General features: G+C 42.9%; 45 protein-coding genes and 1 CRISPR repeat array. Of the genes, 30 read left to right on the forward strand and 15 right to left on the reverse strand.

The window, feature by feature from the left end:
• Window positions 1-67 precede the first annotated feature (67 nt).
• From J2T13_RS04675 to cas2, 9 genes are all read left to right on the forward strand, one after another.
• Window positions 68-991, forward strand: coding sequence for an ABC transporter ATP-binding protein (locus J2T13_RS04675; protein WP_429368797.1), 924 nt, complete (start codon window positions 68-70; stop codon window positions 989-991).
• A complete protein-coding gene (locus J2T13_RS04680) occupies window positions 984-1,667 on the forward strand; it encodes an ABC transporter permease (RefSeq protein WP_429368799.1) in 684 nt (227 codons plus the stop codon). The genes J2T13_RS04675 and J2T13_RS04680 overlap by 8 nt, the downstream gene beginning before the upstream one ends.
• Window positions 1,668-2,093: 426 nt before the next feature.
• Entirely contained in the window at window positions 2,094-4,550 is a 2,457-nt protein-coding gene (gene cas3 / locus J2T13_RS04685) for a CRISPR-associated helicase Cas3' (protein ID WP_429368801.1), read from the forward strand.
• 214 nt (window positions 4,551-4,764) lie between these two features.
• A complete protein-coding gene (gene cas5c, locus J2T13_RS04690; RefSeq protein ID WP_429368803.1) occupies window positions 4,765-5,484 on the forward strand; it encodes a type I-C CRISPR-associated protein Cas5c in 720 nt (239 codons plus the stop codon).
• Window positions 5,481-7,376, forward strand: a complete 1,896-nt coding sequence (gene cas8c, locus J2T13_RS04695; RefSeq protein ID WP_429368805.1) for a type I-C CRISPR-associated protein Cas8c/Csd1 — start codon at window positions 5,481-5,483, stop codon at window positions 7,374-7,376. Before cas5c ends, cas8c begins: the two co-directional genes overlap by 4 nt.
• 15 nt (window positions 7,377-7,391) lie before the next feature.
• Window positions 7,392-8,252, forward strand: a complete 861-nt coding sequence (gene cas7c / locus J2T13_RS04700) for a type I-C CRISPR-associated protein Cas7/Csd2 (RefSeq protein WP_429368807.1) — start codon at window positions 7,392-7,394, stop codon at window positions 8,250-8,252.
• Window positions 8,242-8,901, forward strand: a complete 660-nt coding sequence (gene cas4, locus J2T13_RS04705; protein ID WP_429368809.1) for a CRISPR-associated protein Cas4 — start codon at window positions 8,242-8,244, stop codon at window positions 8,899-8,901. The genes cas7c and cas4 overlap by 11 nt, the downstream gene beginning before the upstream one ends.
• Complete coding sequence (gene cas1c / locus J2T13_RS04710) at window positions 8,898-9,929, forward strand: type I-C CRISPR-associated endonuclease Cas1c (RefSeq protein ID WP_429368811.1); 1,032 nt, start codon at window positions 8,898-8,900, stop codon at window positions 9,927-9,929. Before cas4 ends, cas1c begins: the two co-directional genes overlap by 4 nt.
• Window positions 9,930-9,938: 9 nt before the next feature.
• Window positions 9,939-10,229, forward strand: coding sequence for a CRISPR-associated endonuclease Cas2 (gene cas2 / locus J2T13_RS04715; protein WP_429368813.1), 291 nt, complete (start codon window positions 9,939-9,941; stop codon window positions 10,227-10,229).
• A 166-nt stretch (window positions 10,230-10,395) separates the two neighbouring features.
• A CRISPR array of direct repeats spans window positions 10,396-19,101; the repeat unit is 32 nt; unit sequence GTCGCTCCCTACGCGGGAGCGTGGATTGAAAT.
• A 254-nt stretch (window positions 19,102-19,355) separates the two neighbouring features.
• Here the strand turns inward: cas2 and J2T13_RS04720 are convergent.
• Complete coding sequence (locus J2T13_RS04720; RefSeq protein ID WP_429368815.1) at window positions 19,356-21,611, reverse strand: alpha/beta hydrolase family protein; 2,256 nt, start codon at window positions 21,609-21,611, stop codon at window positions 19,356-19,358.
• 164 nt (window positions 21,612-21,775) lie between these two features.
• Between J2T13_RS04720 and J2T13_RS04725 the strand changes: the two genes are divergently transcribed.
• Window positions 21,776-22,795 carry a LacI family DNA-binding transcriptional regulator gene (locus J2T13_RS04725; RefSeq protein ID WP_429368816.1) on the forward strand — a complete coding sequence of 340 codons (1,020 nt, stop codon included), beginning with the start codon at window positions 21,776-21,778 and terminating at the stop codon, window positions 22,793-22,795.
• Window positions 22,796-23,380: 585 nt separating this feature from the next.
• Here J2T13_RS04725 and J2T13_RS04730 read toward each other — a convergent pair.
• The 3 genes from J2T13_RS04730 to J2T13_RS04740 form a co-directional block, all read right to left on the reverse strand.
• A complete protein-coding gene (locus J2T13_RS04730; RefSeq protein WP_429368819.1) occupies window positions 23,381-23,785 on the reverse strand; it encodes a VOC family protein in 405 nt (134 codons plus the stop codon).
• A gap of 103 nt (window positions 23,786-23,888) precedes the next feature.
• A complete protein-coding gene (locus J2T13_RS04735) occupies window positions 23,889-24,038 on the reverse strand; it encodes a hypothetical protein (protein ID WP_429368821.1) in 150 nt (49 codons plus the stop codon).
• 27 nt (window positions 24,039-24,065) lie between these two features.
• The gene (locus tag J2T13_RS04740) at window positions 24,066-25,007 is read right to left on the reverse strand and encodes a sugar kinase (protein ID WP_429368823.1); all 942 of its coding nucleotides are present in this window, start codon (window positions 25,005-25,007) and stop codon (window positions 24,066-24,068) included.
• A gap of 393 nt (window positions 25,008-25,400) precedes the next feature.
• On the opposite strand from J2T13_RS04740, the gene kduI reads away from it, so the two are divergent.
• From kduI to J2T13_RS04765, 5 genes are all read left to right on the forward strand, one after another.
• Window positions 25,401-26,231 (forward strand): 5-dehydro-4-deoxy-D-glucuronate isomerase, encoded by an 831-nt coding sequence (kduI, locus tag J2T13_RS04745; protein WP_429368825.1) that lies wholly within the window; start codon window positions 25,401-25,403, stop codon window positions 26,229-26,231.
• A gap of 33 nt (window positions 26,232-26,264) precedes the next feature.
• Complete coding sequence (locus J2T13_RS04750; RefSeq protein ID WP_429368827.1) at window positions 26,265-26,903, forward strand: bifunctional 2-keto-4-hydroxyglutarate aldolase/2-keto-3-deoxy-6-phosphogluconate aldolase; 639 nt, start codon at window positions 26,265-26,267, stop codon at window positions 26,901-26,903.
• A 32-nt stretch (window positions 26,904-26,935) separates the two neighbouring features.
• Window positions 26,936-27,712, forward strand: a complete 777-nt coding sequence (gene kduD, locus J2T13_RS04755) for a 2-dehydro-3-deoxy-D-gluconate 5-dehydrogenase KduD (protein WP_429368931.1) — start codon at window positions 26,936-26,938, stop codon at window positions 27,710-27,712.
• A gap of 12 nt (window positions 27,713-27,724) precedes the next feature.
• Window positions 27,725-28,174, forward strand: a complete 450-nt coding sequence (locus J2T13_RS04760) for a YhcH/YjgK/YiaL family protein (RefSeq protein WP_429368829.1) — start codon at window positions 27,725-27,727, stop codon at window positions 28,172-28,174.
• A 154-nt stretch (window positions 28,175-28,328) separates the two neighbouring features.
• Complete coding sequence (locus J2T13_RS04765) at window positions 28,329-29,267, forward strand: helix-turn-helix transcriptional regulator (RefSeq protein WP_429368831.1); 939 nt, start codon at window positions 28,329-28,331, stop codon at window positions 29,265-29,267.
• A 158-nt stretch (window positions 29,268-29,425) separates the two neighbouring features.
• Here J2T13_RS04765 and J2T13_RS04770 read toward each other — a convergent pair whose 3' ends face one another.
• The 6 genes from J2T13_RS04770 to J2T13_RS04795 form a co-directional block, all read right to left on the reverse strand.
• The gene (locus J2T13_RS04770) at window positions 29,426-29,872 is read right to left on the reverse strand and encodes a hypothetical protein (RefSeq protein ID WP_429368833.1); all 447 of its coding nucleotides are present in this window, start codon (window positions 29,870-29,872) and stop codon (window positions 29,426-29,428) included.
• 24 nt (window positions 29,873-29,896) lie between these two features.
• Window positions 29,897-30,874: an ABC transporter ATP-binding protein gene (locus tag J2T13_RS04775; RefSeq protein ID WP_429368835.1), complete on the reverse strand. Its 978-nt coding sequence runs from the start codon at window positions 30,872-30,874 to the stop codon at window positions 29,897-29,899.
• Entirely contained in the window at window positions 30,871-31,878 is a 1,008-nt protein-coding gene (locus J2T13_RS04780) for an ABC transporter ATP-binding protein (RefSeq protein WP_429368837.1), read from the reverse strand. The genes J2T13_RS04775 and J2T13_RS04780 overlap by 4 nt, the downstream gene beginning before the upstream one ends.
• A gap of 76 nt (window positions 31,879-31,954) precedes the next feature.
• A complete protein-coding gene (locus J2T13_RS04785) occupies window positions 31,955-32,800 on the reverse strand; it encodes an ABC transporter permease (RefSeq protein WP_429368839.1) in 846 nt (281 codons plus the stop codon).
• A gap of 8 nt (window positions 32,801-32,808) precedes the next feature.
• The gene (locus tag J2T13_RS04790; RefSeq protein WP_429368841.1) at window positions 32,809-33,756 is read right to left on the reverse strand and encodes an ABC transporter permease; all 948 of its coding nucleotides are present in this window, start codon (window positions 33,754-33,756) and stop codon (window positions 32,809-32,811) included.
• A 62-nt stretch (window positions 33,757-33,818) separates the two neighbouring features.
• Entirely contained in the window at window positions 33,819-35,420 is a 1,602-nt protein-coding gene (locus J2T13_RS04795; protein WP_429368843.1) for an ABC transporter substrate-binding protein, read from the reverse strand.
• Between the two features lie 273 nt (window positions 35,421-35,693).
• Here J2T13_RS04795 and J2T13_RS04800 point away from each other — a divergent pair, with 273 nt between their 5' ends.
• The 5 genes from J2T13_RS04800 (at window position 35,694) to J2T13_RS04820 (ending at window position 41,600) form a co-directional block, all read left to right on the forward strand.
• On the forward strand, window positions 35,694-38,372 hold the full coding sequence (locus J2T13_RS04800) for a discoidin domain-containing protein (protein ID WP_429368845.1): 2,679 nt from the start codon (window positions 35,694-35,696) through the stop codon (window positions 38,370-38,372).
• Window positions 38,373-38,941: 569 nt separating this feature from the next.
• On the forward strand, window positions 38,942-40,228 hold the full coding sequence (locus J2T13_RS04805) for an ArnT family glycosyltransferase (protein WP_429368846.1): 1,287 nt from the start codon (window positions 38,942-38,944) through the stop codon (window positions 40,226-40,228).
• Window positions 40,221-40,922 carry a glycosyltransferase family 2 protein gene (locus tag J2T13_RS04810; protein WP_429368848.1) on the forward strand — a complete coding sequence of 234 codons (702 nt, stop codon included), beginning with the start codon at window positions 40,221-40,223 and terminating at the stop codon, window positions 40,920-40,922. The genes J2T13_RS04805 and J2T13_RS04810 overlap by 8 nt, the downstream gene beginning before the upstream one ends.
• A complete protein-coding gene (locus tag J2T13_RS04815; RefSeq protein ID WP_429368850.1) occupies window positions 40,919-41,272 on the forward strand; it encodes a DUF2304 domain-containing protein in 354 nt (117 codons plus the stop codon). Before J2T13_RS04810 ends, J2T13_RS04815 begins: the two co-directional genes overlap by 4 nt.
• Window positions 41,256-41,600, forward strand: coding sequence for an EamA family transporter (locus J2T13_RS04820; protein WP_429368852.1), 345 nt, complete (start codon window positions 41,256-41,258; stop codon window positions 41,598-41,600). Before J2T13_RS04815 ends, J2T13_RS04820 begins: the two co-directional genes overlap by 17 nt.
• Window positions 41,601-42,042: 442 nt before the next feature.
• Here the strand turns inward: J2T13_RS04820 and J2T13_RS04825 are convergent, their stop codons facing one another.
• Window positions 42,043-42,858, reverse strand: coding sequence for a PPK2 family polyphosphate kinase (locus J2T13_RS04825; protein ID WP_429368933.1), 816 nt, complete (start codon window positions 42,856-42,858; stop codon window positions 42,043-42,045).
• A 294-nt stretch (window positions 42,859-43,152) separates the two neighbouring features.
• On the opposite strand from J2T13_RS04825, the gene J2T13_RS04830 reads away from it, so the two are divergent.
• From J2T13_RS04830 to J2T13_RS04840, 3 genes are all read left to right on the forward strand, one after another.
• The gene (locus J2T13_RS04830) at window positions 43,153-43,476 is read left to right on the forward strand and encodes a 2Fe-2S iron-sulfur cluster-binding protein (RefSeq protein WP_429368854.1); all 324 of its coding nucleotides are present in this window, start codon (window positions 43,153-43,155) and stop codon (window positions 43,474-43,476) included.
• Window positions 43,477-43,795: 319 nt separating this feature from the next.
• On the forward strand, window positions 43,796-44,548 hold the full coding sequence (locus J2T13_RS04835) for a stalk domain-containing protein (RefSeq protein WP_429368856.1): 753 nt from the start codon (window positions 43,796-43,798) through the stop codon (window positions 44,546-44,548).
• Window positions 44,549-44,745: 197 nt separating this feature from the next.
• The gene (locus J2T13_RS04840) at window positions 44,746-45,534 is read left to right on the forward strand and encodes a Crp/Fnr family transcriptional regulator (RefSeq protein WP_429368858.1); all 789 of its coding nucleotides are present in this window, start codon (window positions 44,746-44,748) and stop codon (window positions 45,532-45,534) included.
• 254 nt (window positions 45,535-45,788) lie between these two features.
• On the opposite strand, the gene J2T13_RS04845 is transcribed toward J2T13_RS04840, so the two are convergent.
• A complete protein-coding gene (locus J2T13_RS04845; protein WP_429368860.1) occupies window positions 45,789-46,523 on the reverse strand; it encodes a hypothetical protein in 735 nt (244 codons plus the stop codon).
• Window positions 46,523-46,819, reverse strand: coding sequence for a hypothetical protein (locus tag J2T13_RS04850; protein WP_429368862.1), 297 nt, complete (start codon window positions 46,817-46,819; stop codon window positions 46,523-46,525). Before J2T13_RS04850 ends, J2T13_RS04845 begins: the two co-directional genes overlap by 1 nt.
• A gap of 411 nt (window positions 46,820-47,230) precedes the next feature.
• On the opposite strand from J2T13_RS04850, the gene J2T13_RS04855 reads away from it, so the two are divergent.
• The 7 genes from J2T13_RS04855 to J2T13_RS04885 all read left to right on the forward strand — a co-directional run bounded on the left by J2T13_RS04855 (window position 47,231) and on the right by J2T13_RS04885 (window position 56,905).
• A complete protein-coding gene (locus J2T13_RS04855; protein WP_429368864.1) occupies window positions 47,231-48,325 on the forward strand; it encodes a LolA family protein in 1,095 nt (364 codons plus the stop codon).
• A gap of 218 nt (window positions 48,326-48,543) precedes the next feature.
• Window positions 48,544-49,728 carry an alanine racemase gene (alr, locus tag J2T13_RS04860; RefSeq protein WP_429368935.1) on the forward strand — a complete coding sequence of 395 codons (1,185 nt, stop codon included), beginning with the start codon at window positions 48,544-48,546 and terminating at the stop codon, window positions 49,726-49,728.
• 211 nt (window positions 49,729-49,939) lie between these two features.
• Entirely contained in the window at window positions 49,940-50,221 is a 282-nt protein-coding gene (locus J2T13_RS04865; protein ID WP_429368937.1) for a CopG family ribbon-helix-helix protein, read from the forward strand.
• A 3-nt stretch (window positions 50,222-50,224) separates the two neighbouring features.
• Window positions 50,225-50,575 carry a type II toxin-antitoxin system PemK/MazF family toxin gene (locus J2T13_RS04870; protein WP_429368866.1) on the forward strand — a complete coding sequence of 117 codons (351 nt, stop codon included), beginning with the start codon at window positions 50,225-50,227 and terminating at the stop codon, window positions 50,573-50,575.
• 162 nt (window positions 50,576-50,737) lie between these two features.
• Complete coding sequence (locus J2T13_RS04875; protein ID WP_429368868.1) at window positions 50,738-51,535, forward strand: lipid II flippase Amj family protein; 798 nt, start codon at window positions 50,738-50,740, stop codon at window positions 51,533-51,535.
• A 277-nt stretch (window positions 51,536-51,812) separates the two neighbouring features.
• Complete coding sequence (locus J2T13_RS04880) at window positions 51,813-54,002, forward strand: alpha-galactosidase (protein WP_429368870.1); 2,190 nt, start codon at window positions 51,813-51,815, stop codon at window positions 54,000-54,002.
• Between the two features lie 731 nt (window positions 54,003-54,733).
• Window positions 54,734-56,905: a Tex family protein gene (locus J2T13_RS04885; protein WP_429368939.1), complete on the forward strand. Its 2,172-nt coding sequence runs from the start codon at window positions 54,734-54,736 to the stop codon at window positions 56,903-56,905.
• Window positions 56,906-57,015: 110 nt separating this feature from the next.
• Here the strand turns inward: J2T13_RS04885 and cmpA are convergent, their stop codons facing one another.
• Both cmpA and J2T13_RS04895 read right to left on the reverse strand, forming a co-directional pair.
• Window positions 57,016-57,129: a cortex morphogenetic protein CmpA gene (gene cmpA / locus J2T13_RS04890; RefSeq protein WP_429368872.1), complete on the reverse strand. Its 114-nt coding sequence runs from the start codon at window positions 57,127-57,129 to the stop codon at window positions 57,016-57,018.
• Between the two features lie 80 nt (window positions 57,130-57,209).
• Complete coding sequence (locus tag J2T13_RS04895; RefSeq protein ID WP_429368874.1) at window positions 57,210-57,560, reverse strand: hydrolase/acyltransferase; 351 nt, start codon at window positions 57,558-57,560, stop codon at window positions 57,210-57,212.
• Window positions 57,561-57,671: the final 111 nt, after the last annotated feature.

Raw genomic sequence — 57,671 nt, forward strand, 5'->3', positions numbered from 1 at the left:
AAACTAAAGATAATCTTACAAGACGAGTTCAAGAAGTCGTCAATACGAAATAGAGGAGTCCAACATTATGAGTGTTATCGTAAGTACGAACCACTTAACGAAATCTTTTCAAGGAAAAGAAGTTGTATCTGATGTGAGCATGAACATTCAGCAGGGGCAAATATACGGATTTCTAGGACCCAATGGGGCTGGGAAAACAACGATCATGAAGATGCTTCTTAATTTAGTAAAGCCAACTCATGGTGAAATAGAAATGTTCGGTGAGAAGATCAATCATTCATCTAAAGATTATCTTAAGCGAATAGGCAGTATTATTGAGTACCCTATATTCTATGATAAATTAACGGCAATGGACAATTTAGAACTTCATTGTGAATATATGGGGTTCTACAACAAGAAGGCGATTAAGGAAGCACTGGAAATGGTACAGCTCGTCGGTATTGAGGGCAAACCCGTAAAAGATTTCTCGCTAGGGATGAAGCAACGTCTGGGGATTGCTAGAGCCATTACAACGAAACCTGACTTGTTAATTCTTGATGAGCCCATTAATGGTCTAGACCCTGTCGGGATGAAAGAAATGAGAAATGTATTCAGTATGTTGAGTAAAGAATATAGGATGACATTGCTGATCTCCAGTCACTTATTGGGCGAGATCGAACATATTGCCGATACCATTGGCATTATTAAACAAGGGCAATTTATTCAGGAGATATCTTTAGACACCCTTAGAGGACAGAGTACGGCGTATATTGAGCTTGAAACACATGATCTGAAGAAGGCTGCTTTTGTATTGGAGAATAAACTACAAATTAACAATTTCAAAGTGATGGATGAGTCTGTTATCCGTATTTATGAGACATCTCTATCACAAGCAGATATATCCAAAGCATTAATATTAGCGGATATATCCATTGAATCCATTAATAAGAAAAGCATATCCTTAGAAGACTATTTCATAGATCAAATAGATGGAGTTGAGAAGCATGCTTAATCTAATGAAGCTTGAGCTTAAAAAGAATAAATTGGGATGGTATTATAGAGGGGCGGCGATTGCAACCGTAGTGGCTATACTACTAATGGTGTCATTAGAGTATCTGGATGGAAAGTCTGCATTCCCAGACTATGGAGAAGCCTTCAGCGTAGCAGGGGTACTGGTCAGAGCTACCTTTGTTATCATGGCATCGGTCCTTATTGCTAAGATGATCATTGATGAATATAATAGCAAAACCATATCGCTTTTGTTTACGTACCCGATCAGTCGTAAGAAAATTATGTTCTCCAAAGTCTTGATTGTTAGTGGATTGACCTTTATCACCATTATTATTTCTAATGTGGTCGTCGTGCTTGGTTATTTAGCGTTCAACTCGTTTCTCCATTTTAAAGCCAGCATGGTCCCCACCAACGTCTTGATCGAGCAGGGGATTAGTATCGTTCTTCAAGCTATCGCAGCCGCAGGATTTAGTCTCATTTGTCTATACTTTGGAATGCGAAAGAAATCAGTGCCTATCACCATCGTATCCTCTATAATAGTTGTTATACTATTAACACAGAGTATCAATGGATTCTCCATCAGCTCGATTATAGCGATTCCTTTTTCATTTGCGGGGATTGGGATTATTATAGCCTATCTGTCTTTTAGAAATATTGAAAGTAAGGATATTGTGTAAACTCTCGCTATAGTTCTGCGTAATTTGCAATAGGAGAATGAGGAACTGAGGAATACTTCGGTGGGTGGAGTGATTCAGGAGAAAAAGGATGTAACTTCCCATACCGAGAGTATGGATTTCAATAAACAGATTGTTGTAGCATCAAATAGCCCACATCTTGGTGACAAGATGTGGGCTATTTGATGCTTACTTTAAAACGATGAGGATACTTTTTATCAAAACTTAGTCTTATTTTAAAAAACGTCAAACATTTGGGAAAAAAATCAATAAAATGATATATATATGGTAAAATGAAAATGTTATAGTAGTTCTTTGTGCTTAGATGGAAGTGCGAAATGTACTATAAAAGTAGTGTTAGGATATAAACATTTATAGCAATCACTATTTAAACAGAATTAAACGATCTTGTTTCTAAGGAGGAAGTAAATGGAGTATATTGCCCATATCCGGGAAAGTGACAAGCAGGTGCAGACCGTCGCCGAGCATTTATTGGGTGTAAAAGCTTTAGCTGAGGCATTTGGTAACAAATTAGGCATCAGGCATATTACTGGACTCGCTGGAGTGCTTCATGATTTGGGGAAATACACGGAAGAGTTCAAGAACTACATATTATTGGCAGTGGAGAATCCGGATTCTCCACCAAAAAGAGGCAGTGTAGATCATTCGACCGCAGGCGGTAAATTATTATTCGAATTATTCCACTCTCCATCCAAAAACAGTTCAAACCGAGCGGACAGCAAACATAAAGCGATTATATCCGAAGTTGTAGGAAACGCTATCATCTCTCATCATTCCTATCTTCAAGATTTTTTAAGTCCCGATTTGGAATCCAACTATTTACATCGTGTTCGCGACAAGAAACTTGGTGAATATACTTGGACGAAAACCAACTTTTTTAAGCTAGTCATGAGTGAAGCGGAATTCCGTCATTATGTGGATCAAGCTGTGGTTGAATTGGATGTATATCTTAAGAAAGATTCTTCGGTAAATCACGAACATAAATTAATGCTCTTGACGAAATTTGTATTTAGTACTTTAGTAGACGCAGATCGGACGAACACCCGGCGTTTTGAAGAGAACAAGATAGAGCAGCGTGTAAACTCCGAAGAGTTATTCGAAATATATTATCAAAGATTGATGAATAAAATCAATTCATATGCGGAACAAGAAGATGCTCATTCACCTATTAATCTTTTAAGAAGAAAAATGTCGGATCAGTGTGAGCAGTTTGCGGAGAGGTCTTCTGATATTTACACCCTGTCGATACCCACCGGTGGAGGGAAGACACTGGCAAGCTTAAGATATGCATTAAGACACGCCAAGATTTTTCGGAAAAAGCGTATTATTTATGTTGTGCCATACACAACGATTATTGAGCAAAATGCCGAAGAAATACGCAAAATTTTAATGGATGATGCTCATATTCTGGAACATCATTCTAATTTGGTTGAGGACGAGGCTAAAGATGACGAAAATGAAGATGGTTTAATCAATATTCATCAGAAATTAAAACTGGCAAAGGACAATTGGGACTCTCCGATTATCTTTACTACGATGGTGCAGTTTCTAAATGTGTTTTATGCCGACGGAAGCAGAAATATAAGAAGGCTACATAATTTGAGTGAATCGGTCATTATTTTTGATGAGGTTCAGAAGGTTCCAGTTCCATGTATTTCCCTCTTTAATCAGGCAGTCAACTTTTTGAAAACCTACTGTAATTCCAGTATCCTACTTTGTACTGCTACCCAGCCCGAGTTGGAATTTGTTCAACATAAGCTACAAATCGAACCGGAGGCTGAAATGATAGGCAGTCTGGATCAAGTTCTTGAAGCGTTTAAACGGGTGGATATCGTCGATAAGGCAACGGGGGAGCGCTTTAACAATGACAAGCTTACGGATTTTATCATGGATAGAATTCAAGAGGTTCAGAGTGTGCTAGTCATACTGAATACGAAAATGGTCGTAAAGTCTTTATATCGTAGCTTGCAGGAGCAGGACATGCCGATTCCTATTTACCATTTAAGTACATCAATGTGTGCGGCTCACCGGAAGAAGATTTTAACGGAAGTAAAGGCACACCTTGAGCATAACAATCCTGTGATTTGCATTAGCACGCAGTTAATTGAAGCCGGAGTCGATGTGAGTTTTAAATGTGTAATTCGATCCATGGCTGGATTGGATTCCATTGCTCAAGCGGCAGGAAGATGTAATCGACACGGGGAAGAGGAAATACAGCAGGTTTATGTTATTGATCATGAGGAAGAAAATCTGAATCACCTGAAAGAAATCAAAGTAGGTAAAGAAATTTCGAGGAAGATCCTTATTGATTTAAATCGTGATCCGACTTGTCATGGTGGGAATCTACTGTCCATTCAGGCGATGAAAAAATATTTCGAAGAGTTCTATACGGAGCTTGGATCAAGTCTGAATTATTCTATACCCAAGTTGGGAAAGGAAATGACTGAGCTATTGTCATCGGGAAAGGCGGACAATACGTATTTTCAAGCTTACTACAGCAAGTATAAGGAGCACCTGCCCTTGTTTTTAGCGAATAGCTATAAAACGGCAGCTGAGCATTTTCATGTAATTGATAATCATGCCACTTCAGTTATTGTACCTTATGGGGAGGACAAGGAAGAAGGTAAAGACATCATCGCAGAATTAAATGGGCAGCAGACGATTCCTGAACTTACCCGCTTATTGCGCAATGCCCAGCAATTCACGATTAATTTATTAAGCTATGAAAAAGAACAATTGAGCAAGAATAATGGTCTGGTTTCTTATTTGGACGGGAAAGTCCTTGCTTTGACAGAAGGAGCCTATCATAAGGAGTATGGACTTAATCTTGAGAATGACAGTACATCAGGTCCGTACATGTACTAAGAAGTACTAAGAACCTATCTTCTTAAAGGATAGGTTCTCATATCATAAACTATACATTTCAATCCACGCTAATAGCGACAACTCATTATAACTTGGTAAGAGAATAATTCAAACTTTCGTATAATTTATAATATAATTTTTGTGTTGACTCAGACTGACATAAGGAATATTATGGATTTATAAATGAATTCCAAGAAAGGAGGCGGATGAAACAATGAGAAATGGAATTGAGTTTAAAATTTATGGTAAATATGCGCTGTTTACAGATCCCTTAACGAAGTTGGGCGGGGAGAAATTAACGTACAGTGTGCCGAGTTATCAGGCGTTGAAAGGTATTGTTGAAGGGATTTATTGGAAGCCTACTCTGATTTTTGTGATCGATGAGGTTCGAGTCATGAATTCTATACGCATGGAGTCCAAGGGGATTCGTCCAATGGATTATAGCGGGGGGAATACACTTGCCAATTACACGTACTTAAAGGACGTATGCTACCAAGTTCGCTGCCATTTTGAATTTAATATGAATCGTCCGGAACTTGAGTATGACCGCAACGAGCATAAACATCACAACATATTGAAGCGTTCCTTGAATGCCGGTGGTAGAAGAGACATTTTCCTAGGGGCTAGAGAATGTCAGGCTTATGTGGAGCCTTGTATATTTGGCGAAGAAGCGGGATTCTATGATGAATACGGCGATATTCACCTCGGGAATATGGTGCATGGCATCAATTACCCCGATGAAACCGGGAGAGATGAGATGGAAGTGCGGCTATGGAAACCGGTTATGAAGGACGGAATTATCCGATTTAGCAGACCGGAAGAGTGCACACAGATTCGGAAGATCGCCGATATGAAGCCCAAGTTTTTTAATGATACAAATGTTCAATCGGCAGATGAGCTGTTTACGCAAATAGAAGTGGAGGGAAATTCATGAGCTGGTTACTAAATTTATATGAGACTTATGAATTTAATCTGGACCGCGTCGGTATCCCTGAGAAAACATACAATGATCGTGAGTATACGCTGTTGCCTGTTTCTCATACCACCCAAAATGCGCATATCGTAGTTGAAGTAACGGAGAACGGTGAATTCCACTCAGCATCGGTGATCGATAAGGGGGATGCCAGTACATTAATCCCCTGCACCGAAGAATCGTCAAGTCGGGCTGGTTCAAAAGTCGCGCCTTATCCACTCCATGATAAACTGAGTTATGTGGCTGGGGATTTTGTGGCTTATGGTGGAAAAATAAAAAAAGAAGAGCCCTTCGCAGCCTATATTAAGAAGTTGGAAGAATGGGCGTATTCACCACATGCTTCTGCAAAGGTGAAAAGTATTTATAGCTACTTAAGCAAGCGGGAATTGATAAAAGATTTAGTGGCGAACCACATATTGTATCTTGATGCAGACCAGCAGCTCATAGATAAATGGGACAAGAAGTTTGAATCATTACATGGAGAGAAGCCACCCATATTCTCAGCAGTTGCTGGTGAGCAGGAAAGTGCTTTTATTCGATTTAATGTATACTCACCTGATAAAATTCTAACCAAGGTATGGAAAGACTCGGAGGTGTACGATTCTTTTGTTCAGGTTTACAGTCATTTATTGGGTGCAGATGATTACTGCTATGTAACGGGGAGAATGCTCCCCAGTACAGACAGGCATGCGAACAAAATCAGAAATGCGGCCGATAAAGCGAAACTGATCTCATCTAATGATACCAGCGGATTTACATTCCGGGGACGTTTTACGCAAAGCAGTGATGCGGCCAGTATCAGCTACGAGGTATCTCAGAAAGCCCATAATGCTTTGAAATGGCTAATTAACCGTCAAGGAAAGATTATTGACCAGCGTGTATTTCTCGTATGGGGGAATGATGATCTTAACATTCCCGATCCTACAGAGGATTTCTACTCCTTTGATCTTGAATCGGTTGCCGTCAAGGAAAGGAAGAGCTTCACCAATAAGGAGTTTGCAGGTGAAGTGGCTAAAGCTCTGGACGGCTTCAGGAATAACCTGTCTCCTGAATCCAAATCAGATGTAAATATACTTGTCCTGGATTCAGCAACAACTGGGCGGCTCGCTGTTCTTTATTACCGTAATATGAATAAAGAGGTTTACTTGGACAAGCTGGTCCATTGGCATTCAACCTGCGTGTGGCTTCACCGCTATCGTAAAAATGAGCAGGGCGAACCGGTTCAATTCTACGGAGCACCGGCGACAAAGGATATTGCCTTTGCTGCATATGGACCTAAAGCAAATGAAAAAGTTGTCAAAGGATTAATGGAACGCATGCTTCCTTGTATAGTGGACGGTCAGAAGATCCCCCAGGATATTGTGAAGAGCGCCTTTCACCGAGCATCCAATCCTGTAGCGCTGGAGAAATGGGAATGGGAAAAGACACTTAGTATTACTTGTGCCTTGATTAATAAAAAGGAGGAATACAATATGGCCTTAGACGTAGAAAATCCAGATCGTGACTATTTGTTCGGACGATTATTGGCGATTGCAGATGTATTGGAAAGAAGTGCACTTGATTCTGATGAGAAACGTTCCACAAATGCGATTCGCTATATGAACTCTTTCTCTAAACATCCTGCAAGAACTTGGCAAACGATTCAGGGATGCTTGCAGCCACACCAGGCGAGACTTGGAACGAAATTGAATTATTATACAAGAAAGATTGATGAGGTAGCTTCAAAGATTTCAATTGAAGATTTCACTAATAAGCCATTATCAGGAAAATATCTATTGGGATTCTACAGTCAACGATATGACCTCTATCAAAAGAAGGATAAAAATAATGAATCCATCCAACCATCTAACTAAAAGGAGAGATCAAATATGACTATTTTAGATCATAAAATCGATTTTGCTGTTGTTTTGTCCGTTACGAAAGCGAACCCCAATGGTGACCCTCTGAATGGTAATCGTCCACGACAAAATTATGATGGGTATGGCGAAATTTCGGACGTTGCCTTGAAACGGAAAATTAGAAATCGTCTGCAAGATTTCGGAGAATCTATCTTTGTGCAATCCAATGACCGGAAATCAGACTCATATAATAGTTTGAGAGAGCGGGCAGATGCAAATGTTGAGTTGGAGAAAATCCTAAAGGCTAAAGTAAGCTCAAACGACGAGTTTGCCAGAATCGCCTGCAAGGAATGGTTTGATGTACGTAGCTTTGGTCAAGTATTCGCATTCAAGGCAGACAAAGGATCAGGTGTATCTGTAGGGGTAAGAGGCCCTGTATCCATCCATACAGCAACCAGTGTGAGTCCCATTGATATTACTAGCATGCAGATTACTAAAAGTGTGAATTCAGAGCCGGGAAAAGATAGAGGATCAGATACGATGGGCATGAAGCATCGTGTGGATTTTGGCGTTTATGTTTTTTATGGCAGTATTAATACGCAGTTAGCCGAGAAAACAGGATTCACAAATGAGGATGCAGACAAAATCAAGCAAGCATTGGTTACGTTGTTCGAGAATGATGTTTCTTCCGCTAGACCTGATGGAAGTATGGAAGTACATAAAGTGTACTGGTGGGAACATAGCTCCAAGCTGGGTCAATATTCCTCGGCTAAAGTACATCGTTCGTTGGACGTTTGCCAAACCGTTGAGGAGCCTAAGGCAATAGACGAATATGATATTAATTTAACTGAATTAGAAGGACTAAAGGTTGAAATTATAGATGGCCTATAACGAAGAAGATGATGAATTAATGCTCTCCGGGATACAACATTTTCATTTTTGCAAACGGCAGTGGGCATTAATACACATCGAGCAGCAATGGGCCGAGAATGTTAAAACCGTTGAGGGGCAACATCTTCATCGTAACGCTGATCAACCATTTACCAGGGAAAAGAGAGGTGATAAGCTCGTCGTTCGTGCGATGCCCGTAAAGTCAGATGAACTTAAGATTACAGGTATTTGTGATGTCGTAGAGTTTATCAAAGATGATCGAGGTGTTGAAATCAATGGTGCTGAAGGTAAATATGCAGCTTATCCGATTGAATATAAACGTGGTAAGCCAAAAGTAAATGATGAGGATGTTTTACAGTTAACCGCACAAGCCATGTGTTTGGAAGAAATGCTGCTGTGTGAAGTATCGACAGGATACATTTTTTACGAGGAAATTAAGCATAGGATTGAAGTAGAATTGACTTTGGAGCTTAAAGCTAAAGTGAAGTCCATTGTGGAGGAAATGCAGGATTACTATCGACGTAGGCATACTCCTAAAGTGAAAACAGGGGCTTTTTGCGAAAGCTGTTCCCTTCAGCACATTTGTTTGCCCAAAATGATGAATAAACAGACGGTGAAAAGTTATGTTGAAGGGAAAATCAGAGAATGAAGAAACTGCTGAATACGCTGTATATCACGCAGCCTGATGTTTATTTATCGTTGGATGGAGATAATATTGTATTGCTGAAAGATAAGGAAAAATTGGGCAGGCTCCCACTTCATAACCTGGAGTCCATTGTAGCTTTTGGTTACACTGGAGCCAGCCCAGCATTGATGGGATATTGTGCGGACAGTAACATCGCGCTAATGTTTCTAACCATAAACGGAAGATTTCTGGCTAGAGTTACTGGCGTGAGTAGAGGGAATGTTGTGCTTAGAAAGAAACAGTATAAGGTGTCAGAAGACGAGACTCTATCCGCGAAGATCGCCCGTAACTTTATTGTAGGTAAAATCTATAATCACAAATGGATCTTGGAGAGAATGACAAGGGATTATCCATTACGTATAAATGTCGATCAATTTAAAGCAACGTCTCAGCACTTGTCTTCTCTTATTCTTGAAGTAAGAAAATGTGAGCAATTAGATAGATTAAGGGGGCTGGAAGGTCAAGCGGCTATTAGCTACAATAAGTTGTTTAATCAGATGATTTTGCAACAAAATGAGGACTTTTACTTTCATTTACGCTCCCGAAGACCACCGCTAGATAATGTGAATGCCATGTTATCTTTTGCATATACCTTGTTGGCTAACGATACTGCATCAGCCTTAGAGGCTGTAGGGTTGGATGCATATGTAGGATTCCTTCATCGGGACCGGCCTGGGAGAATATCTTTGGCGCTGGATGTCATGGAAGAGTTACGTGGAGTTGTTGCAGACAAGTTTGTTCTGTCCTTAATTAATAAGAAGATTGTGAATAACGATGATTTTCTCCAAAAAGAAAGCGGTGCGGTGATCATGACCGATGAAGCGAGAAAGAAGTTTTTAACCGCTTGGCAAAACAAAAAGCAAGAAAAGATCACACATCCCTATCTGGGCGAAAAAATTCCATGGGGATTGGTACCACATGTACAAGCTTTGTTATTGGCGCGTCATTTACGTAATGACTTAGATGAGTATCCTCCATTTTTATGGAAGTAGGTGCAGTAGATGTTGGTGTTAATTACGTATGATGTAAGCACAATCAGCACTGGAGGCCAAAGCAGACTGCGAAGGGTTTCGAAAACTTGCCAAAACTATGGACAAAGAGTCCAAAATTCGGTCTTTGAATGTATCGTAGATGCGACTCAATTTGCTGAACTAAGAATAAAGCTTATGGATATTATTGATCAAAATGAGGATAGCCTTAGATTTTATCAGCTTGGAAATAACTATAAAAATAAGGTGGAACATGTGGGTTTGAAGCCATCAATTGACCTAGAAGGCCCTTTAATATTGTAGTGCGAATGTATAGTACACATGATTTCCCCGGGACATTCGCACCATTTTTATAACAATATTTGTATGAAATACTTAAGTTTAAAGTTTTTTGTGATATTTATTGGAGTAAGAAGCCAAATTTCAAACTAAAAAAGGGATTTATTCCTTTTTTTAGTTTGAAATCGCTGTCGCTCCCTACGCGGGAGCGTGGATTGAAATGCTCGAACGTTTAACGACTCTCCGTATTCCTTCGTCGCTCCCTACGCGGGAGCGTGGATTGAAATACATCGATCACATTGTACCGATGGTACAAGGCGGTCGCTCCCTACGCGGGAGCGTGGATTGAAATTGCTTCTGATTCATTAATAATTAATTGTTGGTTTGTCGCTCCCTACGCGGGAGCGTGGATTGAAATATACTCGTTATCTAAGATGTAGTCAGTATTGAATCGTCGCTCCCTACGCGGGAGCGTGGATTGAAATTCTTACGTCTCCGCTCATTTGTGAAACGATATAGTCGCTCCCTACGCGGGAGCGTGGATTGAAATATTATCTGATTACACCTCCAGACAATTCTTGTTCGTCGCTCCCTACGCGGGAGCGTGGATTGAAATTTTTGATCACCTATCATGCCTGCTGGAATATAGTGTCGCTCCCTACGCGGGAGCGTGGATTGAAATTTTGGTGCTTCTTGCAGGTAATGCGGCCATACTGGTCGCTCCCTACGCGGGAGCGTGGATTGAAATTTTTCAATGGTAACTGACTCTAAAGACTTAGGATGTCGCTCCCTACGCGGGAGCGTGGATTGAAATCCCGCACCGCACCATTGACGATTAACGTCTAAGTCGCTCCCTACGCGGGAGCGTGGATTGAAATTTTGCACAGCGAGTAATCCTAGGGAAAACGAAATTGTCGCTCCCTACGCGGGAGCGTGGATTGAAATTGGAACTGGCTCTACTAGTGGTAGTACTAGTGGTAGTCGCTCCCTACGCGGGAGCGTGGATTGAAATGTCTAATGTAATTGATATGAGTAAACATAAGTGGTCGCTCCCTACGCGGGAGCGTGGATTGAAATGAAATAAACATATCGGATGGGACAGATTTAGAAGGTCGCTCCCTACGCGGGAGCGTGGATTGAAATATTAGTGTAGATAGAGTGTGGACTAAAGAGCAGGATGTCGCTCCCTACGCGGGAGCGTGGATTGAAATTTTAATTCGGGTTCGTCTTCATCACACATTAGAGTCGCTCCCTACGCGGGAGCGTGGATTGAAATAACATGATCTAAGCGATTAGAGCGTACATGTATAACGTCGCTCCCTACGCGGGAGCGTGGATTGAAATATGAAGATTGCTTATACGACTATGTACTGAGCAGTCGCTCCCTACGCGGGAGCGTGGATTGAAATGACTGGAAAGTCAGTGCCTGATATGTACAGGAATGTCGCTCCCTACGCGGGAGCGTGGATTGAAATCTCGATGCGTCTTTGAATCACGTCCATAGCTTCCGTCGCTCCCTACGCGGGAGCGTGGATTGAAATAAGCTGAGATTGAGAATAGAGAACAACAGGAAGACGTCGCTCCCTACGCGGGAGCGTGGATTGAAATATCATCCGTCAACGGTTGCATTGCAATGGATAGGCGTCGCTCCCTACGCGGGAGCGTGGATTGAAATACGTTCGGGCGTTACGTGATTGGATCAATAGCGGAGGTCGCTCCCTACGCGGGAGCGTGGATTGAAATACCAATACGCGTCCAATGATTAAACGAATGCTTCCGTCGCTCCCTACGCGGGAGCGTGGATTGAAATAAATCACTTTAAATCATTAGGATTCACAGTGGAGTCGCTCCCTACGCGGGAGCGTGGATTGAAATAAATGTCTAGTAAACATGCCTGTAATAATTGAGGTCGCTCCCTACGCGGGAGCGTGGATTGAAATATTCTGCTTGACTGGCAGCATGAAATTCTTTCAGTCGCTCCCTACGCGGGAGCGTGGATTGAAATTTACAACTAGCGGAAATGTCCGCAGATAACCCGAGTCGCTCCCTACGCGGGAGCGTGGATTGAAATCATATACAGCCACGCCGAACCCTTCGGATGGCAGCGTGTCGCTCCCTACGCGGGAGCGTGGATTGAAATCTTTCGAGATACTCCGGAATGTACGGAACCTACGTCGCTCCCTACGCGGGAGCGTGGATTGAAATTAAAGCCCTAAGCTTGTGTCAACTTGAAATCGGCGTCGCTCCCTACGCGGGAGCGTGGATTGAAATCGTATAATGGCGCTGGAACGCGAAGTAAGTGTCGTCGCTCCCTACGCGGGAGCGTGGATTGAAATGTAGAGATGAACGCGGAACTCTACGGAATGGAAGTCGCTCCCTACGCGGGAGCGTGGATTGAAATGTAAATATGCGGAAGAGAACAAGGGGAGCGCTCCGAGTCGCTCCCTACGCGGGAGCGTGGATTGAAATTTTAAGCTATATGTACCGGCGAAGTATTTACCGGTCGCTCCCTACGCGGGAGCGTGGATTGAAATATTGTGAGTCATAACTCATAAAAAATGATTGACAGTCGCTCCCTACGCGGGAGCGTGGATTGAAATTGCCTCAATGGAAGTCACCGGTGCTACTCCGTCGTCGCTCCCTACGCGGGAGCGTGGATTGAAATGCTATTCCCACGCGATTACCACGGATCATATTGTAGTCGCTCCCTACGCGGGAGCGTGGATTGAAATAATGATACCTTCATGGAGCTAAGCAACCGAGATGGTCGCTCCCTACGCGGGAGCGTGGATTGAAATAACTTACCCTCTCGTGCATAAGCGTAGAACTTGCGGTCGCTCCCTACGCGGGAGCGTGGATTGAAATTTTGCCTTGATCGTTGCTAGGTTTGCTTTATTGCGTCGCTCCCTACGCGGGAGCGTGGATTGAAATACGTTAGGTCTTTACGAGACTGGATCAACAGTGGTCGCTCCCTACGCGGGAGCGTGGATTGAAATTAGATCAGCGCGATGTACTGTATGGTGTTTACAGTCGCTCCCTACGCGGGAGCGTGGATTGAAATTCGATATGGACGAGGATTTAACGGATGCTGAAGTCGCTCCCTACGCGGGAGCGTGGATTGAAATATCTAACCGCGTGTTCACTTCTCCAAAAGTTACCGGTCGCTCCCTACGCGGGAGCGTGGATTGAAATAATTACCGCCATACGTTCGGTGCGATCCCCTACGTCGCTCCCTACGCGGGAGCGTGGATTGAAATGGACTAGTAGTCAAGATCATGATGGAAGTTTATGTCGCTCCCTACGCGGGAGCGTGGATTGAAATCGGTACTCGTCGTACAGACCGCTTGTCCATTGGTGTCGCTCCCTACGCGGGAGCGTGGATTGAAATTTTTATATACTCGTGGTATGACTTTGTTGTTAAGTCGCTCCCTACGCGGGAGCGTGGATTGAAATATATAATCTACTCCTTTTATGTTATTACCTAAATAGTCGCTCCCTACGCGGGAGCGTGGATTGAAATAATCTCCGCGCCATACATGTTAATAGCGTCATTTGTCGCTCCCTACGCGGGAGCGTGGATTGAAATCAACGACGTCCGGCGCTATCGATAATGCCGGTATCGTCGCTCCCTACGCGGGAGCGTGGATTGAAATTTCAGCCAATCGTTCCTCCAAAACCACGCCATGCTGTCGCTCCCTACGCGGGAGCGTGGATTGAAATTCTGAGATGGAAAAGGCTAGCGGTGGCGTTGTGAAAGGTCGCTCCCTACGCGGGAGCGTGGATTGAAATAGTCACACATGTGGTGGTGCCGAAATGATAAACGTCGCTCCCTACGCGGGAGCGTGGATTGAAATCGGACTATAAGAAGCGTGGTCCATCGGAAGTACTGTCGCTCCCTACGCGGGAGCGTGGATTGAAATAATTGGCGGTCACTCCTTCCGTTAATTGCGTCATAAGTCGCTCCCTACGCGGGAGCGTGGATTGAAATTTCGACCTCCGTAACAACAACGCGCTCGCCCACGTCGCTCCCTACGCGGGAGCGTGGATTGAAATAAATTTGATCGGAACCTTGGAAGGATCAGAGACTGTCGCTCCCTACGCGGGAGCGTGGATTGAAATACTGCATTGGAGGATGAATCCCGGGCGCTTGAAGTCGCTCCCTACGCGGGAGCGTGGATTGAAATGTTTTCGAACTCTTGCATGGATAGCGCTGCAAAGTCGCTCCCTACGCGGGAGCGTGGATTGAAATGACAACTGCATATTAATCGCCGTTCCCAGTATATCTAGTCGCTCCCTACGCGGGAGCGTGGATTGAAATCCCTTGCGCAGATATCTCCGGGAATATATTTCCGTCGCTCCCTACGCGGGAGCGTGGATTGAAATGAGTACGCGGTACTCATCGTGGGTCAGCACGTTAAGTCGCTCCCTACGCGGGAGCGTGGATTGAAATCTCAATACGAAATCGTTATTGAATGTGATGGTGACGTCGCTCCCTACGCGGGAGCGTGGATTGAAATCGTCATAACGCGTCCTATTACGCACATCTACGCGTCGCTCCCTACGCGGGAGCGTGGATTGAAATAGCTTTTCGATCGCGTCATTCGTTAATATTTTCCGGTCGCTCCCTACGCGGGAGCGTGGATTGAAATATTGACATGCTCAACCTCTGCTCTTTCCAGCATATGTCGCTCCCTACGCGGGAGCGTGGATTGAAATAAGATTGTGAATAGGTTTGCAGTTATCGCAAAACCGTCGCTCCCTACGCGGGAGCGTGGATTGAAATCATTTACCGCATACTCGTGTTGACCGGAGGTTAGTGTCGCTCCCTACGCGGGAGCGTGGATTGAAATACGCATGTCTTTATAGCCTACGGTATACTTACGGTCGCTCCCTACGCGGGAGCGTGGATTGAAATCGTTAATTGCGTCATAATTGTGTCAATCTGCACAGTCGCTCCCTACGCGGGAGCGTGGATTGAAATATTATATACGTCAATATACGCTACTCTTGTGAGTGTCGCTCCCTACGCGGGAGCGTGGATTGAAATATTTCCTCCTTTGTTTGTCTCTTGCTCTGATATAGTCGCTCCCTACGCGGGAGCGTGGATTGAAATAATATGTCGGCGCCTGTCCCCTGGATAACGGCGGTCGCTCCCTACGCGGGAGCGTGGATTGAAATTCGTAATATGCGTCCAGTATCTCCGCAGCGGTAGAGTCGCTCCCTACGCGGGAGCGTGGATTGAAATTGAAGTGATGCAGATACCTGCAGGATCATCTCAGTCGCTCCCTACGCGGGAGCGTGGATTGAAATGTATCTCAGCTAATGAAGGGCGGTTATTATCTTGTCGCTCCCTACGCGGGAGCGTGGATTGAAATTTCGGCTGTGATAACCATTCAATCGCGATATATTGTTGTCGCTCCCTACGCGGGAGCGTGGATTGAAATCGTAGGCTTAAGCGGTGAGTAACAACATCTGATAGCGTCGCTCCCTACGCGGGAGCGTGGATTGAAATCAGTAGCGTCCAATCGACGTCTCCGGTTGTAGCGTGTCGCTCCCTACGCGGGAGCGTGGATTGAAATATATGTGCGATGTCGTCGCGTTTCTGCGCGATGAGAGTCGCTCCCTACGCGGGAGCGTGGATTGAAATAACGTTAACGATATCGGACGCTCTCCCTTACCGCGTCGCTCCCTACGCGGGAGCGTGGATTGAAATACCTCCTGCGGTTGTGGCGTTGAATAGCGATTCTACGTCGCTCCCTACGCGGGAGCGTGGATTGAAATATACGTAGGGTTAACAAATACCCTCGTCAGCGTACAGTCGCTCCCTACGCGGGAGCGTGGATTGAAATTTCGCGTAAACCACAAGGTCGCCTCCGCGGTCATTGTCGCTCCCTACGCGGGAGCGTGGATTGAAATTACTCCAACATCAATAATGGCAGAACTAGCTGTTGTCGCTCCCTACGCGGGAGCGTGGATTGAAATAACAACACTCCTCGTTTATAGTTTCGGAACATAGGGTCGCTCCCTACGCGGGAGCGTGGATTGAAATATTGCTATCTGAAATTCGTTCGGGCAGTATACGCGTCGCTCCCTACGCGGGAGCGTGGATTGAAATACGATGACCATGCGGACTCGGACCATCAAGCGGTGTCGCTCCCTACGCGGGAGCGTGGATTGAAATAAGCCACGTAGGGGCGATCATACAAAAGTAACGGCGTCGCTCCCTACGCGGGAGCGTGGATTGAAATAAGTATTGGTTAGCGGCAAGGACTACGACATCAGCGTCGCTCCCTACGCGGGAGCGTGGATTGAAATCTAAATTAGTAATAGCAATGAACAAAGGATCCAAACGTCGCTCCCTACGCGGGAGCGTGGATTGAAATAGATAGCGCTAAGTAGGATTCGAAGTCTTGTTCAGTCGCTCCCTACGCGGGAGCGTGGATTGAAATCTCGATATGAGAGCACGCGAATATGGACTAACCCGTCGCTCCCTACGCGGGAGCGTGGATTGAAATACCTCCAACAAGAGGAAGCCGCACTGATTAAGCGTCGCTCCCTACGCGGGAGCGTGGATTGAAATGGAATATCGAACGCATGACCGAACATCTGATTAAAGTCGCTCCCTACGCGGGAGCGTGGATTGAAATTCCGAATGTTATGCCGAGTGCCTTCAACGCTCCGGTCGCTCCCTACGCGGGAGCGTGGATTGAAATATCAAGATGACGGAGGAGGCATTACGTGGATACTACGTCGCTCCCTACGCGGGAGCGTGGATTGAAATTCAAACATCCACCATGCTTCTTTCCACTGCTTCTGTCGCTCCCTACGCGGGAGCGTGGATTGAAATTACTCCAACATCAATAATGGCAGAACTAGCTGTTGTCGCTCCCTACGCGGGAGCGTGGATTGAAATCGATAATATTCGATGATGTCGTCTACCGTTGTCGTCGCTCCCTACGCGGGAGCGTGGATTGAAATTTACCAACTTCAAGTGTACCAACCATGCCATTTGCAGTCGCTCCCTACGCGGGAGCGTGGATTGAAATGACGAGTCCGTTACGAGTCCGAAGATACGCTCCCACGTCGCTCCCTACGCGGGAGCGTGGATTGAAATATTTATTGGAAATGTATAGTACCTTTTCATGATGTCGCTCCCTACGCGGGAGCGTGGATTGAAATTTTCAAGCTTGGGTTAGCCCTAAAAATCTTTAGGTCGCTCCCTACGCGGGAGCGTGGATTGAAATTCATTAGGTAAACCCCCTACTTTTTATGAGTGTCGGTCGCTCCCTACGCGGGAGCGTGGATTGAAATACAATTCGAGGACTTGGAAAGTGAAGTTATTGGGTCGCTCCCTACGCGGGAGCGTGGATTGAAATCAGACGGGGCAGGAATCCTATACTCATGGATACCAAGTCGCTCCCTACGCGGGAGCGTGGATTGAAATATTTAATACGGCAGGGTCATCGTCATGTTAACTGGGTCGCTCCCTACGCGGGAGCGTGGATTGAAATGATTCCAGCAATTCCTGTTCGTACTGTTTAAATCGTCGCTCCCTACGCGGGAGCGTGGATTGAAATTGATAAGCGAAATGAAGTTAACATACTGCAAACGGTCGCTCCCTACGCGGGAGCGTGGATTGAAATCGTTATTATCACACCACCTCTTACAGCGCTTGTCGTCGCTCCCTACGCGGGAGCGTGGATTGAAATTGTAACGGTCCCGGCATGGACAGGTTGTTTAGGGTCGCTCCCTACGCGGGAGCGTGGATTGAAATTTGATCCGCATGAGATGTACACATGGTATTACGAGTCGCTCCCTACGCGGGAGCGTGGATTGAAATCTATCTCGATATTTGCTTCGACTTTCGTGGTGTTCGTCGCTCCCTACGCGGGAGCGTGGATTGAAATGGATTGGTCGGGACTCTGGTGGAGGGTAAGAGGTGTCGCTCCCTACGCGGGAGCGTGGATTGAAATAAAGATGGAAAAGAGAGAGTGGATCACGTCTCGAGTCGCTCCCTACGCGGGAGCGTGGATTGAAATACTCTCCCTCGCGCGTCATGATGGAGCTTGGCGGTCGCTCCCTACGCGGGAGCGTGGATTGAAATATTTGTCCAGCAAGACCAGTTACATAGATGCCAACGTCGCTCCCTACGCGGGAGCGTGGATTGAAATGTCAGAAGACATGTGGAGGATAAAAGTCAGCAATTGTCGCTCCCTACGCGGGAGCGTGGATTGAAATTTTCGATGGTCTCGGAGCTAACCGCGCATTGAAATGTCGCTCCCTACGCGGGAGCGTGGATTGAAATAAGTCCATTATTTCATCATTCAATTGCCTATTAACGTCGCTCCCTACGCGGGAGCGTGGATTGAAATCGCACCAACCCTATCCAATACGATCTCACTATTGTCGCTCCCTACGCGGGAGCGTGGATTGAAATTACCGAGTCTGTTGTAAGCTCTCCAACCTTGATGTCGCTCCCTACGCGGGAGCGTGGATTGAAATATCTACACCTGGTTCTACGTGCAGGTTAACTACGTCGCTCCCTACGCGGGAGCGTGGATTGAAATCTCAGAACATGACCGAGGCGTTACGGCTGGCAGCGTCGCTCCCTACGCGGGAGCGTGGATTGAAATAGGCTTACCCTTGGAGAGCTTAGCTTCAAAATCGTCGCTCCCTACGCGGGAGCGTGGATTGAAATGGTAACAATAAGTGCAACTTTGGATGGTGTTTTGGTCGCTCCCTACGCGGGAGCGTGGATTGAAATCTGAATGGAACAGACCACCGTATATTGTTTTGGCAGTCGCTCCCTACGCGGGAGCGTGGATTGAGATAACCATATACGACCCTGCGGCTAGTAATTGATGGTCGCTCCCTACGCGGGAGCGTGGATTGAAATGGTAACTACCCAGTATGAATTCCTTGGTTGGGAGAGTCGCTCCCTAAGCGGGAGCGACCATTGATTATGATAAATATATTTTAGGGTATTCTCCCGATTTCACGTCTAAATCAATGGCAAGGGTTTTCTGGAAATGAGAGGCTCCTAATCAGTATCATTAGTTGCAGAAAAAGATGGATAAGTTCAGATCGTAGGGCTATTCCTTTACGATTTTTTTTAAGCAGTGCTATACGTTTTGAAATTACAGCGAATAGCTAATCACGATACAACCCCAGATCATCTAACATGATCTTGCCGGGTCCACCACTGAAATAAAAGGTGATACTTTTGATATTGGCAGGATTAAAGCTGGAATTAAGTTTTCGGAATACGTCAAAAGGTATTCGGACGGTTTGAAATATAGGCTGTTCTGGAAGGTCATATTTACCACCATCAAAGTGCTTTTCAAGCCATTTGCTTTTCGTGAAATAAGTGACGTCTGGAGACTTGAGTGTCATGAATTGTGATAAAGGTACAATCACCGTTAGGTCGTTGTGCGTCTGTAAGGCAACCTTGATTTCAGGTACTGACTGGGTTTCTCCTTGTTCATGTTTCAGATCTGCACTTTGGTTAGCAATAGAGAAAGATATCCCATCGGCTATAGCCAGACGATTTAATAAGCTACTATTATCCCAGACAAGGGAATAAGATGCATCTGGCGTATGATCCCCTGAGATCTCCTCGTTCCATTCCAGCACGACAGCATCATTTTTGGTAAGATAGGCCTTTTCAGACCAGTTAAGTCCGTTTGCAGCTGCTGTTCCGCCGTTGAGTAAGGTCGTCTTGTCGTTATCTTCTTCAAAGCGAGCTAATCTAACAAATGTGCCATCCTCGTATTTATTGAAATAAGTAGTATCCGGCAGCCATTCAGCTCCAGAACGATAGTCTTGGAATAGGTTTATATAATCCTCTTTCTTGTGAAGGACAGTTTCTAGAAAGGCGGAGACAAACACTTTAGCAATCTGTCTCTGATCTGTTCCTTCCATTAAGTGCTGTTGATTAAGAAAAAGCCCTTTGGGTACACTCAGATCAAGGTCTCCCCAAGATGAATTAAATTGAGAATGGTTTGCGTCCCCAATGTGAAGATATGTTTTGAATCCAGAATGATTAGGCGTGAACGTGGCACGAGCGTAATGACGCTCTCCGAAATATTCATTTAGATCTCCATCTTTTGCTCCTTGAAGTGCCATATAGCTAATGTTGCTGAGTTTGGTTTGTTTATTATCGATGACAGAATCTGTAGGTGCTAAGGCAACCAGTCCTTGAATTCCAAAAGAATGGAGATCGTCTTTCTGGTCCGAATCGGTATCGAACCAGAGCGTAGAATCAGCAGCCATAGCCACCGCTTGCCCCCCTCTAGAATGTCCAATCAAGCCAATATTGTCGAGATCCACTTTGTCCGAGAAAGGAGTATCTTCTTGTTCTGCAAAGGTTCGGATCTGCTGGAGGTGCTTAAGTAGAACCCATGCCCGCATCGTCATATCGTTATCTGGGATGTTGGCCCACACCGAATAGTTAAGGAAGTTCTCATCCACAGATACCGTAATAAAACCTCTACTGGCAAGTAATTCCCCAAGATATCCATAACCCTCGTCAGAGTAATCTTCCATCAAATGATTGCCATGAACCATGAGCACGAGTGGAAAAGGACCTTCACCCTCAGGCATCCAGACTCTTCCGTTAATGGGTAACTGATTCTGGTTGAATCCCCAGAATAAAGTGCGAAGTAAAGACCACTTTTTAATATATGCAGAAGCGTTGACGGGTGAAGATAAGAGATCTACTTCCGTATCGAATTCTGAACGGTGTAGATCAAATCCACTACCGTAGGTAAAGTATTGAAAGGCATAGGGTCCAGGTTCAGCGGGATTGTTATAAGAGTTCGTAGATACAATGGGTTGTATGGTGGGTTGGATCGCCTGTATTGTCGGGTCTACGACATTAGAATCTGGGATCGTCTGAACGGAGAAGAGACTTAATAACATCCCACAAGTTAGCCATATTTTGATACGCTTGGAGTAGTATTTACTATGAATAATGCTTATGAAGAAACCAAGCAGAACACCTAGAGCTGTCACGCCAATGGAGGAAATAATAGATACAAGGACGCCACTTCCCGGAATCCAGAATGACAAATAGAAACAGACTAAACTAAATATGACTCCACCAGTGAACAATCGTGGAATAGGAAGCCCTAAGAGTGCGAGCAGTAGAGCTATGAAGTGGGCTGATAAGGCAAATTCAATCGTACCGAGCGTAATCGTCAGCATAATATCAAGTACAGATCCAAGGCCAGTTGGCATACTGATGGCTATGATAGAGAAAATATAACAACTAAGTATCCACAGACCTCCCATAGCCATGCGCCAAAAGGGACGATCTAAAGCATACGTAGTCTTAAGGCGACGTTGTATACGTGAGCGGAAGGATATTTTAGTTGGAATAGGCGTATATAAGATTTCAGGTTCCATGATGTCTCCCTAGTATTTATCAATATGGCATTAGTGTATATTGTATCATGCTATGAAGAGTTAGGTAACTGTATGTGCGTTTGTTTATATGGTAAATTTACTAAAATAAAGCTATACTTTTATAATGTTGTTTTTCCTTTCAGGATGAAGAAGGAGCTTAAGATATGAAGAAGTTAACCATTGAAGATGTAGCACAGAGGGCGGGTGTGTCTAAGAGCACCGTGTCTCAGTTTCTAAATAAAAGATACAAATATATGAGTGATGCAACGAAAAAACGAATTGCTGAGGTCGTGGAGGAGCTCAATTACCAGCCTAATGGTCTGGCAAGAAGCTTAAAGAATAATCGCACGCATATGATCGGGGTCATTGTGGCCAATATTGATTACACGTTATCGATCCAATGTATTCGAGCGATTGAGAGTGAACTGCAAACCCATGGGATACAGGTGATCATTTGTAATGCGGATGAGAATCCAGACAAAGAGAGTAAATATATTGAGATGCTGGTGGCTCGACAGGTAGATGGTCTAATCATTTTCCCAACGGGGAACAATGCGGCGGCTTATGGTCGGCTTATTACGGAGAACTTCCCGATGGTCTTTCTGGATCGGCTAGTGGAACAAGTCACGACACATAGTCTACTTCTAGATAATGAAATGGCGGTCAAAATCGGCATCCAAGAGCTAGTAAGCAACCAACATGAAGAAATAGCTCTGATCACATTGCCTCATGAGACACATCGGATTACTCCAAGGCTGGAAAGATTGAGCGGGTACAAAAAAGCGATGGAGGAATGTGGTCTTAAGATCAGAGATGAGTATATCCGCAGTGTTCCTAAGGAAGATATTCAGGGAACTATGGCGAAGTTGCTTCATTTACAGGACCCACCTACAGCCATTCTTGCTGGGAATGATATCGTACTCGCAGAGATGTTGAAATACGCCAGTACGCATAATATTCGAATTCCTGAGGATATATCGGTGATCGGTATTGACGATGCAGATTTTGCTCATATCTATAACCCTAACATTACCACCATCGGTCAACCCACTTACGACATGGGTAAGCAAGCAGCGAAAATATTGCTTCAATGCATCGAAGAGACAGGCACGACTGTGCCGATCATTTATCGATTTGTCCCTCAATTGCACAAAGGTAAGTCTGTTAAACCATTAGAAGCTTAACCCTTGGATGTAGATGATCGATATTTATGAATATTGAATACTCGACAGCCTTCAAGTAATCGGACTAACTTGTGCGGGAGCTGCAACGTTGTGATTAGCAAAAGAGTATGGAAGATGCAACGTTGTGACTAGCCAAAGAGTGTGTGGTCAGAGGGATATTTTCTCCTCGGCACACACACTCTTTGGCTTTACTTTGCAATGGGTTTATTTAAGACTCTAAAGCGTAGTTAGTTTAGTGCTTGATGGTGATGAGAATAAATAACAGGAAATGATCCATCTAATGTGACTCATACATCGCTAGGGGAGGACTTAACCGGAAAACCTCCATCTAATTCGACACTTTGAGGTAATAGTGCTTGAATCGCTTGAAATAACAGGAGAATTTCCAGTTAATTAGTGAAATGAGCGGTTTTCTCAACAATTTAACTGGAGGAATTCCCGGTAAATGAAATCAGCATCATTCTTAATCCTAACAAGTATCAGTTTAGAAAAATTACTATAAATCCATAAACGACTACCAGGGCCAGGATCTCGATTTCTCGTTGAGCGAGGTTATAACGAGAGGCAAAACTGTTCCCCCAAGAATCATCCCCTACCGCTGAACCGTTTGATCGCGTCCTCGGTCACCGGCTGGAAGAGGTTAATGAGGTTGCCGTCGGGATCACGGAATAACACAGCACGGTTCCCCCACGGCATCGTGGTCGGTTCCTTTACCCACTCGTCGACAAATGGCTTCAAGCGCTCGTATTCGGCATCGACATCGTCGACGCGGAACTCGAGGATGACAGTGTGATTGTCGGCCGCCACTGCGGAACCAATGCCGAACAGTGGCACCGTCTGGGAGTGGCCGATCGCCAGGGTGCACGATGGCACAACGAGTTCGGCAAAGACAGGCGCGGGGCGCTCCGCCGAAACACCCATGACTTTCTCATAGAACTCGACAAGACGATCCACGTCGTCGGTAATGATGCGTACAGAAGCAAAATTCATAAGATATCATCCTTCCCATAATAAATGATACAATACCATATCATTTTGGGCCAGAACCAGCTCTCCACCCCTTTATGTTTACTTACTCGATTATAAAATAACGCTACTGACAACGGTATGTCAGTAGCGTTTTAACATTTTTGTTTTTTTCTGCCAATGTCGATACCCGCCCCGTTGACGTATGTTTATTTGCAGGAATTACAATCCTGCCAAGCTCGTCAACCTTTCTTACAATGCCTGTTTCTTTCATCATTCGTTCTCCTCCAGTAAAGGGGGAATATTATGCCATGAATGCTTCCAAACCCTCACGTGTGGGTAGCCCATCACTATCTCCTGGTGACATGACAGCCAGAGCACCAATGGCATTTCCTCGTCTCGTAGCTTCCTCAACCGAAAGTCCATCTAGAAAGGCACTAACAACGCCAACGGCAAACCCATCACCCGCGCCAACGGTATCTACCACTTCTGCAACGGGGAAGCCATTTACGTAGCCTTCTTGATCGGCAGTTTTATAGTAAGCACCCTCTGCGCCTAACTTAATGATAACGAGAGGAATACCCCGATCTAGATAAAAGGAGGCAATATCCTCTGGTTTCTCCAACCCAGTTAACGTTTTCCCCTCATTTATCCCTGGGAGGAACCAATCACAATTAGAAGCTAAGTCGTTAATAGTGTTCACCATCGTTGGCGTATCATACCACAATTTAGGACGTAGATTAGGATCAAATGAGATGGTTTTACCTAATCTCTTCATGAATTTCATCGCATGGATAGAAAATTCGTGACAATCTTTGGATAAGGCTGCCGATATGCTTGTCATATGCATATGTCTAGCGGAGGAGAAATAATCTTCATTGAAATCAGATATGTTTAATTTAGAAGCTGCGGAATTTTTTCTGAAATACTCCACAACAGGATCTCCTGTTAGAACTTTGGATTTCACCAGCATCCCCGTTGAATATTCTTCTGTAAATACGACACTTTGTGTATCAATTTGTTCCTTCTTTAGCGCCTCGATGATGAATTCACCGAAGTTATCCTTTCCGAGCTTAGTGACTAAGCCAACATCCAATCCTAAACGTGACAATCCTGTTGATACATTCGTTTCTGCTCCTGCAAGAGCTTTGGAAAAAGAGAAAGTTTCATGTAGTAGTCCGGGTTCATTGGCATAAAACATCGTCATAGGTTCTCCAAATGTAACTACGTCCAAAGGTTTATTCATTATAAATGCCTCCTTATAGTGTGTGAGTTCATGTGTTGTTGCATCATGTTTGATTCGTTTATTTATCCTATTTAATTATAAAAGTTTATCTGACATCCATTTAAATATTCTTAATAATAAGGCTCATTTAGAAATTATCACATAAATCGGTTTTTAACAATAACAACTTCGATGTCTTCACGCTCAAATATTATTTTTGATTAAAAAATATGACTTGTAACTAGCGTTAAATATAGGTTTTTGATAAATATATATTATTTATTTATAAAAAACGTTAAATATGATATTGACTGAATCCATTTAATTAATTAGTATTTCAAGTGAGGTTACCAAATATATTTATTAATTTTACTAAACTTATTGCATTTTATTTATGCGGGAGGAATTCTTAATATGGAAAAACGTTACTCTACTCATCCAGAACAAGCTAAGTTTTTTATGACGGAAGAATTACGCAGTCATTATCTGGTCCAGGAACTATTCGTTCCGGATGAAGTGAAGCTATGTTATACACATGAAGATCGTCTTATTGTCGGTGGTATCTTTCCAGTGAATGGACCTGTTCGTTTAGAAGGATACGATGAAATTAAAGCGGATTACTTCTTACAGCGTCGTGAATTAGGTGTGTTTAATGTTGGGGGCAGCGGCAAGGTGACTGTGGATGGGGAGACCTACTCCTTAGATCTGAAGGATTGTTTATATATTGGATTAGGAAACAAAGAACTTATCTTTGAAAGCGATTCAAGCCAGGCTCCAGCTAAGTTCTATCTCGTATCTGCTACGGCTCACCAAACCTATCCAACTCAAAAACAAACGTTCAAAGATGTAGCAGCAGAGAGTTTAGGAAGCCCAGAGACTGCCAATAGTCGTGTTCTTCGCAGATATATTCATGAGGATGGTATTCAGAGTTGTCAATTGTGTATGGGTATGACGGCACTGCAAGCAGGTAGCGTATGGAACTCGATGCCGACACATGTTCATGATCGACGTAGTGAAGTGTATTTCTATTTCGAATTGGATGAACAAGCGAGAATGTTCCATATGATGGGTGAGCCGAGCCAGACTCGACACATTGTGATGAAGAATGATGAAGCGGTTATTTCCCCTCCATGGTCTATTCATTGTGGAACAGCGACGAACAATTATACCTTCATCTGGGCAATGGCTGGAGAGAACTACACATATAAAGATATGGATGCAGTTGCGATAGATGAGATTCGCTAATTATATTTTTTACAAGGGAGGGACTTTAAGTAGATGAAGAAAATTAAAGTATTACAGAATATTGCATCTGTAGGGGTTGTTGCTGTTATTCGAGCCGATACTCCCGAAGCAGCCGTTCGGATGTCGGAGGCTTGTATTGAGGGAGGTCTCAACAATATTGAAGTGACCTTTACAACACCTAATGCAGATGAGGCCATTCGAACTCTCGTCAAGAAATACGGAGATAAGGCAGTCATTGGAGCGGGTACGGTACTTGATCCTATAACAGCTAGAATATCCATATTAGCAGGTGCTGAATTTGTAGTAAGTCCCTCTTTTGAAGAAGAAACAGCTAAGATGTGTAATCTGTATGGCATTCCATACATGCCAGGTTGTCTGACCTTGAATGAAATGAAGGAAGCGCTGAAACTTGGCGTAGATGTACTGAAACTATTCCCTGGTAGCGCCTTTGGAGCAGACTACATTAAGGCGGTTAAAGGACCGATGCCTCATGTACAAATTATGCCTACGGGTGGCGTGGATCTGAACAACATGGAACAGTGGATTCGTAATGGATGCATCGCGGTCGGTATTGGTGGGAATTTAACGGCTCCTGCCAAAGACGATCGTTACGATCTTATTACTGAATTAGCGGCACAATATGTAGCCAAATTCCAAGAAATTAAGGCTTGAAAGATATAGCTAATATTTAGGAGGGATAAATGATGAGTTTAAACGAATTTTCATTAGATTTTTTCAACTTGCAAGGAAAGACAGCGATTGTAACTGGGGGGAATACGGGTCTAGGTCAAGGGTACGCCGTGGCACTGGCTAAAGCAGGAGCAGACCTATTTGTGGTTACTTATGACAAGAACTGGGATGAGACTAGAGTCATGATCGAGAAGGAAGGTCGTAAAGTTGTTTTTCACCAAGCTGACCTTTCCCAAAAAGAAGCTATTCCAGTTGTTGTTGAAGAATGTCTGAAAGCTTTTGGTAAGATCGACATTCTGGTTAACAATGCAGGTACAATTCGTAGAGCACCGCTACTTGAGTACAAGGCAGAAGATTGGGATGCTGTAATGGCAATCAACCTAGATGCCGTGTATTTCTTGAGTCAAGAGGTTGCTAAAGTCATGGTAGAACAAAAAAGCGGGAAAATCATCAACATCGCTTCGATGTTATCTTTCCAAGGCGGTAAATTCGTACCTTCTTATACAGCTAGTAAGCATGCCGTTGCGGGGATTACCAAGGCTTTCGCTAATGAATTAGCGATTCATAACGTACAGATCAATGCGATTGCACCGGGATATATTGCAACAGCGAACACAGCGCCTATCCGTAGTGACGAGGTGCGTAATCAAGAGATTCTGTCCCGAATTCCTGCAGGCCGTTGGGCAGAGCCGTTTGATCTTATGGGCGTAGTTGTTTTCTTATCGAGTAGAGCATCCGATTATATGAATGGACATATTCTAGCTGTAGACGGCGGATGGCTTGTACGCTAAGGGGGATTCAAGATGATCGTTGATCGCTTAAGTTATCTTTTGAAACAGCATCCATTGGATTCAAAAATCTATCAAGGTGTGCATTTTCTTGAAAATACTGATTTCTCTGAACAATCTGTGGGCGTACATGAGGTCGATGATGAAATCTTCTATGTGGTTGCTGAATATGAAACCAAAGGCGCAGAAGAATGCTTCTGGGAAGCTCATCAGAAATATCTGGACTTACATTATATTATTGAGGGTAGCGAACAGATTGGTTATGAGCAGATTGAACGTCTTACGGTAAAAGAGGCGTACAATGAAGAGAAGGATGCCGAATTCTTCAGCGGAGAAGTGAACTCTGCTGTTGCAGTATATGCAGGGGATGTGTTGGTATGTTACCCCCAAGATGGGCATATGACCGGGATTGCTATACAGGAGAAGGTTAAGGTTAGAAAAGTGATTTTGAAGGTTAAGATCTAGATGTGAAATACGTTATCATCATGTAATATATATTGAGCAAACAAACAGCAACACCATGAGTATAGGTGTTGCTGTTTGTGTTGTTATAAAGTGGTTGCGCTAAAATAACTTCAATATGTAATAATGATAGAAAAAGTAGAAATGAGAGATATAGATGAAGCTTGATCGCTTGCTTTCAATCGTTATATTGCTAGTAAATCGCGGGAGAGTTCAAGCTAAAGAATTAGCAGAGTTGTTTGAAGTGTCAGTACGAACGATCTATCGCGATGTGGATGCTATTAATCAAGCGGGTATTCCAGTGGTTACCTATCAAGGTGCCAATGGTGGGATTGGACTGGTGGAAGGATATCGGCTGGATCGTAATGTGCTAACGAATCATGACATGGCGAATATCGTTACGGCGCTGCAGAGTATTTCTACGTCCTCCTTTAGTAAGAGTCATCAAATCCTATTGGACAAAATCAACAGCATCATTCCACATTCACATATGGAACAATTCGACTTTCAGACGAGTCAATTTATTGTCGACTTCTCTGCATGGGGTCAGCGTGGGGAGTTGGAGGGAAATCTCAAGCTACTCAAGCAGGCCATTGAGAAGGTACATGTCGTATCTTTTACATATAGTAATGCGCAGGGGGAGCAGCGGGTACGGTCTGTAGAACCTTATACGATAGTGATGAAGAATCAACAATGGTATCTATATGCATTTTGCCAGTATCGACAGGCTTTCAGGCTGTTCAAGTTATTACGAATGAAGGATGTCGTAGAAAAGGAAATTCCATATGAGCGGCAACCCGTCTCGTTCGATCCTCCTCCGTGGCAACAGGAATGGACTGCACCAGAGAGTGGCATTCGCCTTGTTCTTCGGTTTAACGAGAAAGCTAAGCATTTGGCAGAAGAATGGTTCGGTGTGGAAGAGCTTATAGAGGATGTAAAAGGTTTCTATACGGTAACGCCATCTTATCCTGAGGATCAATGGTTATATGGCTTTATTCTTAGCTTTGGACAAGACGTAGAAGTGGTCGAGCCACAGCACATCCGCGATATCATTCAAGGAATAGCTAAGAAAATATCAGGTCAATATGAGGCATGAGAAGTACTTAAGAATCCGTAAGGTTTTTAAAGTACATAGGAAAGCGTCAAATAGCGCTAAAACATGAGTATTTGGAAAAAATCAATTGGGTTATTTAAATACAAGAAGAACCCATGGTTTCATAAGAAACTAGGGTTCTTCTTGTATCATTATACGTATTAATCTTCCTGTCCACGTAGAACCAAGGAAACTTCTTGAATTCCTTCACGAAGAGGCTTTTCTAATACGACCCAATTGACGGCAAGAGACTGCCTTAACTGGGTTAATTGGTGTTCATCTAGATGAAGCTCATCGATTCTGTTGTCACCGAATTTAAAGTCTACATGGGCTTGGAGATTGAATTTCTCCTCAACCCAGATTTTCAGACCATTTCGGGTGTTAAAGGTCATTCGATATCCTTCAAGTGCCTGTTCAATCTGCTCAGCATGTTCCTCAGCATAGGTGAAGAAATCTCCATATTGGTAATGTTCTCCTTCTGCATTCTTAAGTAGGATGGGATCCTTTAAGCGTACAGCTTCTCTGATCTGTACCTCATCGAGCAGTACTTTTCTGGCGTGTTCTAGTAAAATTGCAGTATGTTGTGAAATTTTGATTTCATTACTCATGCTATAACTCCGCCTTTCGTTCAACTAATATAAATGACATGCTGTATAATGACCTGGTGAAATCTCAGTCCATTGAGGTTCTTCTTGACGACAACGATCATGTGCCATAGGACATCTCGAGGCGAATTTACAGCCTTGAAAATCCTGCAATGGGCTTGGCAGATCTCCTGTAATTATAGGAGCGGATAGTTGCTGAGCCAGCTTCGGATCGGGTTGCGGAATGGCTTCAAGCAGAGCTTGAGTGTAAGGATGTGCTGGGTGATCATATAGCTCATCACTTGGAGCGAGCTCTACGAGTTTACCGAGATACATCACGCCGATACGATCAGAGATATGACGCACCATAGATAGATCATGCGCAATAAATAGATAGGTTAAGCCGAATTCTGCTTGGAGATCTTCAAGCATATTGACGACTTGAGCTTGAACAGACACATCGAGTGCTGATATGGGTTCATCACATAATATGAATTCAGGACGAACGGACAGGGCCCTCGCAATACTGATCCGTTGGCGTTGACCTCCACTGAATTCATGTGGATAACGTAGGGCATGTTCCGATTTCAAACCCACTTTCTCGAGTAATTCTAATACAGTATCTTGGCGATCTTGCTTGCTACCGATGCCGTGAATTTCCATAGGTTCGCTAATGAGCTGGGCGACGTTCATCCCTGGATTCAGTGATGAATAGGGATCTTGGAAAATCGTTTGCATTCTTTTACGGAAGGGCTTCAACTGCCGTTCATTCATTGTAGCAATATTGTGGCCATCGAAATAAACTTCACCATCTGTCACATCATATAAGCGTACAATACTGCGACCTGTCGTTGATTTACCACATCCGGACTCTCCCACTAATCCGAAGGTTTCCCCTCGACTGATGTGAAAGGTAAGATCATCCACGGCCTTTAGCATATTTCGACCACTACTTCCGGCTCCACGTGCAGGGAAATACTTCTTCAATCCGCGTACGTCTAGTAGAATCTCTGGATTTGGATTCATGTTGTATCCCCCTCTCTCCATTTCGCATCATTGCCTTCAGTAGGTTCATAGAGCCAACAAAGAGTACGATGTTCTTCATTGAAGTCGACATAGTGAGGCATCGTTTTGCAGATGTCTCCTGCATGGGGACATCGCTCCATGAAAGGACAACCCGAAGGAGGGTCAAGAAGATCCGGTGGGGTTCCTTCTATCGTAGATAACCGCTGCCGCCCCCCGGTGGTCACTCGGGGAATAGATTTCAACAATCCTTGTGTATAAGGATGACGTGGATGTTCGAAGATTTCTTCCACGGTTCCTTCTTCCATGATCAGACCGCCATACATGACGATCACCCGTGTACATACCTGTGCAACCACGCCGAGATCATGTGTAATTAATAGAATAGCTGTATTTGTTCGTTCCTTAAGTTGCTTCATAAGTCCTAGAATTTGCGCTTGAATGGTGACATCCAGTGCCGTAGTTGGTTCATCTGCAATGAGAAGCTGAGGGTTACATGACAGAGCCATAGCAATCATGACCCGTTGTCGCATTCCTCCGCTGAACTCATGTGGATACTGATCAATTCGTTGTTCTGGTGCAGGAATACCAACTTCACGAAGCAGTTCAATCGCCCGCTGTCTTGCGGCATGTTTGTCTAACTTACGATGACGTCTAATAACCTCAATTAATTGCTTTCCTACACGAATAACAGGATTTAGAGAAGTCATAGGGTCCTGAAAGATCATTGAAATTTCGTTACCCCGAATTCGGCGCAACTCTTTGTCAGACATGGCTGCTAGATTCTTACCGTTAAAAATGACTTGTCCGTTAGTGATTTTACCTGGAGGCTGGATTAATCCGATGATCGATTTAGCTGTCACACTTTTGCCACTTCCAGATTCTCCAACAATTCCAATTACGTCTCCAGCTTGTACATTAAAGCTAACGCCTCTGACAGACTGGACTTCGCCAGCACGGGTCATAAACGAGGTCTTTAAATTTCGGACAGATAGTAAGTCGGTCATATACTCCTCACTCCAATATATCTAAATGAATATTCCATAAGAGGTTTGTTCTAATACTCATCAGCTTAGTTATTAATTATCGTTTATTCGCTTTCGGTTCAAAGGCTACTCTGAATACATCGCCAAGAAAATTGAAAGATAGTACAGTCAGTAGTATAAATACCCCAGGAATAATGGCTAAATAGGGAGCATCACTCATGAAGCCCTGTGCATCATTTAACATACTTCCCCAAGAGGAATTAGGCTGCTTCACACCGAGTCCTAGAAAGCTAAGGGAAGATTCCATAAGGATCGCTGAAGCAATATTAATCGTGGCAGAGACAATAATAGTAGGCATAATATTTGGAATAATATGCTTTAGAATAATACGAAACTTGCTTTGGCCCGATACGCGGGCATATAACACATATTCACGTTCTTTGACCGAAAGTGTCTCAGCCCTTACGATTCTCGCAATCCCCATCCAACTAAGTGCGCCGATAATAACAATGATTGTTCCAATCCCTGGTTTCATATAGGCGTTTAATATGAGCATGAGAAAAAAAGAGGGAATGGCCATGAGTACATCAACACCTCGCATGAGTAAGTTGTCTACCCAGCCTCCGAAGTAACCACTAATCGTACCTACCGCCATGCCTAGCGAGACAGAGATAACCATCGAGAGAAACCCGACACTTAGAGATATTCGGCCCCCATATAAAGCCCTGGCAAAATAATCGCGACCGTAATCATCTGTTCCGAACCAATGGTTAGAATCTGGCTGCTTCAATCGATCAAGTACAACGATTTGATTGGGATCATATCGAGATAGAAAAGCAAACGCTGCTGCAATGGCAAATAGCATCAGAACAGCTATAGCTACTATACCTATCTTTTGTTCTCGTAATTGTGAAGTTATATTACGCCATCTAATTGAATTCATGTTGCTTCTCACCCCGTTTTGATACGTGGATCGACCACGCCGTATAAGATGTCCGCCACCAGATTACCCACAACGAGCATGATGGAGGAGAGCATCGTAATGCCCATAATAATAGGGTAATCGAGCCCATATACTGCTGTAATACCTAGAGAACCCATACCTGGCCAAGAGAATACCGATTCCGTTATGAAGGCTCCGGCAATGAGCTCTGGAAGAGACATTCCTAGAATGGTAATGACGGGTAAGAGCACATTCTTGAGGACATGCTTCCACAATACGGTTCCCGTCGTAGAACCATAGGCATATTGGATTTGCACATAATCTTCTTCCAACTGACTGATGGTATTCGATCTGATATATCTCATATAGACAGAAACGTTCATATAGAGGAGTACTGTCACAGGTAGAATGGCATGCTTGATAATATCTAGGATAGAGTCAGAACCTACCGTTCGCATGCCCATACTAGGAAGCCAATGGAGCTTGACAGCGAACAAATAGATGAGCATGATACCGAACCAGAAGCTCGGAATGGAAATCCCAATATAAGAAAATAAGCTGAGAATGCGGTCAATAGGGCGATTCTTACGTGATCCTGCATACATACTTAATGGAATAGCAATGAGCAGAGATAGAAATAATCCTGCACCCATAAGTCCTATTGTAGCAGGCAGACGCGTTAATATTTGATCCATCACGGGACGATGATTAACTAATGAGTAACCAAGGTCACCTGTGAGTACATTTTTGAGCCACAATAAATATTGAACATACACAGGTTTATCAAGACCTAAGTTCTGGCGAATACGTTCAACGTCCTCCGCTCCCATATTGGGTGTAACAAAAGAAAGAACCGGATCTCCCGGTGCAAGCTTGATAAGCGCGAACGATATAATTGAAATAAACAAAAGAAGGGGGACGGCTTGTCCAACCCTTCGTAAGATAAATCTTTTCAAGCCATACCCCTCCGGACCAACGCCGACCGTTGCCGGTCGGCATGTATTGTAAGAAAACTAAATTATTTTTTGTGTATTTGGGATAAATCTTCGAGCATTACGACAGGTTTCGGTGTAGCTTCTTCTATACCCGCATAGGTATTGTCTACGGCAACGATCGCCTTGGTGTAGGCAATAGGATATACAGTCATTTCATTAGCCACAGTTTGTTGGATTTGTTTATATAATTCCTCGCGTTTCGCAGGATCAACTTCTACAGCGGCAGCATCCCATAGTTTGTCGAAATCAGCATTTTTATAATGTGAATAGTTATAGGCAGCTTCGCTTTGGAATAGAGTCTTGTAAGCGTCCGGTTCGAATCCCATAATGTAGCCACCAAAGGATAGTTCGAAATCTTTGTTATTCAAATCTAGTGTTCTATTACCGTATGCTGTACCATCCATTGGCAACAATTCCACTTCAATGCCTACATCTTTCAGTTTTTGCTGAATGTATAGAGCCTGACTTTCTTGCGGTTTGTTAGTGTTTGTATAAGCTAAACGTATTTTTAGGTTGCTAACTCCAGCATCGGCAAGCAGTTGTTTAGCCTTATCCAAGTTGTAGTCATACTTCTCTAGATCGTTCGTTTGATACAATGTATCTGGTGTAAGAATAGAAGCAGCAGGTTCTGCAAATTCATCTGAAGTATAGGAAGCTGTAATGATTTCATTCTTATCAAGAGCGTAAGCAATGGCTTGACGCACTTCTTTCTTCTGCATAGCCTCGGTATTTAGATTGAAAGCCATATATTGAAGACGACCTTCAGAATAAGTTAACAAATTGAACTTTCCGGTATCATTCAGTTTTTTGTAATCTTGTGTATCTACCATACGCATTTGAATTTCGCCATTCTGAAGTGCTAGATTAGCCGCATTCGTATCTTTAGCGACACGATAAGTTACCGTATCCAAGTGAGCTTTTCCTGCAAAATAATCATCGAATCTTTCCAACGTGACATATTCGCCAGCGCGATATTCTTTGAACTTGAAGGGACCTGAACCTACAGGAGCATTGTTCTTGTCGCTCTTCTCAATATCTGTAACACCAGCATAAATATGCTCTGGAATCGGGAAGAATTGTACAAGAGCTCCGTCAAAAGCAGCGGTTACTTCTGGAAGAATAAATTCTACTGTCAAATCATCCACTTTGTTTACTTTGATCGGCTTATCGTTCAATACGAATTGGCTACGAAGAAAGCTATGTTGATTCTCATCTAGAATACTATTCGCTGTGAACACGATATCATCGGCGTTGAGTGCTTCACCATCATGCCATTTCAATCCGTCACGTAATTTAATAGTATAAGTAAGGTTATCCTCAGATACTGTCACATCTTCAGCAAGTACATAAGTTTTCTTACCGTCATTAATATTGAATAATGGAGCGTATAACGATTGATCGATAGTAAGAGTCACTCGGTCGCCCGCATAGATTGGATTCATAACTTTAGGATCATCTTGAACTGCGATGATGATCGAACCGCCATCCTTGGGTTCGCCTGAATCTGTTGAAGTCGTATCTTGTGGTGCCGCAGTATTTGTCTGTGCGTTGTTGTTACCGCCGCATGCACTAAGTACTAATACTAGAGCAAGGACTGCGGTTAACCAAAGTTTTCTGTGTTTCATGTAAATCCCCCTAAGATGTAAGTAATATATACTCTATTATAACGATCTTTTTCGACAAAACAAGACATTTAAACCTAGTTTTCTTATTGGTTATATTTAATTTTCGGTTATTGGGTATGAATTTCCATTTGAAACTAGAAGTACTGTGGTGGAAGTAATAACAATAACAGTAACAAAACACATTCCCATCATTTAAAAAGACATGTTACTTCATAACTGTACAATGTAATATGTATGCGATTGCAAAACGAAGTGAGAGGCGGGAATTTATTAATGGGATGGATGAAAAAAGCGGGTCTAAGTCTTATGGTTATATTGCTATTCTCGCCGGTGTTCCCTACTGGGAAGAAGCAAGAAGTTAAGGCAACCGGAGATCCAAATGCAAATCTGGTTCTCGGTAAGACTGCAAAAGCTAGTTCTGGCACAGCATTGAATGCCATCGATGGTAGTGCTGTGACATTGTGGCAGCCGGCTGCGGCAGATAGGCAGGACGATATGAATGTCTGGATATCTGTCGATATGGGAAGGCAAGAAACATTCAACAAGGCCCTAATTAATCTTAACCGTGCGGATAATCTGAAGGATTATCAAATTCTATACTCTGATGACGGAACAACTTGGAATCAGGCTTACAGCAAAGATAAAGATATTAGTTCTACGGAGGCAGCTATGTTCAGTAGCGTTACAGCTAGATACATGAAAGTAAATTTCAACCTGAGCAAGGACTTGAATGTTCAACTGTCGGAACTTGCGGTATATAACAGCATCGAACCACCTGCTCCAGTTGACCTGAAGCGTATCTATTTCGTGGATGCAGAAGGAAAAGAATATCTTAACAACGGTGAAATTAGCTTAAATAAAGGAGATATAGGATCGCTTATACTCAAAGGGCAATTGGATTCCGGACAGGAAGTGGATCTGCAGGAGGTCGCCAGAACCTATAAATCTTCAACAGCAGATGTATCCATAGACCCTTCTGGTACGGTAACAGCCAACCAGATTGGAGCCTCGCTCATTCATGGCGTGGTTCAGACATCTAAGGATCTGCAAACAGATGATCTATGGATTGTCGTCGATGATCCTAATGCATTCAAGGATGAGACTTACGTGGTTCAATCTACGCTGTCACACCCGCGGATGAAGACAGAAATCGGACAGGCTGCCATGATAGAGCCAGAGGATGTATACCCTACGGTTTCCACGACTTCTAATGTGAATGGAAAGTTAAGTGGTGAGCTTATCCTAGACGGCACTTCTGTGATTGCCAAGTTGCCAACAGTAGCTTTGGTTAATGGAGACACTAAACAGTGGACACCACCGGGGAAGGCAAACGTAGCAGGGCAGTATGAAATCCGTCTGCGAATTGAACAGAATGGCAAAGCACCGGTGTATGATACATTCCATTTCACCGTATGGGAACTGAACAAAATTCCTAAGAACCAGAGCCAAATTGCCTTTCTAGGGAAAGATGACAAACTGGTCTATGTCGGCGACTTTAGAGGCAATCGAATTCTAGACTTCTCTAATGCGGGTTACATGGGCGGAGGTGTGAAGATTCCGGATGTGAAAGTTAGGGTTACGGTTCAGCCACAGGATGGTGATGATACGGCCCGCATCCAGGCGGCAATCGATCAGGTAGCCCAAATGCCTATCGGAACCGACAGTTTTCGCGGGGCAGTCCTGCTGAAGAAAGGGAAGTATGAAATCGCTGGAACGTTGACAATTCAGGTAGGAGGAATTGTTCTCCGAGGAGAGGGTCAAGATGAAAAGGGGACCCTTATTTACGGAACAGGCACGAATCCACGAAATCTGGTTGAGGTTGGCAAGAATGTCGGGCTCACATTGGATAACGATTCAAAGAAGGAGATTACGGATCTATACGTCCCTTCTGGGGCGCGTACTTTCAACGTAGATGATGCTAGTGGCTACCATCTGGGAGATCAGATTGTTGTCCGCCGTGTAGGGAATAAGAACTGGATTCATGCTATCGGTATGGATTATATCTATAACCGTCCGGGAGGCACAGCTAGTCAGTGGTCTCCGTTTAACCTAGATTATGACCGGTTGATAACAGCAATCGACGGTAATAAGATCACTGTAGATGCGCCATTAGCCAGCGCTGTTGAGCGCCAATGGGGTGGGGGACAAATCTTTAAGTATACTGATGATACCCGTATTCAACAGGTCGGGGTCGAGAATATGAGGGTCGATACCGAATATGATCCAAGTATTAAGGACACGGTCATGGATAACGGTACGACAGATCCATATGATGCAGATGAACAACATGCAGAGCGCTTCGTTGTGTTCAACAGTGTCAAGAATGGCTGGGTACGTAATGTAACAGGCTATCATCTATCGTATTCTCTGGTGCAGATGGGTCGGAATAGCAAGTGGATTACTGTACAGGATAGCCAAATGTACGATATGGTCAGCATTATCACCGGCGGACGCCGGTATGTGATTCATCAGATGGGACAGTTAAATCTGGCACAGCGGATATACACGGAGACGGCTCGTCACGGTTTTGTTGTAGATAGTCGGGTTTCGGGGCCGAATGTCTTTCTAGAAGGCGAAGCAGCCAAAAACTATAATACTAGCGAACCTCATCACCGCTGGTCTGTAGGTGGGTTATTCGATAATATCAAAGCACCTATTTCTATTCGTGACCGAGGATGGTTGGGTAGCGGCCATGGTTGGGCAGGGGCGAATTATGTCTCATGGAATACAGAAGGAGAACTGACATCTCAGCAACCTCCAACAGCACAGAATTACAGCATCGGTCATGTCGGTCAGAAAGTGCCGGGGCTTGTTCCAAGTGAGTATGATGCCCGTCCGAGAAGTGAAGGTTATTGGGAGAGTCTTGGCAAGCACGTCAAGGTAGAAAGCTTGTATAAGCAGCAATTATTGGAGCGACTGGGCAAGAAGGCACTAGATAATATTAAACGTTAAAAGATAAATGCTGACTAGCTGATGAATTCATATTCAGGCTTAAACTTAACTTATAGCCATGTATATCTACTGTAGACGTATCCCGTTTTTTGGGTGCTGTTTGCGGGGGTGTCCATGGCTTTATGTATGAGTGTTCACTATATTTTGACTCCAGAGAAGGCATCATACCAGGGTATCGTCAAGTTGATAGAAGTGAATGAGAAACGCAGACATCCGAAGCCAACGCTACACAATCTGTCCGGTTTACAAGCTTTAATATATAAAAAGAAGAGGTACAGCCCTACAGATATATTAAATACGTTTCAGTCTTTATATGAAAAAGGCTACATATGATGTAATCGTGAAAAGTATTTGCAAGTTGAAACAATAAAACTACTGAATGGCCACTTCAGTAAACTTAACTTGAATATACTTCCTTAATCTATTGTATTTTAAAACATTTACATATAAAGTATAACAAACTCTCATATTACAAATAGATACATATTATAACTAATTGTGGATTTTTTTTGAAGACCCAACTTTCTTAGCTTAGGATTGCAAATTTATTTTCAACGGAGGTTAAAATTTTGTTTTCTACTTATTTCAAGGAAGCTAACACAATACGATTCTTGCTGATCGTATCATCTGCTGTATTTCTTATATCAATGATCGTCGTACTGGTCCATGGCGACCGTCTCCTGCTGGGAGATCCTCTTAAGCTCAATAATGATGATGTTAAATATATTCACAGTGCAAGAGTGCTCATTAATGAAAGCACTCTTGCCTATAATTCAGGAAACGAGCCTTCCACTTTTATTATGCCAGGGTTACCCATTGCTTTAAGCGGATTTATGGCGATTTTTGGGGAACAGTACAGCGGTGTAACAGCTTTTAGAATCTTTCAAGCCTTTCTGCAGGCGCTTTGTATTTTTCCAGTATATTATATCGCTAGGTATACCTTCAATCATCGTGCCGCTATTATCACCTCACTATTAGCCGCTGCATATCTTCCAGATTACTTTACTTCCGGTTCTATTCTGACCGAGTCTATCTTCCGTTTTATCGTCCTGATTCTTTTGTGTGTCATGATCACTGCTCTTCATACCAAAAAAATGGGTTGGTACATTGGCGTGGGGTTGCTAACTGCATCGGCAGCCTATTTTAAGCCGCAAGCATCATTATTTCCGTGCATGATGCTAATTCTATGGTTAGTTCACCGCTATTCGTTTAAAGAAATCGTTCGGTTCACGCTCACTATCATTGGCGCCTATATCGTCCTACTGGTCCCGTGGTGGATTCGAAATTACATAACCTTTGGCCATTTTATTTTGTTTACAAGTTCTGCTGGGAGTCCGTTCCTTCTTGGAACACGAATTCAGTACCAGCCTCCGTCTGCCGGATTTTTTGCCGCTTTCCCACAGTATGAGCCCAATACCATCTTTATCGGTTCCGATCGAGAGGCGGTTACCAAAGGATTGGATATTCTAAAATACGGCTTGGTACATGAACCATTAAGATATATTCATCATTATACCATCGGCAGATTGCATTCCCTCTATATGGTTCCATTCTACTTGCATGATATTTTCTCAATTAAAAAAAACATTGTTAGTAATATGCAAATTATGATTGTTTTGGGTGGCCTCATAGGTATGTTTTGGGCGTGTATTCGTAAGACTGGGAAGACTTTGCTTCCGGTTCTTCTGACGGTATTTTATTTTACCGCTGTCCAACTCCCATTTGTTGCGATGTCCAGATACGGTTACCCAATGGCAATGTTTTTTCTATTATTTGCGAGCTACATGATCTACGAAGTAATATCGGTCTTTCAAACGGAAAAAACCAATAAAATAGAGGTGAAGGAGTATGTTTAAAGTGCTGGTTATCATCCCGGCATATAATGAGGAGTTGAGCATACAGTACGTCATCCGTGAGATCCAGAGTCATATGCCCGCTGCTGATATACTTGTCATTAATGACGGATCAACAGATAATACGGAGGCTGTGGCAAGAGGAGAAGGGACTAAAGTACTTAGCATGCCCTTTAATGTAGGGATTGGAGCTTCCATGCAAACGGGGTATATTTACGCCCGGGATAATGGATATGATGTCGCTGTGCAAATGGATGCTGACGGTCAACATGCCGCGACAGACCTTCCAAAGCTTTTGTCTAGAGTAAAAGAAAACGATCTGGTTATCGGATCACGTTTTCTGGAACAAACGTCCTATCGTTCTCCGCTCATGCGGAAAGTGGGTATACGTTTTTTCTCTCTGCTAGTCAGCCTCGTCACGAGACAACGGTTTACGGATACAACCAGTGGATTTCGTGCAGCAGGACAAAGGGTCATTGCGATTTATGCAGACTACTATCCAATGGATTATCCTGAAGTGGAGTCCATCGTTTATCTCACCAGCAGGAAATGTAAACTGGTTGAAGTCAAGGTTGAAATGCGCCAAAGAGAAGCCGGAAAATCATCCATTACACCTGTTAAATCAGCCTACTATATGGTGAAGGTGACCTTGTCGGTTCTCATAAGTGTGGTCCGCTTCAGTGAGGTGAAATCATGATCAATATTTACCTTCTATCCATCTTATTTTCCGTTCTTTTTTTGATTGTGATTCTTGAACTGGTAAGGCGTCGAAAATTAAAAGAGCAATATTCTTTGCTCTGGATATTGATGGGTGTCTTGCTTTTGATCATTTCTATGAATGTGAGATTAATAGAAAAGCTTGCCATTTGGCTACATATCGAATATGCTCCTGCGCTACTATTTCTGTTTGGTTTATTATTTTGTTTCGTATTCATTTTGCATTTGACTCTTGTTGTTACCAAGCTCAGCCAGCAGGTTTTACGCTTAACACAAGTAATAACAATTTTAAAAGGAAAGGAATCTGATCTTCATGAACAGCATCAGTAGCTATATTATTTTGCTCCTTAACATTATCCTGCTTGTGTTCGGGCAAATTCTATTTAAACTTGGACTTCAAAATAGCGGTGGGCTCCACTGGTTGAGGCTGGTAACCTCCATTCATATCTGGAGCGGGCTATGTCTCTATGGTATTGCAACAGTCTTGTGGTTCATTGTTCTATCCAAATTGCCACTGAGCATTGCTTATCCTCTGCAGAGCTTTGCCTATGTTCTAGCCTTAATTCCAGCCTTTTTTCTATTTCATGAAACGATTAATTTAACCAAAGTAATCGGGATCGCCGTTATTATGTTTGGTGCTTATTTAATTGTAAAATGAAATAATAAATATTATTTTGGAAAAATGACCATGAGGTAACGCTAGAACATGAAGCATTGCTACGCTTACGCTATCGCTCCATCTACGCCAACCATCATATTCTATGAAGTAGACCGGAACCATGATTACACTCTGCTAATTCCATTGACGGTCAATGAAAAAATATCGAATTAACGTCCGCGTCTGTTTCATTAACAGCACAGTAAAAAAGCATACAAAAAGTGGAATATCAATTTTTCAATTTCCACTTTTTGTTGCATTCGGCCAGAGTTACCTCAATCATCAACCTAATCTGTTGTTCACAGCGAATCGCCAAAGTGCTAACTGAGTTTACGCTTCGTCCGCCTTGCAGTGACATTAAGCCACTGCAAGGCCAAGAGAGTCTGATGCCGCCTGGGTAGGTACATATCGATTCGTATTTTAACGAGGGTATCCGTTTCTTCTAGATTAGCTCTTTGAGATACTCTTGCAGATCCGGATTAGCAGGAGGTTCTTGCAAGTGTAGCTTCCGCAAGGACTCTACCACGATGCTCAACACGGCATAATTTCGATACCATCTATGATCTGATGGGACAACATGCCATGGGCTTTCTGTACTACATTTCTCTAAGACATCCTCATAAGATTTACGGTATTGCTTCCATAAGTTTCTTTCAGCTAAATCACTCGGATCAAACTTCCAATTTTTACTTGGATCTTCAATGCGGCTTTTGAGCTTTTCTAACTGGAATTCCTTCGAGATGTGGAGGAAGATTTTCACGATCTTTACATGGTTATCGCTTAATAATGACTCAAAATGGTTAATATGTTTGAATCTACGATTGGCTTCCTTGTCAGTGATGATATCGTGAACACGTGTAATAAGTACGTCTTCATAATACGATCGGTTGAAAGTTACGATTTGGCCAGGAGCAGGAATTTTACTGTGGACTCGCCATAGGAAATCATGCTGACTTTCTTCCGCGGTGGGTGTTTTGAAACTGTAGGCGTAAACTCCTTGTGGATTGATACCCGAGAAGACATTTTTGATGACGCCGTCTTTTCCACTACAATCCATCCCTTGAAATACGAATAGAATAGCCTCTTTCTTACCCGCAGCAAGTTTCTCCTGCAACTCTTGGAACTCTTTCTTCAACTTTTCAGTTTCCTCAACTACATCCTCTTTATTCTTGAAATGACCTGTATCTCTAGGATCAATGGATGTCAGATCAACTTTCTTCTTTACGGGTAGCGCAAACGGCTTAGGCATTGGCTTCATATCCTCCATTAGAAAAGTAATTAAAAATATATACAGAGATTAAGTTCATCAAAGTTGCTTGAAACTGTGTTTATTCTAATTTACAGGTTATTGTCTAATGTTACAACGATTTCATACCATAACCCCAGCTGAAGTAGGAAGAGACGAGCATACCACCGGTATTGAGCTTAAAAAGGTGATAAAGTTCAGAGAATAGATTAGTATAGAACAGATTACGGCTCCATAATAAATTCTTACTAATCGATGTCTTGATCAGGTGGAGTAGAAGAGTAGTAACGAAGGGAGTTATTCAAAATGCCAACAATTCAAGTAGAAGGAAAAGGCTCATTTCAAGCCGAGGTTGACAGAAAACTAGTGCTTGTTCTAGAAGACAACGGTGTAGATATATTACACCGATGTGGAGGGAATGCTAGATGTACAACTTGCCGTGTTGAGATTTTGGAGGGTGATGCAGGACCCATCGAGGAGTTGGAAGCAGAACTACTAGCGAAAAAAGAGATCACAGATCCTAATATCCGTCTCTCCTGTCAGGTTCGTGTACACACAGATCTATCTGTGAAACCATTGATGACAGCTTCTGAATCCGGGTTGGAACCGGGTGGAAGACCGCAAGAATAGAGGGAGAAGAGTTAGAATGCAAGTGGTTTAAATGAATTGAATAAACCATTATGTAAGGGCAGGAGCGAATGAATCGTTCCTGCTCTTTTTTTATCCAAAGACCTGAGGAAGTTAATAGTACGAAGAGTCCAAGTTCAAATTTGTAATTAGCAAAGTTAAGATCATGAAAGTGAATCCAAAGTTTGCTTATTTGTGCTGGAAATCACAAATTATATGTGGGATAGGCTACAGAACTTTTTCGTAGGATGGACTATTCTATGTATAGAACGATACTGGACTATGATTATGAATTAAATATGAATGAAGAGGTGTAATTATTATGAAAAGAATAGGAATGTTATTAATCAGTTTATTGGTGTTATTCAGTACAGTTACTACTATCTCAGCAAATTCGAGTACCAAGGCTATCTCAAGTTATGTTGGAGAATGGCAATCGGTTTCTCCAGATACGACTTATTATCTAACTATGGATAAAAGCAAAACTGTGGCAAACGGGTATAAAATGTATGCATATTATGAAAATCCGTTTTCTTCAGATGAGTTGTTTAGCACTGAACTTCAATTCAAATCAAGTACAATAGCAACATTTCAGTACAGCGGTTCAGAAGAAAACCTTAAGGAAAAAGAAGGGAAGTTAACCTTTGCAGGAGATCAATTAATCCTTACATATGAGACGTATAAGGGTTATAAAATGGTTATTACATTAGAACGTAAAGTCCAAAAAATCCAAGTATATATTGATGGAAGTAAAGTGAATCTTAGTCCAGTCCCACAGCTTAGTAATGCTACAGTGTTAGTTCCGATGCGAGCTATATTTGAATACCTTGGTGCTAAACTTGTGTGGGACCAAAAGCAACAAACGATCAAAGCTAGTTTAGGCGCAGATACTATTACATTAAAGATTGGTTCAAAACAAGCAATGGTTAATGGAGTCAGCGTTCAACTGACGGAAGCTCCGAAAGTAATAAATAATAATACATTTGTTCCACTGCGTTTTGTGAGTGAAGCACTTGGTGCTAAAGTGAAATGGGATGCAAAAGGCTACAGTGTATCTATTGTTAGTAAGAAATAAAGTTTGAACTTAAATATTGGTAGTTATTGCGATAGAGTACCTGTTAATGGAGGGACTTTACAGATATTTGTACACTTATTGTGTTTATGCAAGAAGCCAGCCGAATTCGGCTGGCTTTATTTGTTGTTCGTTGAACCGGGGGATCTCAATCTTCTAAAGAACTTACTCACAATGCAATTGTTGCGCTATAATCAAATATGAAGTTAGACGCATTTAGAGCAACAGGAGGAGTTCATATAGATATGTATAATCTAGTAACAGATACTCCATTTTTTAATGACATTATTGAAGATGAGAACAGAAATCTGGTTGCTTCCAAGTTCATTGAGCGCACTTTCCCCAAGGGGCAAATCCTGTATCAATACGGTGACGAAGGTCATGAAATGTATATCATTAAGTCAGGTTCCCTTAAAATTTACCGACAAGATGAGGGACATGAAATAATTTTTGGACACCAGTTCTTGGGTGAAGCCATTGGAGAATTGGAATTGTTTCATTATGACAACCGCAGAACAGCTTCTGTCGCTACAATAGAACCTACAACCCTATGGGTAATTAAACGCCAAGATATGGACGAACTTGTCAAGCTGTATCCAGAAATATTGCGAAAGACAATATACATACTAAGTGAGCGTTTGACACAAGCAGATCGTAAACTAGAATATTTAGGATTTTTGGATACACGAGTACGAGTAGCAAATTTACTACTGGATCTATATTCAAATTTCGGTATCGAAACGGAAGATGGCAGACTTATCAACTGGAAAATAACCCAACAGCATTTTGCCAGCATGATTGGTGTGGGCAGAGAATCGGCAGCAAGAGTGTTGCAAGAGTTTAAATCGGAAGGTATAATCGGAATCCAAAATAAGCTATTCTATATTCTGGATTTGCAAGCCATACAAAAGATTACAGGAAATGGAGCGAGTTCTGGTGATGAACGAAGATGGCATTCTACACATAAGTATGATACTACCTTCGTCTAAACATTCTGTGTTCTTAGGTTCACAAAGATACCAGAGCTTTCGCTCTGGTATGAAATATTAGAATATTACTTAGCTATGAATAAGGTATCAAACATCCTCTGCAATGGGTATAGAATATATATCAAGATTATTCCCTGTATTGGCTCTTTGACTTGTCCCATTTTTTTTACTCCCTTATATTTAATCCATAACTCATCTAATATGAAATCCTTCAAATCTACTGAATCCTTTCGGGTAGCTTGTATCTTGTTGTATTAGAAACTCATCACATAGGGGACATCATTCATACTATGTTTGCTTACATTTTCAAGGCGTTTGGTAATTTGCATTTGTATAAAGGGCCGCACCAGCACAGCACCCATTACGAAATAGGAAAGTGCGAGTAATGTGGCATATAATAAAAAACGCTTATCTTCCATATATAGATCATAGAAATGCCGATGTAAATCATAGTAAATAGGTTTTCCATGTAATTGGTTTATCGAAAATGCATAGTCATATAGAACCGTCATGAGCGCCAACAGAAACGGAACCACCAAGAAACTAAACACATTCAGTATGGGTATGAGCAAAACAAATGAACTTACTGCACTAATGAGTATGCCACCTGCAAAAGTAACCATAAAAACCGGAATAATATTCCTGATTCCTATCTTCACAATTTTTATGAAAGTCAGTGTAGGACGCCCCTTTAGTGCAAGATACGGCAGGAAGTAAAGCCCAGTCTTTATAACCTTTGCGATTAGGAAGAGTAAAAACGTAGACAGTCCTAACTTAATAAGTTTCTTCAGAATAATTAAGAAGAGGATCAGAGGTTTACTGTCGTCTTCACCAAAAAGCACCCTATAAAATCGGTAAATATCCGAAACCACACTGACAATACTCTCAAAATACAATACGATGATAAGTAACATCGGGATCAATATCATTAATAAATGATATTTAAGGAAGTCATAATATTGATACTCCATTACCTTCTTCTGACTCATTACATGACCTTTCCGGACATAATCCTTTTATTGTATTTTTGGGCAGCGGTTACTCCCCAAATAATACAGATCAGTTGGGTAAGAAAGAATAGCACTCCGCCAAACCCAGCTGTGAGAATACTAATTAAAAGAACAAATGCATTAACACATAACATGATGATCCCGCCTGCGATGGATGAATAAAATAGACCCAACGGTCCAAAAATAAATGTTAGTAATAAGGCTACACCAACACTCTTCTGGGATACGGCAATAATAACTGATGGCTGATTCTGGGGTGAAGTTGTGGTTTTCATTCGATTTCCTCCTATTTTCTAAATTAATACTTCAAGCTATGATTTGTTTCAAAGCGACTGTGAACTCTTATTTATAGTAAATAGGAGATTTCAATATAATAGTACATTCTCCTAAAATGTTCTGTAGCCTGAGCGACATATAAATTGTGATTTTCCGCACAAACATGCATTCCCCTACAGTTAATCGAATGAACTTCTGTAATACCCCAAGTGATTATTCTCAAAAATTTACGGGCTGTAGACATAGACTGAACCCGAAAGGGCCGTGTCAAGCACTGTTCTATCACCTATCACCAATGCCACGCACGCCAACCATTTTCCAAGCTTGTCATGCTAGTCTGCATAATGTGAACAAGTCCCTCATAGACATGTACTAATCAATTCAATATATGTGCTGAAGGGGATGATGTCATGCGCCGGATATCATGGGTGCTCGCCGTGGTGTTATGCGTTACCGTCGTGTTGGCAGGATGCGGGAAGAAGGACGCCTCTGCTGTAGTAAAGGATCTAAACGACGTGTCAGATAAGTTGGAGAGTAAAACAGGATCATATCAAGGTTCAGGCACCATGACGTTGTACACTGGAGAAAGTCCGCAGGAGTATCAAGTGGAAGTATGGTACCAGAATCCGTCATACTATCGGATTAGTCTGAAGAATGCTCAGAAGAATGTTACCCAGATTGTCTTGCGAAATGATGATGGTGTATTCGTACTTACGCCAAGCTTAAACAAAAGCTTCAGATTTCAGAGTGATTGGCCAGAGAATCAAGGGCAAGTATATTTGTATCAGACGCTCCTTCGTGGCATTCTAAGCGATAATTCGCGTCAATTTGCAGATGATAAGGAAAGTTATGTGTTTGAAGTTGCTGCGAACTACCACAGTCAATCTTTAGTACGGCAAAAAATTTGGCTTAGCAAAGACAACTATGAACCTAAACAAGTTCAAGTGTCCGATTCTGAAGCACGTGTTATCGTGGAAGTGAAATTTAATGAATTTAATTTTGATACCAAGTTTGAAAAAGATTCATTTGATATGCAGCGTAACATGACTGCATTAAATAATTCATCTGTGGGTGCCCTTGCAGAAGTCGATGAGAATGGCAACCTGATCGTGACTGAAGAGCAGGGAGTAGAAGGAGTTACGCAAGAATTTGTAATGAAGGAACTAGGCGGATTTGGAACTATTGAACCGGGATATTTACCGACGGGTGTGAAGCTCAAGGACGCGAATCAAGTAGCAGATAGCAAAGATCATTCGGTGCTGTTGCGATATGATGGCGCTTATCAATTCACAATCATAGAAGCAAGACCTGCTGATCGAGTAACATCGCTTGCTCCTGCAACAGGTATTGATTTAGGCTTCACGATGGGTGCATTAACTGGGGATGAGCAGCAGACACTAACATGGATGGATAATGGTATTGAGTTCCGAATTACCAGTGCAAATCTTCCAGTCAGTGAAATGATGCATATTGCCGCTTCTTTACAGGAACAATCGGGTAAGTAATTATTGTAGGCGGATTCCAGTATGGTCAGGGCTATTATTCCCTCTACATATCGGCGGTCCGTCTATTCTTTATCCGTTGTTGAATAGGAGAATAATTACGATGCATGAGGATCGCTCATGATTGACAGGCACCTTCCCGAACATTAACATTAGTATATAACGTTACTGTAGTCCATCATGAATCAAGAGGCTTAAATATTTGGAGAAGGTGAATGGAATTGCAAGTGAATTATCGACCTACAACAGCGGAGATTAATCTAGATCATCTGCAAGCAAATTATGAAGCTTTTCGTACAGCATTGCCCAGAGATATGATGATTCTAGCATGTGTTAAAGCCAATGCATACGGACATGGTGCAGTGGAAGTAGCACGGGAGATGGAAATTCTGGGTGCGAGTTACCTCAGTGTTGCTTTTTTGGATGAAGCCATAGAACTGCGACAAGCAGGTATTGTTTTGCCCATTTTAGTTCTAGGCTATACGCCACCTGAGGCGATTCTAACGGCATGGGAGTACGACATTACCATCACTCTTTTTTCGACAGAGGTTATGCAGGCAATGGCTCGGCTTCCTATCGAGAATTCCTCCAGAAGATTGAAAGTACACATCAAGATTGATAGCGGAATGGGACGGCTTGGATTGTTTCCAGGTGAAGATGCTATCTCTTTTATTGAAGAAGCTTTTTCACTGCCACAAGTTCAAGTAGAGGGAATGTTTACCCATTTCGCTAAAGCAGACGAAGAAGACAAGGACTATACATTGGAGCAGTTCCGACGGTTTCAAGGCGTGGTGGACGTACTACGGGAGAAGGGCTATTCTATCCCCATTATACATACGGGAAATAGTGCCACGGCGATAGACACACCACTTTTATCTTACAATATGGTGCGTATAGGGATTAGCTTATATGGGCTCTATCCTTCGGAGAAAGTGAATCGTCGCAAGGTGGTACTAACCCCGGTATTGACGCTGAAGACGCAAGCAGTATTTATCAAAACACTTCCCCCTCATTCGGGTATTAGTTATGGGAGTACGTATGTGACAGAACACGATGAAGTCATTGCTACGATCCCCATCGGCTACGCCGATGGATATTCTCGAATGTTGACTGGCAAAGCGGAAGTACTGATTCGCGGACGCCGCGTTCCTGTCGTCGGAAACATCTGCATGGACCAGTGTATGGTATCGCTGCAATCTTTTGCTGAACAAGCAGAAAAAATTCAAGTCGGTGAAGAGGTTGTACTCATCGGCCAGCAATCTGACGTGTGTATCACGGCAGACGAACTGGCATCCCAGCTTGGCACCATTCCCTACGAAGTGATCTGTATGTTAGCTGCTCGAATCCCGCGAGTCTATACTCGGAAGGGCTCCATTCAACAACTTATCAATCCTTTATTGAAATAAGGGAGGATATAACACCTACCATCTATTTATGAACTTTATTTAAGGAATAAAGAATATTAGATATGAGAGAATATATATACTAATATGTCAGTTGTAGTTTATAATGGAATACAGCATAACTGATATACGATCGGCATATATATTCTTTTGTATAAATTCCTATAAATAGAGTTATACTGTTGCACAAGGTGTTGTGGGGGTGGAAGAGAAGGTGGCCAATATGCAGAACACCAAGAGAATAATGATCAGTTTGCCAGATCATCTTTTGCAGGAAGTGGACGGGATCGCTCAACTGGAGAATTCCAACCGTAGTGAACTCATCAGGCAAGCCATGAAACTGTATCTGACAGAGCGGAAGAAAAGATATATCCGGGAGTCTATGCAACGTGGCTACATGGAAATGGCCAAGATTAACTTGGTCATGGCGTCTGAGGCCTTTCATGCGGAAGAAGATGCAGACAGCACTCTAGGCCGCTCAGTAAGCGGGGTGTAGACATTGATTTTTAAACGCGGCGACGTATTTTTCGCAGACCTTTCTCCTGTTGTTGGTTCCGAACAGGGAGGGGTGAGGCCGGTATTGATCATTCAGAATGACATTGGTAATCGTTTTAGTCCGACGGTTATCGTGGCGGCTATTACCGCTCAAATCCAGAAGGCAAAGATGCCAACCCATGTTGAGATTGACGCAGCCTCTCATGGATTTGATCGTGATTCCGTTATTTTGCTTGAACAAGTCAGGACCATTGACAAACAGAGACTCACAGATAAGATCACTCATCTTGATGATGAAACCATGAAAAAAGTAGATGAAGCTTTACAGATCAGTTTGAGTTTAATTGATTTCTAGGATCCTCATCTATTAGGCATTTGAATACAAGGACGTACCTTTCGAGGTACGTCCTTTTCAATATGAACTTAATCTGTGTTAACTTCATTATATATGGTATTATTTGTAATGTGTGCCCATGAATTTTAATGTTGCCATTATGAAATAGTGAGGTGTGTTTGTTTGATAGAACAAGTACTGCTTGTTGCGCTATTTACTTTTATTATTCATCTTTCGGAGACACTTACATATTCTCTTCGCTTAGCAGGAGTGCGTTTAGGGAAATTAGCCGTTTCCTTATCTTTGACTGGGATCATACTCTTAATTTCAAGAACAGCTAACATGGTTCAGGCCCCACTTACCGGTAAAATTATAGACTTCGCCAAAGACTATGCAGAGTATAACCTCATTATTCATTTGCGGATTATTATTGGTGCAGCAACAGCAGGAACAATTGTGGCTTTATTGCTGTTTCCATCCGCTGTTTTACTTTCATCTCGAATAATATCCCATCTAGAGGTTGCTGGATCGATACCTCAAATGATTCGTTCATCGGTCTCTTTTCAAAAAATAACCAACGCACGATATCATATGAGTCCTCCCAAGTTGTCGATGTTGTCACGGTTGAGAATCGGTGGTATACCCAAAAGGTTGGTGATCCTAAACTGTGTGGTAACCGCTATTTACACCATTGGAGTACTGGCAGCTCTATTAGCTTCGACATTTACGACGGAATACTCAATTGCCGCATCACAGTCCTCTGGTCTAATCAATGGGATAGCAACCATTTTACTGACTATACTCATAGATCCACAAATCGGTCTAATAACGGATAAGGTGCTAAAAGGTGAAAAGGACATCACTTCACTCAATAAGATCTTTGGATTATTAATGATATCTCGATTAGCTGGAACGGTGCTTGCGCAGTTATTATTGGTACCGGCTGCTTATTGGATTGAATGGATGGTATCGATTCTATAGTGAAGTTCACGGCTCAATTCGCCCGGGGTAATAAGTGCGGGCGGATTGTCCATTTAGATCCCTCTTCTCACAAGTAATCGCTTACGAAATAGACATGGAAGGATGTAGATATGGTTGCGATGATAATGTATGCTTAAGGCAATTCAATATAAGTGCGTGTTCAAAACTCCCATTTTCATCCATGGGAGTTTTGAACAACCTCTATAAGTAATACATATTGAAGTCGGGAATTGTAGCTTTACATCATACAGCAGTTCCTTTACCTGAGGAGGGAATTATGGGTATTTACATTAATAATGCGCAGCAATTGTTCCATTTACAGACTAAGAGTGCAAGTTATGTATTTCAAGTACTGCCTTCGGGATATTTAGCTCATTTGTATTATGGCAAAAAATTACGCTCCGGTGATTTAAGTTGGCTTCTAAAAACGCAGGAACGCGCTTCCTTCAGCCCTAATCCAGTAGCTGAGGATCGCACGATTTCTTTCGATACGTTACCGCAGGAAGTTCCTGTTTACGGCACTAGTGATTTCCGTCATCCGCTCTTGCAATGTCGTCTTCAGAATGGTTCTACGGTCACTGAATTTATATATGTATCCCATCGTGTGGAGCAAGGGAAACCCGCATTAACAGGGTTACCAGCTACCTATGTTGAACATGAGGATGAAGCAGCAACGCTGATCGTCGAGCTTCAAGACAAAGTGTCGGGTCTACGTATTGAGCTTCAATATACAGCCTTTGAACATTACGATGCCATTACTAGGTCTATGAATATTGTGAATGACAGTCGTGAATCTATTCAAATATTACGTGCACTGAGTGCTAGTGTCGATTTTCCACATGCAGATTATGAATGGTTGCAATTATCAGGAGCTTGGAGCAGAGAACGGGATATCGTTCGTAAGCCGTTAACCTATGGGATGCAAGCTGTAGAAAGCCGCCGGGGCTCAAGCAGTCACCAGCAGAATCCATTTGCGGCGCTGCTTGCTCCAGGAAGCGATGAGGATCAAGGTGAAGTCTATGGCTTCAGTCTTGTCTACAGCGGTAGCTTTATTGCTCAAGCTGAGGTTGATCAATTTCGTACAACGAGATTGTCACTCGGCATTAACCCTTTTGAATTTAATTGGACGTTAGAAGCGGGACAATCCTTCCAGACACCTGAAGCTGTTATGGTATACTCTGCCGAAGGACTTGGGGGTATGTCGCACAACTATCATCATTTGTATCGTGAACGACTTGCTCGTGGTAAGTATCGCGATCTAGAACGTCCTGTACTTGTGAATAACTGGGAGGCTACCTACTTCCAATTCAATGCAGACAAAATTGAGGATATTGCGAAAGTGGGCCAAGATTTAGGCGTGGAATTATTTGTACTGGATGATGGATGGTTCGGTCACCGTGATAGTGATAATTCCTCACTTGGTGATTGGGTTGTGGATAAGAACAAGCTACCGAATGGGCTTGAGGATTTAGTGAGTCGGGTAACGAACCAGGGGATGCAGTTTGGATTATGGTTCGAACCTGAGATGGTGTCGCCCGATAGCGACTTGTATCATAATCATCCAGACTGGTGTCTGCATGTACCTGATCGACGTCGTACTGAAGGAAGACAACAACTCGTACTCGACTTCTCACGCCAAGATGTACAGGATGAAATCGTACGGTTGGTGAGTGATATTCTGAAGTGTGCCCCCATTACTTATGTGAAGTGGGATATGAATCGTAATATGACAGAAGTGGGTTCTGCGCTATTGCCACCGGAAAGGCAGCAGGAGACGGCTCACCGCTACATGTTGGGCTTATATGATGTGATGGAACGGATCACGTCCTCATTTCCTGATGTTCTATTCGAGAGTTGCTCGGGTGGGGGAGGTCGCTTCGATCCAGGTATGCTCTACTATATGCCACAAACGTGGACAAGCGATAATACCGATGCGATAGCTCGCCTAAGAATTCAATACGGTACAAGTCTTGTCTATCCTATTAGTTCAATGGGGTCACATATCTCTGCTGTACCTAACCATCAGGTAGGTCGTACCACATCTCTGGAGATGCGTGGTCATGTAGCGATGTCTGGAAACTTCGGATACGAATTAGATTTAACTGCGTTCAGTGAAGAAGAGAAGAACGTCGTTAAAGAGCAAATAGCTATCTACAAAGAAATACGTGGATTAATTCAATTTGGTGAATTCTACCGACTTCTTAGCCCTTTCGAGGGCAATGAGACGGCTTGGATGTTCGTATCGCCTGACGGACGGGAAGCGGCGGTATTCTATTTCCGCATCTTATCAGAATCGAATGCTCCGCTTAGTCGATTGAAGTTAAAGGGGCTTGATCCTGAGGCTGATTACAGACTTGTGGGAGGTTCGGATGCTTTCGGTGGAGATGCCTTAATGTATGCAGGTATCTCAGTTGGGGAGAAGCTGGGCGATTATCATAGTGAGTTTTTCCGATTCGAGAGAGTATAAGGCTGACACAGGAGCCGTGATCGAGAAGGATGAGTGACATAGAAGTATGATATAGAAACCGCGATATGGAAGTAAGCTTGTAGAGACGTAAATGTGATACAGAAGTAAGCGGGACATTGGAGTATGAGTATAATTCCAAGCATTATCTTGAAGAATTTCAATCGAGGTAATGCTTTTTTTTGGAAGGTAGAGCTAACCATTACCTTCTGTAATCCATTTAATTATGGTTGAATACCCAAACTATTGCTTAACGAAATAATCAAGTACCGATTTCGAGGGTTGAGCCAGTTTCTGTGTACAAATCGTGATTTCATTTAACGGGAAACTCTCCCGCTAAATAATGGAGAGAGCTCAATATTCTATATCTAACTGGATTTTCTCCCGTTAATTCTACCGATTCTCCCTCTATAGCCTCATAGCGCCGAATTAGATGGAGATATTCCTTTTAAATCCTCTCAGAGCAGTGTACAAGTCATATTAGATGGAGAAATTCCTGTTATTCATTTTCTGAAAACATCAAGGCCAGATTTCAAGGTTGAGTCTTAATTATGATCAGAAATTTTTCCATATAGGTGTAATATCTGTGAACTGCTTGTCACGGGACATCACCGAATAAAGTGGGCAGGCTGGAAATATGCCCGAAAGTTTGTGATAATAGGGCTATAGCTAAGTTGGAAAGAGGGATACTATTGTCAGAACAGGAAGCAGTTGTAGAGATAAATGAAGTTCAGATGAAAGCAGACGAGCAAGAGCGTATTGTGAAGCAGATTGCCAAGGAACTATCCTTGTCTTTGAAGCAAGTACGTACAACGGTTGGATTATTGGATGAAGGAAATACGATTCCTTTTATCGCACGTTATCGTAAGGAAATGACGGAAGAACTCGACGAGAATCAATTACGTGACATAGAAGAACGTACCGGATACTTACGAAATTTAGAAGAACGTAAACGGGAAGTCATTCGGATTATTAATGAACAGAGTAAATTGACGGATGAATTACGGACCTCCATTGTACAAGCTGTGAAATTGCAGGAAGTGGAGGATCTATATCGTCCATATCGACAGAAACGTAAAACGCGCGCTAGTATGGCCAAGGAAAAAGGCCTGGAGCCTTTGGCAAACTGGATATGGGATCAACCTAAGCAAGGTGATTTGGTAGCCGAAGCAACGAAGTATGTTGATGCAGATCAGGGCGTTGTGACTAGCGAGGATGCCATCCAAGGTGCGATGGATATTATCGCTGAGAATATTGCAGATGATGCTGCCATTCGTACTTGGGTACGTCGATATACGATGGATCATGGTGTACTAACCTCTGAAGCTAAAGATGCTGAGTTGGAGTCTGTGTATGAGAATTACTATAGCTATCGTGAAGTAGCCAAGAAAATGCCGCCTCACCGTATTCTGGCCATTAATCGTGGAGAACGGGAGAATATACTTAAGGTAGGGCTAGAGGTGCCTGCAGAGTCAGTTCATACTTATATTGGGGCTCAGGTGTTAAAAGGAGCCTCTAAAGTGAAATCAGTGCTGGAGTCCATCTTTGAAGATGCTTATAAACGCCTGATTGCACCGTCCATTGAACGAGAAATTCGTGGTGAATTGACGGAAAAGGGTGAGAATCAAGCAATTTCAATATTCTCAGGCAACTTGCGGAGTCTGTTGCTTCAGCCGCCAGTGAAGGGACGTTATGTACTAGGAGTAGATCCAGCGTTCCGTACAGGATGTAAGTTGGCTGTGGTTGATGATACAGGGAAGATGCTAGAAGTAGCGGTTACTTATCCAACGCCACCTCATAATAAGCGAAGAGAAGCAGCGGATAAATTCCGTGAACTCATTTCGAAATACAGTATTCAATTGATCGTGATCGGAAACGGAACGGCATCTAGGGAGACTGAACAATTCGTGTCTGAGATTATTAGCGAGTTGAATCAGCAGGATCTAGCCTATCTGATCGTAAACGAAGCGGGGGCAAGTGTATATTCCGCATCCAAGATAGCACAAGAAGAGTTTCCGGATCTAGATGTTGCAGAACGTAGTGCAGTATCAATTGCACGTCGTATACAAGATCCATTAGCTGAACTGGTGAAGATTGATCCTAAAGCTATCGGAGTTGGTCAATACCAACACGATGTAACCCAGAAGCATCTAGAGGAGAGCTTGAAGGCTGTTGTTGAGTCTGCGGTTAACCACGTTGGGGTAGATGTAAATACGGCTTCCCCATCGTTATTATCTTATGTAGCGGGTGTTAATGCGACAACAGCGAAGAATATTGTGAAATATCGGGAAGCCAATGGTAAATTCGTGACTCGTAAACAGCTTCAAAGCGTACCCCGTCTGGGTGCCAAAACGTATGAGCAATGTATCGGCTTTATGCGCATTTCGGAGGGGAATAATACGCTGGATAGTACACCTATCCATCCGGAGTCCTATGCGGTGGTTGATAAGATCTTCAAGGAATTGAAGGTTGAACTGAATAAGCTGGGAAGTCAAGAGTTGAACACGATGCTGGCTGAACAGGATATCGAGAACCTTGCAACGAGACTTGATGTGGGGGTACCTACATTGCGAGATATTATTGAAAGTTTACAGCGTCCTGGACGTGATCCACGTGAGGAGCTACCTTTGCCAATATTCCGTACGGATGTATTGAAGCTTGAAGACCTTACTGCAGGTATGGAATTACAAGGTACAGTGCGGAACGTAATCGATTTTGGAGCTTTCGTTGATATTGGGATTAAGAGTGATGGTCTTGTACACATTTCTCAGCTTAGTAACGGTTATGTGAAACATCCGATGGATGTTGTCTCTGTAGGGGATAATGTGACGGTATGGGTACTGAATATTGATCTCAAAAAAGGTCGCGTCGGACTCACGATGAAAAATCCAAATAAAGAGCAATAATTGCGCGATAGTTACTGAAAAAGCTTCGCTATCCATCATGGATAGCGAAGCTTTTGTGCGAAATGTTGGAAATACACCTCCATATTTCGTCAGCGTGTCATTCATATAGATTAGTCATCAGAACCGGTTCGATAATAGAACCAACATTCATTGAGAAGCTTGATTTGGCGACGATCTCTTCTGCTAAAAGCTTTCATTAATTGACTGCAAAGCCACTGCGGCAAGGGTATCCCTCCTCTTGCAATTCCATATGTAAGGTTAGCATATGGAGGAGAGGCCCGGAGTGTGCAAGTCTACACGATAATTATTCCATTTCGTCTTCGTACCATTGCTCCAATTGTGCCTGAAGTGCACGTATTTCAGTCAGCAGTGAGATTAGTGGGTAGTTCTTCTCGTCGATGGTGGCGAAAGATTGTTCGAGTTCATTAATATAATCTAATCCATTCTGGAGGGTGTGATGTTCCTGCAAAAGGTCTAAATTATCGCATTCCGCAACGGCTAGTGGTAACTTGGGCACTTCGATAGCCGTCAGTTTGTCAATTTCTTTATTTAGGCGTAAATTAAGTGCGCTCAGCTGATATGCATAATCTGCTGGCATTTCCACAAAACGAAGGTCTTGCTGTTGTTGTAAAATAACGTATCGCATCTGTGACATGTTGTAGTAGAATCCTCCTCTGGTACAATTAGTAAATGAACTAAAGCCATAGTAAACTCGTTCATATTCGTATACATGACAGTGTAGCGTATGGTGAAGTTAAAATTCAAG

The organism is Paenibacillus sp. DS2015 (assembly GCF_050433705.1).
In the GTDB taxonomy this organism is placed as follows: domain Bacteria; phylum Bacillota; class Bacilli; order Paenibacillales; family Paenibacillaceae; genus Paenibacillus_AQ.

What these genes read in the sequence shown, in the direction of transcription:
- J2T13_RS04770 (WP_429368833.1), bottom strand. Translation starts at nt 29,872, where the DNA reads ATGAGTAATGAAATCAAAATTTCACAACATACTGCAATTTTACTAGAA.
- J2T13_RS04855 (WP_429368864.1), top strand. Translation starts at nt 47,231, where the DNA reads ATGCGCCGGATATCATGGGTGCTCGCCGTGGTGTTATGCGTTACCGTC.
- cas7c (WP_429368807.1), top strand. Translation starts at nt 7,392, where the DNA reads ATGACTATTTTAGATCATAAAATCGATTTTGCTGTTGTTTTGTCCGTT.
- J2T13_RS04835 (WP_429368856.1), top strand. Translation starts at nt 43,796, where the DNA reads ATGAAAAGAATAGGAATGTTATTAATCAGTTTATTGGTGTTATTCAGT.
- J2T13_RS04760 (WP_429368829.1), top strand. Translation starts at nt 27,725, where the DNA reads ATGATCGTTGATCGCTTAAGTTATCTTTTGAAACAGCATCCATTGGAT.
- J2T13_RS04850 (WP_429368862.1), bottom strand. Translation starts at nt 46,819, where the DNA reads ATGAAAACCACAACTTCACCCCAGAATCAGCCATCAGTTATTATTGCC.
- J2T13_RS04810 (WP_429368848.1), top strand. Translation starts at nt 40,221, where the DNA reads ATGTTTAAAGTGCTGGTTATCATCCCGGCATATAATGAGGAGTTGAGC.
- J2T13_RS04765 (WP_429368831.1), top strand. Translation starts at nt 28,329, where the DNA reads ATGAAGCTTGATCGCTTGCTTTCAATCGTTATATTGCTAGTAAATCGC.
- J2T13_RS04720 (WP_429368815.1), bottom strand. Translation starts at nt 21,611, where the DNA reads ATGGAACCTGAAATCTTATATACGCCTATTCCAACTAAAATATCCTTC.
- J2T13_RS04885 (WP_429368939.1), top strand. Translation starts at nt 54,734, where the DNA reads ATGAAAGCAGACGAGCAAGAGCGTATTGTGAAGCAGATTGCCAAGGAA.
- J2T13_RS04845 (WP_429368860.1), bottom strand. Translation starts at nt 46,523, where the DNA reads ATGAGTCAGAAGAAGGTAATGGAGTATCAATATTATGACTTCCTTAAA.
- J2T13_RS04825 (WP_429368933.1), bottom strand. Translation starts at nt 42,858, where the DNA reads ATGAAGCCAATGCCTAAGCCGTTTGCGCTACCCGTAAAGAAGAAAGTT.
- J2T13_RS04675 (WP_429368797.1), top strand. Translation starts at nt 68, where the DNA reads ATGAGTGTTATCGTAAGTACGAACCACTTAACGAAATCTTTTCAAGGA.
- cas1c (WP_429368811.1), top strand. Translation starts at nt 8,898, where the DNA reads ATGAAGAAACTGCTGAATACGCTGTATATCACGCAGCCTGATGTTTAT.
- J2T13_RS04830 (WP_429368854.1), top strand. Translation starts at nt 43,153, where the DNA reads ATGCCAACAATTCAAGTAGAAGGAAAAGGCTCATTTCAAGCCGAGGTT.
- J2T13_RS04740 (WP_429368823.1), bottom strand. Translation starts at nt 25,007, where the DNA reads ATGAATAAACCTTTGGACGTAGTTACATTTGGAGAACCTATGACGATG.
- J2T13_RS04785 (WP_429368839.1), bottom strand. Translation starts at nt 32,800, where the DNA reads ATGAATTCAATTAGATGGCGTAATATAACTTCACAATTACGAGAACAA.
- J2T13_RS04815 (WP_429368850.1), top strand. Translation starts at nt 40,919, where the DNA reads ATGATCAATATTTACCTTCTATCCATCTTATTTTCCGTTCTTTTTTTG.
- kduD (WP_429368931.1), top strand. Translation starts at nt 26,936, where the DNA reads ATGAGTTTAAACGAATTTTCATTAGATTTTTTCAACTTGCAAGGAAAG.
- J2T13_RS04725 (WP_429368816.1), top strand. Translation starts at nt 21,776, where the DNA reads ATGAAGAAGTTAACCATTGAAGATGTAGCACAGAGGGCGGGTGTGTCT.
- J2T13_RS04820 (WP_429368852.1), top strand. Translation starts at nt 41,256, where the DNA reads ATGAACAGCATCAGTAGCTATATTATTTTGCTCCTTAACATTATCCTG.
- J2T13_RS04840 (WP_429368858.1), top strand. Translation starts at nt 44,746, where the DNA reads ATGAAGTTAGACGCATTTAGAGCAACAGGAGGAGTTCATATAGATATG.
- cas5c (WP_429368803.1), top strand. Translation starts at nt 4,765, where the DNA reads ATGAGAAATGGAATTGAGTTTAAAATTTATGGTAAATATGCGCTGTTT.
- cas4 (WP_429368809.1), top strand. Translation starts at nt 8,242, where the DNA reads ATGGCCTATAACGAAGAAGATGATGAATTAATGCTCTCCGGGATACAA.
- kduI (WP_429368825.1), top strand. Translation starts at nt 25,401, where the DNA reads ATGGAAAAACGTTACTCTACTCATCCAGAACAAGCTAAGTTTTTTATG.
- J2T13_RS04780 (WP_429368837.1), bottom strand. Translation starts at nt 31,878, where the DNA reads ATGACCGACTTACTATCTGTCCGAAATTTAAAGACCTCGTTTATGACC.
- J2T13_RS04775 (WP_429368835.1), bottom strand. Translation starts at nt 30,874, where the DNA reads ATGAATCCAAATCCAGAGATTCTACTAGACGTACGCGGATTGAAGAAG.
- J2T13_RS04750 (WP_429368827.1), top strand. Translation starts at nt 26,265, where the DNA reads ATGAAGAAAATTAAAGTATTACAGAATATTGCATCTGTAGGGGTTGTT.
- J2T13_RS04800 (WP_429368845.1), top strand. Translation starts at nt 35,694, where the DNA reads ATGGGATGGATGAAAAAAGCGGGTCTAAGTCTTATGGTTATATTGCTA.
- J2T13_RS04895 (WP_429368874.1), bottom strand. Translation starts at nt 57,560, where the DNA reads ATGTCACAGATGCGATACGTTATTTTACAACAACAGCAAGACCTTCGT.
- J2T13_RS04680 (WP_429368799.1), top strand. Translation starts at nt 984, where the DNA reads ATGCTTAATCTAATGAAGCTTGAGCTTAAAAAGAATAAATTGGGATGG.
- J2T13_RS04795 (WP_429368843.1), bottom strand. Translation starts at nt 35,420, where the DNA reads ATGAAACACAGAAAACTTTGGTTAACCGCAGTCCTTGCTCTAGTATTA.
- cas8c (WP_429368805.1), top strand. Translation starts at nt 5,481, where the DNA reads ATGAGCTGGTTACTAAATTTATATGAGACTTATGAATTTAATCTGGAC.
- J2T13_RS04735 (WP_429368821.1), bottom strand. Translation starts at nt 24,038, where the DNA reads ATGATGAAAGAAACAGGCATTGTAAGAAAGGTTGACGAGCTTGGCAGG.
- J2T13_RS04730 (WP_429368819.1), bottom strand. Translation starts at nt 23,785, where the DNA reads ATGAATTTTGCTTCTGTACGCATCATTACCGACGACGTGGATCGTCTT.
- cas3 (WP_429368801.1), top strand. Translation starts at nt 2,094, where the DNA reads ATGGAGTATATTGCCCATATCCGGGAAAGTGACAAGCAGGTGCAGACC.
- J2T13_RS04880 (WP_429368870.1), top strand. Translation starts at nt 51,813, where the DNA reads ATGGGTATTTACATTAATAATGCGCAGCAATTGTTCCATTTACAGACT.
- cas2 (WP_429368813.1), top strand. Translation starts at nt 9,939, where the DNA reads ATGTTGGTGTTAATTACGTATGATGTAAGCACAATCAGCACTGGAGGC.